This window comes from Myxococcus sp. CA033, assembly GCF_013336625.1.
In the GTDB taxonomy this organism is placed as follows: Bacteria; Myxococcota; Myxococcia; order Myxococcales; family Myxococcaceae; genus Myxococcus; species Myxococcus llanfairpwllgwyngyllgogerychwyrndrobwllllantysiliogogogochensis.
The window spans coordinates 803,064-859,202 of the sequence record NZ_JABUMU010000001.1 but is presented as its reverse complement, the minus strand read 5'-3'; the positions used below and the strand labels follow the sequence as shown (position 1 = coordinate 859,202).

At 69.7% G+C, this 56,139-nt stretch carries 48 protein-coding genes (2 of these 48 running past the window's edge); 23 read left to right on the top strand and 25 right to left on the bottom strand.

Annotated elements, in window-relative coordinates; genetic code table 11:
- The 4 genes from HUA78_RS03310 to HUA78_RS03295 all read left to right on the top strand — a co-directional run.
- Window positions 1-744: the 3' portion of a fatty acid desaturase gene (locus tag HUA78_RS03310; protein WP_174453195.1), read on the top strand. It extends 195 nt beyond the left edge of the window; 744 of the gene's 939 nt are visible here — the last part of the coding sequence; its start codon lies beyond the left edge, outside the window; its stop codon occupies window positions 742-744.
- Window positions 737-1,636, top strand: a complete 900-nt coding sequence (locus HUA78_RS03305) for a phosphatase PAP2 family protein (RefSeq protein ID WP_174475641.1) — start codon at window positions 737-739, stop codon at window positions 1,634-1,636. Before HUA78_RS03310 ends, HUA78_RS03305 begins: the two co-directional genes overlap by 8 nt.
- Before the next feature lie 153 nt (window positions 1,637-1,789).
- A complete protein-coding gene (locus HUA78_RS03300) occupies window positions 1,790-2,179 on the top strand; it encodes a hypothetical protein (RefSeq protein WP_141645481.1) in 390 nt (129 codons plus the stop codon).
- 118 nt (window positions 2,180-2,297) lie between these two features.
- A complete protein-coding gene (locus HUA78_RS03295; protein ID WP_174475640.1) occupies window positions 2,298-3,911 on the top strand; it encodes an NAD(P)/FAD-dependent oxidoreductase in 1,614 nt (537 codons plus the stop codon).
- A 67-nt stretch (window positions 3,912-3,978) separates the two neighbouring features.
- On the opposite strand, the gene HUA78_RS03290 is transcribed toward HUA78_RS03295, so the two are convergent.
- The 3 genes from HUA78_RS03290 to HUA78_RS03280 all read right to left on the bottom strand — a co-directional run bounded on the left by HUA78_RS03290 (window position 3,979) and on the right by HUA78_RS03280 (window position 7,544).
- A complete protein-coding gene (locus tag HUA78_RS03290; protein WP_174453198.1) occupies window positions 3,979-4,722 on the bottom strand; it encodes a hypothetical protein in 744 nt (247 codons plus the stop codon).
- Between the two features lie 138 nt (window positions 4,723-4,860).
- On the bottom strand, window positions 4,861-5,598 hold the full coding sequence (locus HUA78_RS03285; RefSeq protein WP_174475639.1) for a hypothetical protein: 738 nt from the start codon (window positions 5,596-5,598) through the stop codon (window positions 4,861-4,863).
- Between the two features lie 122 nt (window positions 5,599-5,720).
- A complete protein-coding gene (locus HUA78_RS03280) occupies window positions 5,721-7,544 on the bottom strand; it encodes a Hint domain-containing protein (protein WP_174475638.1) in 1,824 nt (607 codons plus the stop codon).
- A gap of 320 nt (window positions 7,545-7,864) precedes the next feature.
- Here HUA78_RS03280 and HUA78_RS03275 point away from each other — a divergent pair, with 320 nt between their 5' ends.
- Complete coding sequence (locus HUA78_RS03275; protein WP_174467435.1) at window positions 7,865-8,782, top strand: RluA family pseudouridine synthase; 918 nt, start codon at window positions 7,865-7,867, stop codon at window positions 8,780-8,782.
- Between the two features lie 55 nt (window positions 8,783-8,837).
- Here HUA78_RS03275 and HUA78_RS03270 read toward each other — a convergent pair whose 3' ends face one another.
- Window positions 8,838-9,317, bottom strand: coding sequence for a hypothetical protein (locus HUA78_RS03270; RefSeq protein WP_141645077.1), 480 nt, complete (start codon window positions 9,315-9,317; stop codon window positions 8,838-8,840).
- Between the two features lie 185 nt (window positions 9,318-9,502).
- Here HUA78_RS03270 and HUA78_RS03265 point away from each other — a divergent pair, with 185 nt between their 5' ends.
- Window positions 9,503-10,171 carry a cyclase family protein gene (locus HUA78_RS03265; protein ID WP_174475637.1) on the top strand — a complete coding sequence of 223 codons (669 nt, stop codon included), beginning with the start codon at window positions 9,503-9,505 and terminating at the stop codon, window positions 10,169-10,171.
- 19 nt (window positions 10,172-10,190) lie between these two features.
- Here HUA78_RS03265 and HUA78_RS03260 read toward each other — a convergent pair whose 3' ends face one another.
- The 6 genes from HUA78_RS03260 to HUA78_RS03235 all read right to left on the bottom strand — a co-directional run bounded on the left by HUA78_RS03260 (window position 10,191) and on the right by HUA78_RS03235 (window position 17,880).
- Window positions 10,191-12,212 carry a hypothetical protein gene (locus HUA78_RS03260; RefSeq protein ID WP_174475636.1) on the bottom strand — a complete coding sequence of 674 codons (2,022 nt, stop codon included), beginning with the start codon at window positions 12,210-12,212 and terminating at the stop codon, window positions 10,191-10,193.
- Complete coding sequence (locus tag HUA78_RS03255) at window positions 12,199-13,320, bottom strand: DUF3142 domain-containing protein (protein ID WP_174475635.1); 1,122 nt, start codon at window positions 13,318-13,320, stop codon at window positions 12,199-12,201. Before HUA78_RS03255 ends, HUA78_RS03260 begins: the two co-directional genes overlap by 14 nt.
- Before the next feature lie 174 nt (window positions 13,321-13,494).
- Entirely contained in the window at window positions 13,495-14,490 is a 996-nt protein-coding gene (locus HUA78_RS03250) for an RNA polymerase sigma factor (protein WP_371745480.1), read from the bottom strand.
- Complete coding sequence (locus HUA78_RS03245; protein ID WP_246137396.1) at window positions 14,487-15,038, bottom strand: dihydrofolate reductase family protein; 552 nt, start codon at window positions 15,036-15,038, stop codon at window positions 14,487-14,489. The genes HUA78_RS03250 and HUA78_RS03245 overlap by 4 nt, the downstream gene beginning before the upstream one ends.
- Window positions 15,039-15,162: 124 nt before the next feature.
- Complete coding sequence (locus HUA78_RS03240) at window positions 15,163-15,807, bottom strand: hypothetical protein (protein ID WP_174453204.1); 645 nt, start codon at window positions 15,805-15,807, stop codon at window positions 15,163-15,165.
- A 63-nt stretch (window positions 15,808-15,870) separates the two neighbouring features.
- Window positions 15,871-17,880 (bottom strand): YgiQ family radical SAM protein, encoded by a 2,010-nt coding sequence (locus tag HUA78_RS03235; protein WP_174453205.1) that lies wholly within the window; start codon window positions 17,878-17,880, stop codon window positions 15,871-15,873.
- A 379-nt stretch (window positions 17,881-18,259) separates the two neighbouring features.
- Between HUA78_RS03235 and HUA78_RS03230 the strand changes: the two genes are divergently transcribed.
- Window positions 18,260-18,856: a hypothetical protein gene (locus HUA78_RS03230; protein ID WP_141645071.1), complete on the top strand. Its 597-nt coding sequence runs from the start codon at window positions 18,260-18,262 to the stop codon at window positions 18,854-18,856.
- On the opposite strand, the gene HUA78_RS45880 is transcribed toward HUA78_RS03230, so the two are convergent.
- Window positions 18,843-18,983 carry a hypothetical protein gene (locus HUA78_RS45880; protein WP_217442378.1) on the bottom strand — a complete coding sequence of 47 codons (141 nt, stop codon included), beginning with the start codon at window positions 18,981-18,983 and terminating at the stop codon, window positions 18,843-18,845. The two genes, HUA78_RS03230 and HUA78_RS45880, sit on opposite strands and share 14 nt — an antisense overlap.
- Between HUA78_RS45880 and HUA78_RS03225 the strand changes: the two genes are divergently transcribed.
- Both HUA78_RS03225 and HUA78_RS03220 read left to right on the top strand, forming a co-directional pair.
- A complete protein-coding gene (locus HUA78_RS03225; RefSeq protein ID WP_371745510.1) occupies window positions 18,942-19,862 on the top strand; it encodes a type VI immunity family protein in 921 nt (306 codons plus the stop codon). The genes HUA78_RS45880 and HUA78_RS03225 overlap by 42 nt on opposite strands.
- A 426-nt stretch (window positions 19,863-20,288) precedes the next feature.
- Window positions 20,289-23,561: an AAA family ATPase gene (locus tag HUA78_RS03220; RefSeq protein WP_371745479.1), complete on the top strand. Its 3,273-nt coding sequence runs from the start codon at window positions 20,289-20,291 to the stop codon at window positions 23,559-23,561.
- 66 nt (window positions 23,562-23,627) lie between these two features.
- Here the strand turns inward: HUA78_RS03220 and HUA78_RS03215 are convergent, their stop codons facing one another.
- From HUA78_RS03215 to HUA78_RS03200, 4 genes are all read right to left on the bottom strand, one after another.
- Entirely contained in the window at window positions 23,628-24,182 is a 555-nt protein-coding gene (locus tag HUA78_RS03215; protein ID WP_174475632.1) for a hypothetical protein, read from the bottom strand.
- Between the two features lie 33 nt (window positions 24,183-24,215).
- Window positions 24,216-27,158: a CHAT domain-containing protein gene (locus HUA78_RS03210; protein WP_174475631.1), complete on the bottom strand. Its 2,943-nt coding sequence runs from the start codon at window positions 27,156-27,158 to the stop codon at window positions 24,216-24,218.
- Window positions 27,155-27,748 (bottom strand): RNA polymerase sigma factor, encoded by a 594-nt coding sequence (locus tag HUA78_RS03205; protein ID WP_371745478.1) that lies wholly within the window; start codon window positions 27,746-27,748, stop codon window positions 27,155-27,157. Before HUA78_RS03205 ends, HUA78_RS03210 begins: the two co-directional genes overlap by 4 nt.
- Before the next feature lie 108 nt (window positions 27,749-27,856).
- Window positions 27,857-29,053 (bottom strand): alanyl-tRNA editing protein, encoded by a 1,197-nt coding sequence (locus HUA78_RS03200; protein WP_174475630.1) that lies wholly within the window; start codon window positions 29,051-29,053, stop codon window positions 27,857-27,859.
- 139 nt (window positions 29,054-29,192) lie between these two features.
- Here HUA78_RS03200 and HUA78_RS03195 point away from each other — a divergent pair, with 139 nt between their 5' ends.
- Entirely contained in the window at window positions 29,193-29,846 is a 654-nt protein-coding gene (locus HUA78_RS03195) for a DsbA family protein (protein WP_174453210.1), read from the top strand.
- 28 nt (window positions 29,847-29,874) lie between these two features.
- Here HUA78_RS03195 and HUA78_RS03190 read toward each other — a convergent pair whose 3' ends face one another.
- From HUA78_RS03190 to HUA78_RS03180, 3 genes are read right to left on the bottom strand one after another with little or no spacing between them, the layout of a single operon-like run.
- Window positions 29,875-31,110: a cytochrome P450 gene (locus HUA78_RS03190; RefSeq protein WP_174475629.1), complete on the bottom strand. Its 1,236-nt coding sequence runs from the start codon at window positions 31,108-31,110 to the stop codon at window positions 29,875-29,877.
- 30 nt (window positions 31,111-31,140) lie between these two features.
- Complete coding sequence (locus HUA78_RS03185; protein WP_174475628.1) at window positions 31,141-32,499, bottom strand: sensor histidine kinase; 1,359 nt, start codon at window positions 32,497-32,499, stop codon at window positions 31,141-31,143.
- Window positions 32,496-33,188, bottom strand: coding sequence for a response regulator (locus HUA78_RS03180; RefSeq protein ID WP_141645062.1), 693 nt, complete (start codon window positions 33,186-33,188; stop codon window positions 32,496-32,498). Before HUA78_RS03180 ends, HUA78_RS03185 begins: the two co-directional genes overlap by 4 nt.
- Window positions 33,189-33,296: 108 nt before the next feature.
- On the opposite strand from HUA78_RS03180, the gene HUA78_RS03175 reads away from it, so the two are divergent.
- From HUA78_RS03175 to HUA78_RS03160, 4 genes are all read left to right on the top strand, one after another.
- Window positions 33,297-34,778 carry an ABC transporter substrate-binding protein/permease gene (locus tag HUA78_RS03175; RefSeq protein ID WP_254614261.1) on the top strand — a complete coding sequence of 494 codons (1,482 nt, stop codon included), beginning with the start codon at window positions 33,297-33,299 and terminating at the stop codon, window positions 34,776-34,778.
- On the top strand, window positions 34,775-35,596 hold the full coding sequence (locus HUA78_RS03170) for an amino acid ABC transporter ATP-binding protein (RefSeq protein WP_174453213.1): 822 nt from the start codon (window positions 34,775-34,777) through the stop codon (window positions 35,594-35,596). Before HUA78_RS03175 ends, HUA78_RS03170 begins: the two co-directional genes overlap by 4 nt.
- A 1-nt stretch (window position 35,597) precedes the next feature.
- Complete coding sequence (locus tag HUA78_RS03165; RefSeq protein WP_141645060.1) at window positions 35,598-36,353, top strand: alpha/beta fold hydrolase; 756 nt, start codon at window positions 35,598-35,600, stop codon at window positions 36,351-36,353.
- Window positions 36,354-36,438: 85 nt separating this feature from the next.
- Window positions 36,439-37,257, top strand: coding sequence for a DUF459 domain-containing protein (locus HUA78_RS03160; RefSeq protein WP_174475627.1), 819 nt, complete (start codon window positions 36,439-36,441; stop codon window positions 37,255-37,257).
- A 379-nt stretch (window positions 37,258-37,636) separates the two neighbouring features.
- Here the strand turns inward: HUA78_RS03160 and HUA78_RS03155 are convergent, their stop codons facing one another.
- From HUA78_RS03155 to HUA78_RS03140, 4 genes are all read right to left on the bottom strand, one after another.
- The gene (locus HUA78_RS03155; protein WP_174467586.1) at window positions 37,637-38,809 is read right to left on the bottom strand and encodes a tetratricopeptide repeat protein; all 1,173 of its coding nucleotides are present in this window, start codon (window positions 38,807-38,809) and stop codon (window positions 37,637-37,639) included.
- 63 nt (window positions 38,810-38,872) lie between these two features.
- On the bottom strand, window positions 38,873-39,802 hold the full coding sequence (locus HUA78_RS03150) for a Circumsporozoite protein (RefSeq protein ID WP_174453217.1): 930 nt from the start codon (window positions 39,800-39,802) through the stop codon (window positions 38,873-38,875).
- A 199-nt stretch (window positions 39,803-40,001) separates the two neighbouring features.
- Window positions 40,002-40,883, bottom strand: coding sequence for a general secretion pathway protein GspE (locus HUA78_RS03145; RefSeq protein ID WP_174453218.1), 882 nt, complete (start codon window positions 40,881-40,883; stop codon window positions 40,002-40,004).
- Between the two features lie 73 nt (window positions 40,884-40,956).
- On the bottom strand, window positions 40,957-41,325 hold the full coding sequence (locus tag HUA78_RS03140) for a Spx/MgsR family RNA polymerase-binding regulatory protein (RefSeq protein WP_174453219.1): 369 nt from the start codon (window positions 41,323-41,325) through the stop codon (window positions 40,957-40,959).
- Window positions 41,326-41,392: 67 nt separating this feature from the next.
- Here HUA78_RS03140 and HUA78_RS03135 point away from each other — a divergent pair, with 67 nt between their 5' ends.
- On the top strand, window positions 41,393-42,658 hold the full coding sequence (locus HUA78_RS03135; protein ID WP_174475626.1) for a right-handed parallel beta-helix repeat-containing protein: 1,266 nt from the start codon (window positions 41,393-41,395) through the stop codon (window positions 42,656-42,658).
- A 17-nt stretch (window positions 42,659-42,675) separates the two neighbouring features.
- On the opposite strand, the gene HUA78_RS03130 is transcribed toward HUA78_RS03135, so the two are convergent.
- A complete protein-coding gene (locus tag HUA78_RS03130) occupies window positions 42,676-43,566 on the bottom strand; it encodes a LysR family transcriptional regulator (RefSeq protein WP_246137871.1) in 891 nt (296 codons plus the stop codon).
- A 129-nt stretch (window positions 43,567-43,695) separates the two neighbouring features.
- Here HUA78_RS03130 and HUA78_RS03125 point away from each other — a divergent pair, with 129 nt between their 5' ends.
- The 5 genes from HUA78_RS03125 (at window position 43,696) to HUA78_RS03105 (ending at window position 50,485) form a co-directional block, all read left to right on the top strand.
- The gene (locus tag HUA78_RS03125) at window positions 43,696-44,451 is read left to right on the top strand and encodes an outer membrane beta-barrel protein (RefSeq protein ID WP_174453221.1); all 756 of its coding nucleotides are present in this window, start codon (window positions 43,696-43,698) and stop codon (window positions 44,449-44,451) included.
- 176 nt (window positions 44,452-44,627) lie between these two features.
- Complete coding sequence (locus tag HUA78_RS03120) at window positions 44,628-45,914, top strand: SBBP repeat-containing protein (RefSeq protein WP_174461428.1); 1,287 nt, start codon at window positions 44,628-44,630, stop codon at window positions 45,912-45,914.
- Window positions 45,915-46,381: 467 nt separating this feature from the next.
- The gene (rpiA, locus tag HUA78_RS03115) at window positions 46,382-47,095 is read left to right on the top strand and encodes a ribose-5-phosphate isomerase RpiA (protein ID WP_174453223.1); all 714 of its coding nucleotides are present in this window, start codon (window positions 46,382-46,384) and stop codon (window positions 47,093-47,095) included.
- A 334-nt stretch (window positions 47,096-47,429) separates the two neighbouring features.
- Entirely contained in the window at window positions 47,430-49,043 is a 1,614-nt protein-coding gene (locus HUA78_RS03110; RefSeq protein WP_174475625.1) for a DUF1592 domain-containing protein, read from the top strand.
- A 5-nt stretch (window positions 49,044-49,048) separates the two neighbouring features.
- A complete protein-coding gene (locus HUA78_RS03105) occupies window positions 49,049-50,485 on the top strand; it encodes a DUF1552 domain-containing protein (protein ID WP_174453225.1) in 1,437 nt (478 codons plus the stop codon).
- 96 nt (window positions 50,486-50,581) lie between these two features.
- Here the strand turns inward: HUA78_RS03105 and HUA78_RS03100 are convergent, their stop codons facing one another.
- Window positions 50,582-51,604: a metal-dependent hydrolase gene (locus tag HUA78_RS03100; RefSeq protein ID WP_174453226.1), complete on the bottom strand. Its 1,023-nt coding sequence runs from the start codon at window positions 51,602-51,604 to the stop codon at window positions 50,582-50,584.
- 111 nt (window positions 51,605-51,715) lie between these two features.
- Window positions 51,716-53,023 carry a pectin acetylesterase-family hydrolase gene (locus HUA78_RS03095; RefSeq protein ID WP_141649147.1) on the bottom strand — a complete coding sequence of 436 codons (1,308 nt, stop codon included), beginning with the start codon at window positions 53,021-53,023 and terminating at the stop codon, window positions 51,716-51,718.
- Between the two features lie 168 nt (window positions 53,024-53,191).
- On the opposite strand from HUA78_RS03095, the gene HUA78_RS03090 reads away from it, so the two are divergent.
- The 3 genes from HUA78_RS03090 to HUA78_RS03080 form a co-directional block, all read left to right on the top strand.
- On the top strand, window positions 53,192-53,869 hold the full coding sequence (locus HUA78_RS03090) for a hypothetical protein (RefSeq protein WP_174453228.1): 678 nt from the start codon (window positions 53,192-53,194) through the stop codon (window positions 53,867-53,869).
- Window positions 53,870-53,964: 95 nt separating this feature from the next.
- Window positions 53,965-54,801 carry a sensor histidine kinase KdpD gene (locus tag HUA78_RS03085; protein WP_174453229.1) on the top strand — a complete coding sequence of 279 codons (837 nt, stop codon included), beginning with the start codon at window positions 53,965-53,967 and terminating at the stop codon, window positions 54,799-54,801.
- Window positions 54,802-54,904: 103 nt separating this feature from the next.
- On the top strand, window positions 54,905-56,139 hold the 5' portion of the coding sequence (locus HUA78_RS03080) for a PAS domain-containing sensor histidine kinase (protein WP_174453230.1). The gene runs 469 nt beyond the window's last position; only the first 1,235 of its 1,704 coding nucleotides appear in the window; it begins with the start codon at window positions 54,905-54,907; its stop codon lies beyond the right edge, outside the window.

Sequence of the window (56,139 nt, the reverse complement as noted above, 5' to 3'; positions counted from 1 at the left end):
GCGGCCTCGCTTCACGGCATCAGCCTGTTCACCCATGAGGCCGTGCACGGTGGGCTCTCCACGCGGCCGTGGCTGAACAGGCTGGGCGGGATGCTGTGCGCGTGGCCCGTGCTGCAGAACCTCGCGGCCTACAAGGTGCTGCACCTGCGGCACCACCGGGACCTGGGCGGTGGGTTGGACCCCGACCACTACGCCAACTACACGGGACGACGCTGGCTGGAGCTGGCGATGCACGTGGGCCGGTTGCTGCTCGGATATCCCGCGTACATCACCATGATTCCCATCCTGGGCTGGAAGCACGGGACGGCGTCCGAGAAGCGGTGGATTGCCTTCGAGGTGGCGATGGTCGTCGCGGGGGCGGTGCTCGCGGGCGTCTTCGTGCCGTGGCCCGTGTTGCTGCATGCCTGGGTCATCCCCATGGTCATCATCAACACGCTGGTCAACATCCGGGGCATGAGTCAGCACACCTTCCTCACGCAGAGCAGTCATCCGGTGCGGGGCTCGCGGACCATCCTCTCCAATCCGGTGACGCGGTTCTTCATGTGCAATGAGAACTACCACCTGGAGCACCACCTGTACCCGCGAGTGCCCTGGTACAACCTGCCGGTGCTGCACCAGTCCCTGCGGACCGAGCTCGTCGAGCAGGGGGCGCCCTTCATCCCGTCCTATTTCTCGTTCGTCCGGGGCGTCTTCAGTGGCGCCCTGATGCGAGAGGCCCGGCGCGTCTCCTCCGCGGATGTCTGAGCGTCCCTTCCTTCACGAAGCGCTGCTGGCGACCTTCGGAGTGACGCTGTCGTGCGCGCTCCTGCTCGTGGCGGGTGCGCGGTCCGTCAGCTTCCTCCAGGTCGCTGGGGCCACGGCCCTGTTCATCCTCGCGGTGGCGGTGCTCGCGCGGCTGGACATCTGGGCGCACGTCTTCCGGGTGCGGCTGGTGCTGGCCTATGTGGCGACGTTCTTTTTCTACGCGTCGGTGAAGACCACCATTCCCGCGCTGGGGCTCGAGACCCAGGACGCGTGGCTGTTCAGCCTGGACGCGCGGGTGTTCGGAGGGAGCACTCCGTCGGTCTGGTTCCAGCGGTGGAGCGCGCCGTGGGTGCATGACGTGTTCAGCGCGAGCTATCTCGCGTTCCACGTGTACCTCCACCTCGCGATGGCCTGGGCGGTGGTGGGGCCCCGGGAGCGGGCGGAGCGCTTCTTCAGCCACGTCTTCTCGGCCTACGTGCCGGGTATCGCGGGCTACTATCTGGTGCCAGCCATCGGCCCCGTGGCGGCGTATCCCGAGTTGTTCACCGCGCCCCTCGAAGGAGGGTGGCTGACGCGGCTGAACGCGGCCGTCGTCGCGAGCGGCTCGTCCACCTACGACCTCTTCCCGAGCCTGCACGTGTACATCACCCTGGTGTTGCTGAGTCATGACGCGCGCGCGCATCCCTGGCGCTTCCGGGCGCTGGTGCCCGTGGCGGCGGCGCTCATCCTCTCCACCCTGGTGCTGCGCTACCACTACGCGGTCGACCTGCTCGCCGGTGTCGTCTGGTTCATCGCCTTCAGCGCGGTGTTTCCACGTCTCCAGACACGGTGGGCGTCCTGGCGGTGCGGGCTCCTCGCGGGCTCCGGGCCCGCGGTTCAACCCCGTCCTTGAGACGTCGCCCGCGTCTCGCTGTCACACGCTTGGCGAGGCATTGACGAATTGTCGCGCGGACGGCCGCGGACGGCCCCGCAAGTCCTCGGAATGTCGTGCGGGGCGGCTTGGAACGGCACGTGAAAGGCAAGGGGACAACAGGAGGAAGCCGCCATGGCCCGGTGCCGTCAGTCCCGTTCCCGCTCGTCTCCCGCCACCTTCACGTTCCTCGAGCGCAGCGCGCTCGGGGTGCTTCGACAGGAAGTCCTCGAGCTCATCCTCGACTTTGGACTTCGGACCCGCGCCGCGGGGGTGACACATGTCACCGTGCTGGAGCGCGACCTGCCCTTGCAACTCCAGGACTCGTCGCTGGCACGGCAGGCGCGGGGCTGGATTGTCCTGGTGAGTGATGACGAGCGCCTCATCACCTGTTACCGGCGCGGGGATGCAAGCGGTTTCATCCGCCGCAAGCCGAAGCATCGCCTTAACGGCGGACGCCCGCACCCCAACACGAGGACCCGTCGCGCACGTGACAGACACTCCACGGGCTACAGGGCCGGGTAGGGCTCACTGCTTCACAGTTGGGGTGTTCAATGACAGGCGCCCTTGTATCAAGCGCTGCGCGCCGCGACAGGCTTTGGAAGGTGAGAGGGCGCAATCCCTCTCGTTTCTGGAGTTTTGTATGCCCCGCACACCGCTCTTCGACCTGTTCCGACAAACCACCCGGAAGGCGCTCGCCGCCGAGTCACCGGAGGCGAACGCGCTCGAAGCCCGACGCGTGGCTCGAATGGACCGCCGCTCCGTGTTGAAGGGGGTGACGGCGCTGGGGATGGGAATGGCGGTGCGGGCGGCGCGGGCCGAGGAGGCGCGTCCTCCCTCCGCGCTTCGCGTGGGCATCGTCGGTGCGGGGCTCGCGGGCCTCGCGTGTGCCTATGAGCTCAGGTGCTCGGGTGTGCAGGCCACGGTGCATGAAGCCCGGGAGCGCACGGGCGGCCGGGTGTTCTCGATGGGAGGCGCGTTCGGTGGGCCGGTCATCTTCCCCGGGCAGGTGGTGGAGCGGGGCGGGGAGTTCATCGACTCCGGACACTCGACGATGCTGGGCTATGCCCGTGAGTTCCACCTGGAGCGGGAAGACCTCCTGCGGGTGACGGGGGACGTCTTCTACTTCTTTGGCGGACAGCTCTATTCCGAGGCGGATATCCTGGAGGAGTACTGCCCGCTCATCGCGGCCATCAACCAGGACTTGAGCAGGCTGTCCGAGGCGCCCACGGCGGCCGACCACACGGAGCTGGACCGGCGGTTCGACCTGCTGGACCTGGTGACCTACCTGGAGGCGCGGAACACGGGGCCCCTGGTGAAGGCCGCCATCATCGCCGCGTACGAGGCGGAGTACGGCCAGGCAGCGGATGAGCTGAGCTGTCTCAACCTGCTGTTCCTGATTCAGACCGAGCAGTGTCGACGGTTCGAGCCGTATGGCGAGAGTGATGAGCGGTATCGCCTGCTCGGCGGCAATCAGCAGATTCCACGCGAGCTGGCGGCGCGTCTGCCGGGACAGGTCCGACAGGGCGAGCGGCTGGAGTCGGTCAGGAAGACTCCGACGGGCGCGCTCGCGCTCACGCTGCGGCGCGGAAGCACGTCGTACACGGCGACGTATGACGTCGTGGTGCTCGCGGTTCCGTTCACCGTCCTGCGACGGGTGGAGCTGGCGGCGTCCCTGGGCCTGCCGGCGTGGAAGACGCGGGTCATCCGGGAGCTGGGGTACGGCACCAACGCGAAGATGATGGTGGGGTATCGCGGGCCGGTGTGGCGGGCGAGCGGGTGCAGTGGGGCGAGCTACTCGGACCTGATGAACCATCAGGCCACGTGGGAGACGAACCCGACGCGGGCGACAGCGGGCGACGCAGTGTTGACGGACTTCGCCAGTGGGCCGCGTGGGGCAGGCATGGACCCAGGCAACGTGGCGGGCGAGGCGGAGCGCTTCGTGGCGGCGATGGGCCGCGTGGTGCCGGGGACGGCGGGCGCGGTGAAGCGGGGTGTGGACCGGCGCATCGTCGCGCACCTGGAGCACTGGCCGAGCAATCCGAACGCCCTGGGAAGCTATTCGTCCTATCGGCCCGGGCAGTTCACGTCACTCGCGGGCACCGAGGGGACACCCGTGGGCAATCTCTACTTCGCGGGTGAGCACACCAGCTCGTTCTACGAGGCCCAGGGCTACATGGAGGGCGCGGCGGCGACGGGGAAGAGCACCGCCCAGGCCATCCTGGCGATGGCGAACGTGGCGGCGGCGTCCGGGTGACCCGTGGAGAAACAAGGGCGGGCCCGCCGGAGCGGACCCGCCCTCACGTACTCACGAAGGGAGCAGGTTACTGCGCGCAGTAGACGGCGCGCTCGAACTTGCCCGTCACTTCGACGATGGACGTGGCGCGAACCACGAACTCGCTGGCCCCGACGCGCGTGTCGGCATTGCACCAGTCATACGTGTAGCCCAGGCCCGTCCACGGGTACTGCGTCTTCTGCCAGAACCCATAGCTGGAGGCGAAGTTGGCGTTGATCCAGTTCTTGTGCTCGGTGGTGGCCGTGGTGGGGAACTGGAGGCCGCACGTGCCGTCGTCGATCTCCGAGTCCGGACAGGGGCGGAACATGTCTCCGGGCTTCACCCACAGCTCGACGATGTAACGCGCGTTGTCGCCTTCGGTCGCCGGGGGCAATCCCAGATACTGATTGACGCGCGGGACGAGCTTCTCCGCGGACACCGTCTTGCAGAATGTCTGGAGTTGGGGAGCGGCCGTGACCCAGACCTCGCGAGAGAGCGTGTTCGCTCCCAGGGTGTAGCCCTGGAAGGTGGTCCAGATGGCCATGCGCACGGCCGTCTTGGTCTCATTCCAGACAAGGTTCGGGTTGGACGGGCTGATGGCCCACAGCTGCGTGGAGATGTCTTCGGTCGTGGGCTCCGCCGCATGGCGGACGGCCTCCGTATAGGTCTGCGCGTCGCACGCCAGCGGTTCGGGGACAGGGTCCTTCGTGTCGTCGTCACCGCATGCGGCGAGGGACAGGAGCGCGGCGGTGGCGGCGAAGCATCGCAGGGGGCGCGAGAAAGCGCTGAACATCAGGTCAACTCCATGGGGAGGGTAGGTTCACAAGGAGTGTAGAGGAAGGAAGGCGGGGCACCAGCCAAAACGACCGCGCGAGACGCGAGCCCGCGGCGAGGTTCCGTGCATTGAAAGACAGCCATCCTCCCTTGGGGCTCAGGTACCGCCGCCACCGAACAGGCCGAGCTGCTCGACGCTGCCCATGGGGGCGACGGGGCTGTCGTCGGCGGGCAGTTCGCGGCGCACGGGTACGGTCGGGACAGGGGGCGCAAGCACGCGGGGCTCGGGCTCCCGTGGCGCGGGAGGGGGTGGGGCGGGTGTCGCGTAGACCTCGGGACGCCAGATGCCGTCGCGGGCCAGGCGCACGCGCTCACGCAGCTCCGGCAACAGCTCCGGGTCCATGGGAGCGAGGCGCTGGGCCGGGGCCGCCACGAGCGGCTCGAAGACCTGCACTTCCTCCAGCCACCACGCCACGGTGCCGCGACAGGACGCACCCGGGGGCCACCACCAGGCGTCCCGTCCAAAGGCGCGGGAGTCGTTGCCCACGGTGGACACCTCCGCGAGCCGGGCCATGGCGACATACGCGCCAGCGGGCAGCACGTCGCGGGTGGGGGATTCCAGGCCGTGTGCCCCGCGCAGCCACTCCACGGCCTCCTCGTCGTACTCACGGGTGGCGTAGAGGGCGAGCCAGCAGCCGAGCACGGCCTCGGGAGGGTGGAGCGGGTGGCGTCGCTCGGGGACACCGGGACGTGCGGGCTCCACGTCGTGGACGAAGACGCTCCACATGCCGTGGTGCGTGAGCGCCCACGTCCACGGCCGGCTCAAGGGCAGGTGGAACACTCCCATCCCCTTGCGCGTGTAGCGATAGGCGCCGGCGAGTGGGATGGAACTCATGGGGCCGCACCCTACACGACCGACCCGACATGATGCGCGGGCAGGAGGGCTCTCCGGACGGCCCGCCGCCGAGACGAAGACACCCGCCAGCCACGACGGCCAGCGGGTGCCGGTGCTTCACCTCACTTCGTGGCCGAGGCGCGACGCGGCGATTCCAGCTCGCGCTGCATGGTGTCGTCGCCCACGAGCAGCCCGTCGGCGAACATGGTCCGCTCGTTGGGGCTCAGCGACTCCAACTCCTCCGCCGTGCCCAGCTTGAGGTTGTAGACCTTGCCGTCGTACGGCACGCGCTCGGTGGCGGTGATGGTCGCCGTGCCCGTCTGCGTGCGCACGGTGTCCTTCACCTGGACCTTCTCCGCCGCGACCACCAGGCCCGAGGACAGCAGCACCGGGTGCTTCTCCGTCAGCCGCACGTCGTGGCCCTGGTCATCGCGCAGCCGGACCAGCGGCTTGGGCTCACGCCCGAAGATGAAGTCCTGCACGGTGAGCACCCGGCCGGCCGCGTTCGCACGCACCTTGTCACCCACGCGCAGCGTCTCGATGGGCGCCAGCTTCCCGTCCGCCATCGTGATTCGCGTGCCCTCCGCCAGGCAGCTGTTGAGGACGTTGAGGTTGAAGGGGTTTGCGGGCAGCGCCGTGCTCGTGAAGGTCACGATGCGCGGAATCGCCGGGCCGCCACACGTCGACAACCCGTAGAGCGTCATGGACAGCACCACCGGCTCATTCACGATGCGCTCCATGGTGCAGCCCGCGCCGCCGGACGCCGTGGTGTTCTGCGAGACGTTGACCAGCTGCTGAATCGTGCTGGTCCTCGCGCCCACCGGGAAGGCGTCCGAGAGGTCCGCCAACGTCGTACACGTGCCGCCCGACTCCGTCTTGATGAGGCGAAGCCGCGTCGTCGTCGCGCCGTTCTTCATCGCCTGGATGGTGCAGTCCGCCGTCGCCGAGGCCCCCGCGTCGAAGGTGCCCTGCAGGGGAATGTAGATGTTGGTGAAGTCGAAGGCGGAGCCCGGCTTGAAGGGGAAGTAGGCAGTGGGGTCGCCCGTCCAGGGGGCCCCCGTCTTGCGCAGCGCGAGCCCCGTGGACTGGGCCGGGAAGGGCGCCAGGGTGCCGCCAGCGTTGGCCACCATCGCGTAGTCGCAGTCCGCCCCGCCGCGAAGCTGGCAGGTGGTGAGGTTGATGTCCGGCCGAGGGCCCGGGCCCGCGAAGTGCGGATGGACCAGCGTGAAGGTCTGGGGCGTGGCCACCAGCGACGTCTCCAGGCTGGCGAACGAGACGTGCTCCTCACCCGTCTTGTCGTTGTGCGCCACCATCATCGACTCGATGATGACCTTGCGGTTGGCCTCCATCGACGGAGTCACGGACACGGTGGTGTCGTCGAACGTCCTGCCGTCGTTGTGCTCCTCGTTCGCGCTCGTCGACAGCACCGTCCGCTTCTTGCCCGCCAGGTCACTTTCATACGCGGTGACGTCCGTGAAGACGTGGGTCGAACCACCCGCGCAGGTGGCGTAGGGGCGAATCTGGAGCGTGGGCCGAGGGGCCTGGGCCTGGGCGTTGTCGGCCTGCTGGGCGCCCTTGCCTCCGGCGGTGCGCGAGTCCTCGACGTGGAGGAAGTGGTCGCAGTTCCATTCGGTGGGCTTCGGCTGCGGACCTCCGCGCACGGCCTTCGCCCGGGCGACGTCCAGCGTCTTCAGGGCGCGCGAGAAGTCCTTGGGAGGCGTCTGCTGCGCCACGAGCCCCTTGGCTCCCGCTGCACCTTGCGCCGCGACGGCCTCCTGGAGCCGGTGCTTCGCGTACTCGTAGTGGTCGTCGTTCGCCAGGTCCAGTTCGACGAAGTCCTCGTGCGGCGTGCGCTTCTCGAAGTGCGCGACGACGGCCTCACGTTGCTCTTCGACAGTCTTGGGCTTGGGTTGAGGTTTGATAACCCAGGGACACCCGGGTAGCAAAGACAGGCATGTAGCGAGAATGGCGAGACGGGTCGCACGACGACCGTGAGTAAAATTCATGACTCCCCCTCTGAGCAGGCCCTCGGTGAGCCCGGATAAGTACTGTCATACGCTCCGTGTTGAAAAGTCAACGTCTGACATATGGCATTGTGTATCGGTCAGGGACGACCCATCCCGTCGCATCGTGATGTCCGCTTCCAATGTGAAGGATTGTCTCGTCGAGCGTAGAGGGCCGGGCGCCCCGTGTTTTCAGGGGTGCTTCAGGGACAGGCTCACGCGCACATTGACTCCGTGCGCCGCATGAGGGACGGGGTGAGGCCATGGCGCTGCAGAAGGTCCCTGTCCCCCACGAGGTCGCCGGAGAGCGGCTGGATCGGTTCATCTCCAAGCACGTCCCCGGCTTCTCGCTGGAGCGTGCCCGGGCCCTCATCGAGGCGGGTGGGGTGCGCATCCGGGGCAAGAAGTGTCAGCCCACGCGGAAGCTGTGGGGTGGAGAGGAGCTCGAAATCGAGCGGCCGGAGCCGCGCGCCTCGCCGCGTTCCTCCGTGGAAGGGCCCACGCTGACGGTGCTCCACGACGACGCGGCGCTGGTCATCGTGGACAAGCCGCCGGGCCTCGTCGTGGAGCCGGAGGGGCGAGCGGCCTCCGTCATCGACCTGCTCGCCGCGCAGCGCCCTCCCTTCGACGTGGAGGGCCAGGCGCTGCCGGGCGTGGTGCACCGCCTGGACCGTGAGACGAGCGGCTGTCTGGCCTTCGCCCGCACGGACCCGGCGGCGGCGGCGCTCCTGCTCGCCTTCCAGGAGAAGCAGGTGGACAAGCGCTACTGGACGCTCGTGCTGGGCCAGCCTCCGGAGCACGGACGCCTGGAGGGGCCCTATGCGCGCAATCCCCAGGACCCGCGCCGCTTCACCACGAAGGTGCCCTCCGCGCGGCGGGCGGCGCTGTCGTTCGAGGTGCGCGAGCGGCTGGACGGAGCGGCGCTGCTGGAGGTGGACCTGGACACGGGGCGCACGCACCAGATTCGCGTGCAGCTCTCCGAGGCGGGCTTCCCGGTGCTCGGCGATACGCTCTACGGGACGGAGGCCGCGCGCGAGCATCCCGCGGCGAAGGCGCTGGGGCGTCAGGCACTCCATGCGTTCAGCCTGGAGCTGCCGAGTCTCTTGACGGGTCAGCCCGTGCGAGTCCAGGCGGAGCTGCCCGAGGACTTCCAGCGCGCGCTGGCCCTGCTGCGCCGCTGAGCGCGGGCGCGGGGCCGGACTCCACTCGAAGGCGTGGAGTCCGGCGGACGGCGAACTACTTCGGGTCCACCACGAGGACCATCCAGCGGTCCGTGGAGTGGTCGATGCGCACGTTGGCGGCACCGGCCTCCTGGAGCTGCTGCACGATGCTCTCCAGGAAGGTCAGGTGCTCCTTGGGCGCGTCCACGAAGACGTTCTTCGAGCCGGTGCCCTTGGCCTTGGGCTTCTTCGCGGGGGCGGCGCCGTTGAGCGCCTCCGGCGTCGCGGCGGCCTTGAGCTGGGCGGCGGCGTCCTCCACCACGGTCTCCGGCGCGCTCTCGACCTCGACCTCAGGCTCCTCCGCGACCGGAGTGGAAGCGACCTCCTCCTCGGCCTCCGCGCGCAGCTGGTTGAAGGTCTTCAGGTTGATGGTCGCCCCGAACTTCGTCTTGAAGGACTCCAGCGCATCCTTGCTGCTGATGTCCGGTTGCTGGCGGAAGAGGGTGAGCAGGAACGCGTGGCGCTCCTGGGTCTGCTCCTGGGAAGTCCTCGGCATAATCAAAACTCCTTCAACCCTTGGAAATGAAAGGCGGCGCAACCTAGCCGACGCTGTCCCGGGAGGAAAGGTGGTCGGGTGGACGCGGGGGCGGTGACTCTCCTGGTCCCTCGGCGGGCGAGACGGCCCGTGTGCCTGCCAGCCCTGGGCGCCAGCAGGGCGCTTCGTGTCCACCCTGGAGCCTCATGGAGACCGCTGCCGAGACGAACGTGCCCTCCCGTGAGTCCACCACATGGGTGGATATCTCCGTGCCCCTGCGGGACGGGATGGTGCACTGGCCGGACAACCCGGAGGTCCGCATCACCCGGGTGCAGGCCCTGGAGCGTGGAGACGACGCCACCGTCTCCCACCTGTCCCTGGGGGCGCACACCGGCACGCACGTCGATGCGCCCGCGCACTTCGTCCAGGGCGCGGAGGGAGTGGACGCGCTGGCCTTCGACAGCCTCCTTGGCGTGGCCCGGGTGCTGGAGATTCGAGACCCCCGCGCCATCCGCGTGGATGAGCTGAAGGCGCATGCGGTCCAGCCCGGAGAGCGCGTCCTCTTCAAGACGGCCAACTCCTCGCGGGGCTGGGCCGCGCAACGATTCCTGCCGGACTTCGTGTACCTGTCCCTGGAAGGCGCGCGCTACCTGGCGGAGCGGAGTGTTCGCACGGTGGGCATCGACTACCTCTCCATCGGCAGTCCGGAAGAGGGCGTGCCCACCCACCAGGCCCTGCTGGGCGCGGGGGTCTGCATCATCGAGGGGTTGGACCTGTCCTCGGTGAGCGCGGGCACGTACGACCTCGTCTGCCTGCCTCTGCGAATCGCGGGAGGCGACGGCGCCCCGGCGCGCGCCATCCTCCGGCGGCGCTGAGGCTCGGGCCCCACGGGCTTCAGGGGCTCGTCGCGCGGCGCTTGCGGCGCAGGTAGAAGGCGGCGCCGAGCACCGCCGGGAAGAGCAGCGCGCCGCCCAACATCATCAGTCGTTGGCGCTTGCCCAGCGCCTGTTGGGCTTGCTGGGCGCGGACCTTCTCGAAGTCCGGCTCGGGACAGGAGTGCCCGAAGGACCACCAGGGCTCGTCGATGGCGGCGCCCACTTTCAGGTACGTCTGCCACAGCCGCTGGACGCGTTCTGGCTCGCTGCTGGAGACGTAGCGCGCAGCGTGGCAGAGCATCATCGCGTACGCCTGGCTGCGCGGAGGAAGGAGCGCCGCGCCCCGCTGGGCGAGGTCCGCCGCCGTGGAGCGATAGTGGAAGCGCCACGGATACGGGGGCGCATGCGATTGCACACGCTGCTGCTCCGGCACTCCGAGGAGCGGTGTTCCGGACAGGGCCTCCCGGGACTGCTCCGCCCCGGCTGAGAGCTCTTCTTGTTCCTCGTAGGTGCCCAGGTCGTAGTTTCCATCCACCCAGCCCCAGTCCGGGGCGACCTCCGTGCCCAACATCTCCAGGCCCAGGCCGCGAGCGAGCTTCGCCGCCGTGAACAGCGCCTCCGCCTGAGTCACGGCGTCGTGGGCCTGGGTGCTCTGCTTCAGCGCGTCGGCGTACTGGCGCGCGGGCCCTTCCCACTGCGTGCCCCGGAAGTGCTCCAGCGCTTCATCGGCGCGCCCGATGCGCAGCAGGCGCCGCGCGAGCAGCAGGCGCAGCCGCTGAGACAGGTCCGCCCCTTCGCCGACGTCATCGTCGTACCAGAGCTGCCCCACCTCGGGCTTGCAGCGCTCCTCGCCGGAGGGCGGGTGGGCCGCGACGAAGCGCTGGAGTTCGTCCACGGACAGCACCCGCTCCGCCACGTAGGCCAGGTCCGGCCAGGAGCAGCTCGCCAGCATCCGCTCGGCGGCCTGGAAGAAGTCACCTCGCGCGAGCGCGAGCACCCCGCGCTCTCCCTCCACGCGGCAGAGGGGACGGCGCGGCACCATTCCCTCGCCCACCCAGTCCTCCGACGCCGGGAGCCCGCGCGCGGCCTCCGACAGATAGACCTCCGCGGACGACGGGTCTCCCCGGCGCAGCGCCAGCTTGCCCTTCACCCACGCCGCCAGCGGGGTCTGCCCGTGCTGGGCGAAACGCTCGGCCAGGTCGAACCGACCCGCGCGCCAGGCTCCCGCCGCCAACCGGTCCGCTCCCGCCAGCCCCTGCACCGACGCGAGCGCTTCCAGCACGGCGGCGAGGCCACCGCCCGATGTGTCCTCGGACCAGTACCACTCCTGGCCACGCGTCCACACGAAGGTGGTCATGAGCCGCTGCGCCAGCGGGTCCTTCAGCGCGGCGTGGAGCCGGGCCTCATCGCGGGCGAGCGCGCGTGCGACCATGAGCAGCGAGGTCACCGCGCCTCCGCTCCCATGAGCGGCCTGCTCCGCGTACAGCCGGATGGCGCCAGCATCGTCTCCCGCCCGGAGCAGGCCGCGCGCCTGCTCGCCCAGGCTGGCGACCGCGAGGCCCAGCGGGTCGTCGAAGCCCTCGCGCGCGAGCTGCCGCGTGCGCTCGAAGCCGTGCTGCGCATCCTGCTCGAAGCCCGCGCCCGCGTTGCGGCCCAGCATGAAGGCGGCGAAGGTGGAGTAGTGGCGGCGCTCCCCGGCCGGCAGCGCGAGCACGTCGTTGAAGCGGGCGCGCGCCGTCTGCGCATCTCCGCTTGTGAAGGCCCTGGCACCCGCCTCGTACAGCTCCGTCTCCCGTGCCCCGCCGCCTGTGCGTGCATCGACGGGCTCGTCTCCACCCTCCATCACCCGGAACGACTCCAGGGGCTTGGGAGCCAGTCGTGTGGCCTCGAGCGAGAAGGCGCCGTCTGGCAGCTCGCCGAGGGTGCCCGCGCGGTCCACGAGGAGTCGGTGGGGAAAGTCAGGGCCGCAGGCCTCGGCCGAGCGCACCGGCGCCAGCAGCATGAGGACGAGCAGGGAGGCCAGCAGACTACGGAGCCACAAGTGACACCTCGGTTCCCCGCACGAAGCCGATGACGCGTCGTTCGCCAGCGCGCAGGCGGGGAGGCGTGCGCGCCACGAGTGAGGTCCCTCGCGGGGCATAGCCGCCCACGCCGTCGAGGACCTCCAGGTTTCCAGAAAGGGTGAGGCGTGTGGGCGCCTCGGTGTCCACGCGGCCGGTGTTCTCGAGGACGATGTCGAGCGTGCCGCCTCCCGCGTCCACCAGCCGGGGCTCCAGTCGGGGCGTGAGCTTTTCGCCGCGCACCACCGCCGACAGCGTGCTCAGGCTCCAGGACTCCGAGTCGCCCGCGTGTCCAAGCCGGAACCAGACGATGCCCTTCACGCCCTTCACCGGGTGCTCCCGCAGGTGGGTGAGCAGGCGCGACACCTCGTGGGGCTCGGATGTCAGGAGGCGTCCGTCGCGAAGCCGTGCGCGGTAGGTGGGCAGGGCAATCCGGAAGGGATGGGGCGAGGCCTTGGCCCACGCCTCGATGAAGCCGCGGGCCTCCTCGGGGGTGAAGAGGGAAGGGGCGCGCACGGCATGCACCTGGACGACGATGTCGTCGGGGATGGACGTCAGTGGCTCCAGGGCGGGCGAGTTCGCCCAGGTGGGCAGCGCGGTGATGGAGAGCGAGAGGTCTCCGAGCCCGCTCCGCTCACGCGCGAGCCAGTCCGCGTAGGCGGGCAGGGAAGAGGTCGCGCAGTCATGGTCCACCTCCACGCCCCGGACTCGCACGCCGCGCGCCTTCCAGTCGCGGGCGAGCGTCACCACTTCCTGGAGCGACACGCCGTCGAGCGGCGCCGTCCCGTCCACGCGGAGGACGGCCACCACCTCGCGCCCCGTCTTCGCCAGGGCCGGCACGTCCACCGCCACTGTCACTGCGACCCGCGTGGCCCCGGAGCGCTCCCGCGCGAGGACTCGCAGGGCGCCCAGCTCCGAGGGCAGTTGCGTGAGCGCGTGCCCGAGCTCCGGGCTCCAGTCCCGCTGCCACACGTAGACCTCGTGTCCCAGCGGGGGCGCGGGGGCGCGGGCACAGCAGAGCAGGAGGCACAGCCCCACGCTCGCGAAGCTCGCGAGGACTCTTGGCCAGGACAGGGGTGGGGTGCTCATGCGGAAGCGCTGGAGGGCTCGCGGGGCTCGTCGAAAGGCGCGTGAGCCCACGCCTCACCATGGTGCCACAACGGCATGACGTGGGCTGCACCCCCACGTTCCGCCTGAATGCCAGGCGGGTCCGTTCACGTGCCGTGGGGGCCCTTCCCCCTCTGGACGGACCTTCCTCGGCTCCTACCGGCCATCCACCCAGTAGCGATAGCCGTTGACCCGGTAGGGCACGCCCAGCTCCATGCACAGCTCGGCGATGACATCCGGGGTGAAGAAGTAGTTGCGCACCCGGACGATGCGCTCGCCGTCCGTCTCCACGGCCATCACGGTGCGAACCAGGGGGCCCTCTTCGTGCTCGTACCAGAAGACCAGAATGGGCGAGCCGCGATACGCGCGGACTTCGCAGCGAGGGCTGGTCGACAGGTACCCTTCGAGCAGATGGGGCGGGACGCCTCCCCGCTCGTCGAAGGTGATGGGCGCGAGCGTTCCGGCGAAAGACCCGGTGTCCGGATTCTTCGGTGCGTCCTGGCCGTACTCGGTGACGACGCCGACGATTTCCACGCTGGCGCTGTCGAGCAGGAGGTCGGTCAGTCGCTCCAGGTTCCGGGCATTGAACGCCGCACAGAACGCGTCCAGCACCGCGGGCGCGGGTGCTCGAGTCATGGGCTCCTCGGGCACCGCCAACAGGCCCCGCCCCCGATGGAGCGCGGACTTCACCGCGCCCACCGTCGTCGAGAGTGCGTCCGCGATTTCCTGGAGCGAGAAGTCGAACACATCCTTGAGGACCACCGCGGCCCGCTCCTGGGGAGACAGCCGCACCAGCAAGGAGCCAGCGGCCTCGCGTGGTGCCCGAGGGTCCGGCTCCGTCGCTGAATCCACGGGCGCCTCGAAGGTGAGCTCGAGGCGCATGCGCCGCATGCGGTCCACCCAGAGGTTCGAGGCCACCCGGAAGATCCACGCGCGTGGATTTGGAAGCGCCATGAACACCGTCCCGAGCGTCACGAACGCTCTCGCGAGGGTGTCCTGAACCAGGTCCTCCGCGTCCCACGGGCTGCGTGTGAGGTGGCGGCAGTAGCGAAAGAGCTCGGGACGCATCGGCTCGAAGACGTCGAGGAACCGATGCCAGGACGACTTCACCTCGTCGCTCAGCGCGTTGATTTCGGGGGGCGACTTGCTCACGGTGTCATCGGTTCATAGCAGAGGACCACCAGGCCCTGACCGAGCTGGGTCGTTCGGACCAGCTTCAGCTTCTGTCGGGCTTCGATGTCCTTGAAGAGCGGTGTGCCTCGCCCGAGGAGCACCGGATGGATGATGAGCCGATACTCATCGACGAGTCGAAGCCGGGTGAGGGTCGAGACGAGCCCCGCGCCGGCCCACGCCACAATCGGCTTGCCGGGTTGACGCTTCAGCTCGGTGATTTCCTCGGCGATGCGCTCCTTGATGATGCGGGTGTTGTTCCATGCGGCATGCTCGAGCGTCCGCGACAGAACGACCTTCGGCAGCGCGTTCATCTTGCGGGCGAATACGAGGTCCTGGGGAGAACGGGGGTTGAGCTCCGCGTTCGGCCAGTAGGCCAGCATCTCCTCGTACGAGCGCCGTCCGTACAGCGCCAGACCGACCGAGTCGATCATCTCTTCGCAGTACTGCTCGAACTGAGGATTGCCGTCCTCGAACCAATCGAGCCGCCCGTCGGGGTCCGCGATGAACCCGTCGAGCGAGACGATCATGGAGACAAAAAGGCGACGATTGCTGGGTTCCTGGATTGTCATCCCCGTCAGACGAACCGGCGACCCAGAAGGATACTTCCCCTCGTCACAAAGGGTCGTTTCCAGCACAGTGGAGTGACGGGCTTCAGCGCGCGCGGGCGCGTGCGGGTCGTGGCGGCTGGCTGTGGTCGCAGTGCAGGAGCGACGGCGGGTCGAAGCAGGTGAACTTCTGGTCGACCAGCCTGCACACGCCCCGAGGCGTGCTGGCGCAGCGCACCTCCGTGCGGGTGGCCTTGCAATCGAAGCCGCAGGCCACGGCCTCCGACGCATTGACGCAACGGGGCCTGGGCGTCTCGGCGGCGTACTCGTGGATGACGCTCTCCGGCGGGTCCCAGCAGACGAGCTTCCCGAAGTGGGTGCTGCAGACACCGTAGGGCGTGTCGTTGCAGGCCACCTCGCCGTTGAACAGGCGGCAGTTGAAGCCGCAGGCCACCTTGCCCCGGATGGACTTGCACTCGGGGCTCACGGAAGTGAGGGGTGGGTGCTGGATGGCCACCCGTGGCGGGTCCCAACAGTAGACGCCTCCATTGGTGACCTCGCACGTCCCGTAGGGAGTCTGGGCGCAGTCGATGTCGGAGACGCTCGTCTTGCATTGAAAGCCGCACACCGTGCGCCCCTGGGAGCTGATGCATTCAGGGGTGGGCTGAGGTGGTGGAGGTGGCGGTGGCAGCTCGACGCGGGGCGTGGGCGGCGCGGAGGCCAGCAGCAGCAGGGCGAGGAAGGGGAGCATGTGGCCCCCCGACGCAACGCCGCGCGGTTTATTCAAAGCCCCGCGCAATCCCTGTCACTTTCCTCAGCGCGGTCGCGAGCCCTGGCGTCCCGGGCCCCGGGCCCCCCCGGAACGAGGCTGCGCGGCGGGGGCCTGCGTGTCGCGCGGTGCGTCGTCGGCGTCGCGTGCCTCGGTGCGCTGACGTCGAGCGGCCTCGGCGGGCGTCTCCGGAGGGACGAGCGCCTGCGGGCCTCGGCCGATGAGGTCCGAGCGGCCTGCCTGCCTCAGCGCCTCGCGCGCCAGCGGCCAGTGCTCCGGGTTCCAGTAGAGCAGGAGCGCCTTCTGCAGCCGCTTCTCGCGCAGACCCTGGGCCGTGTAGACGGGCTCCATCTTCAGCGGGTCGATGCCGGTGAAGTACATGGCGGTGGCCATGGCCATGGGGGTGGGGATGAAGTCCTGCACCTGACGCGGCCGCTTCCCGTTCTTCTTCAGCCACAGCGCCAAATCCACCATGTCTTCCAGCGTGGAGCCGGGGTGGCCGCTGATGAAGTAGGGGATGTCGTACTGCTCCTTGCCAGCCTCTTCGCTGGCGCAGGCGAACATGGCCTGGAAGCGCTCGAAGCTCTCGATGCCGGGCTTCTTCATCTTCTCCAGGACGCGCGGCGAGACGTGCTCGGGCGCGACGGAGAGCTGTCCGCCCACGTGGTGCGCCGCCAGCTCCTTCACGTACTCCGGCGAGCGCTCGGCCAGGTCGTAGCGGACGCCGCTGGCGATGAAGACATGCTTGACGCCTTCCTCCTCGCGCACGTCCTTCATCAGGCTGATGAGCGGGCCGTGGTCCGTCTGGAGGTTCTCGCACACGCCCGGATGGACACAGGACAGCTTGCGGCAGCGCTTCTCGATGTCCTCGCTCTTGCACTTGAGCTTGTACATGTTGGCGGTGGGGCCGCCGAGGTCGGTGATGGTGCCTCGGAAGTCGCCCATGCGTCGCAGCGCGCGGACCTCGCGCAGCACGCTCTCCGCCGAGCGGCTCTGGATGACACGGCCTTCGTGTTCGGTAATCGAGCAGAAGGTGCAGCCGCCGAAGCAGCCGCGCATGAGGACGATGGAGTGCTTCACCGTCTCGTACGCGGGGATGCCCTCGTTCTTGTAGAGGGGGTGGGGGACGCGGTTGAAGGGCAGGTCGTACAGCTCGTCCATCGCCACGGTCTTCTCACCGGTGGCGGGGTTGCCCACGCCGTCCTCCAGCGGGAGCGCGGGCGCGTTCATGAAGATGGCGCGGTTGCCGTGGCGCTGCGCGAGGGGGCGCGCGTTGCCCGGGTTGGTCTCCATCTGGAAGTCGCGGCTCATCACCGCGAAGGCCTGCTTGTCGGTGACGACGGACTCGTAGGGCGGCAGGACGACCGTCTTGCGGTCCGCGGCGCGTTTGGCCGGGTCGGCCTCGTGGACGCGCATCTGCTCGTCGCTGATGAGGTACGCGGTGCCGCGCACGTCGCGGATGTCCTCGATGCGCTCGCCGTTCCTCATGCGGTCGGCGACTTCCATGATGGGGCGCTCGCCCATGCCGAAGACGAGCAGGTCGGCCTTGGCGTCGAAGAGGATGGAGCGGCGGACCTTCTCGCTCCAGTAGTCGAAGTGGGCGATGCGGCGGAGGCTGGCCTCGATGCCGCCGAGGACGATGGGGACGTCGGGGTAGGCCTCGCGGCAGCGCTGGGCGTAGACGATGGTGGCGCGGTCAGGCCGGCAGTTGGTGCGGCCGCCGGGGCTGTACTGGTCCTCGGAGCGGTTCTTCTTCTGCGCCGTGAGCCGGTTGAGCATGGAGTCGAGGTTGCCGGCGGCGACCCCGAAGAACATGCGCGGAGGCCCCAGCGCCTTGAAGGGCTCGGCCGAGTGCCAGTCAGGCTGGGGGATGATGCCCACCTTGAAGCCTCGGCCCTCCAGGAAGCGGGCGATGAGCACCGGGCCGAAGGCCGGGTGGTCCACGTACGCGTCTCCCGTCACGATGATGATGTCGCACTGCTCCCAGCCACGTGCCTGCATGTCGGCACGGGTGATGGGCAGGAAGGGATGGGCGTAGCGAGTCGGAAGGGCCATAGCGGTGGGGCGGGCTGCTTCGGGGGCGTCTCTCCTAAACACCCCCTGAGCCACGAAGCAAACAGGGCGGAGCGGGGGTGTACACCCAGCAGGGCCTCGTGCCCACCTCGCCTTCCTGGCCCGTGGGTGACTGGCCGGACTGAGGGGCCCTGGAGGCAGTATCCTGTAATTCATGATTATGCCGTCAAAGCGGATGGGCTTCCTGGCGGTGGTGAGGTGGTGGGTCCTGGGGTTTCTGCTGCCGGTGTCATGTGCGACGACGGCGCCGGGTGGGTCGAGTCCGGGGACTCCCGCTCGTTACGAGCAGACCGTGGATTCAGCCACGAACGCTTGTGGGAAGAACCCCGCCTGCTACACGCAACGTGGGAGTGAGGCCATCATGCCCACGCTCCCGCGTGTGGTGGGGGTGGCTCGGGCTGTCGGTGCAGCGTTTCGAGTGCTGGAGTCCGCCGAGCTGGCGCGCGTGGAGCACCTCCTGGTCCAGTGTGCGAAGGAGGCGAATCAAGAGGTCAATGAACGCGAGTACGGGCTTGGGAAGAGGCCCGATGATGCGGAGTGCGAACGCGTGGTCGGATACGATGAAAAGGGCAATAAGGTCAGGCGCCGCATGGAGTTGGGAAGACTGAAGCACGAGGTGGCTTTTGCGTGCGTGAGGCGAGAGCTGGTGCGGCTCTTCCCCGACAACATCTCCGTGGAGCCGCGATACGGGCCCGACCCGAGGACGGGACGGTATGCCCTCACCCAGGTTTGGGCGAAGTCGCTCAAGCCAGACATCGTCGTCCACTTCTCTAAAGACCCCAACCGGGTCCAGTGCGTCTACGACTTCAAGTTTCCGTGCACGACTGCCAGCAAGAGCAATCCGCTCGACAACACCGACGTCCTGAAGCAATTGCGACAGTACGAAAAACTAGGTCGGCCTTGTTCTCCGTCGATCGTCACACCTCAACTTGGGGTCAGCCATGTCAGCCCAGAGTGAGCGCTTCCCTCGCATCCGCCGTTTCGCCAACCGTCCTGATGGCGAGCGACTGGTGGTTCGGGATGTGCTGCGCATCGTGTATTACATGCCACATGACCATCAGGAACTCGCTGCTGGTATCGAACATGCTCTCGGAGTCTATCGGCGAGCCGTGGGGGATGGCCCCGAAGGACTGACCCAGTCATGGGAGGATGGTGAAGCCATTCGCCTCAATTCCGAGGAATGGGAAATGGTTCGGGCCTCGCTACGTCCGAGCCCTACGAGGTGGTTTTTCGAAGACGTCCCCGAGACCGATCTGTTCTACCGGCAGATGTCCAAGACACAAACAGACCGCTCTGTGCTCCTGACTGGCGGAGACCAGTCTGACGACAACGGGTATCTGTTCTGGTATCAGGCGCGCCTTCCCTCTCGAGAGCCTTCCAGGACAGGCGCCAGTCTCCTGACTGCCACGCTTCCCTCCGAGTACGTCGAGGCCCATGGCCCCGGGCACGTGCGAGAACTGGCCATGGAGATGGCCTCTGGATTGCCACTCTCATCCGGCCATGCGGGGCTTGCGCTGGCTCTCCATACGGCCCGCTGGCATGCCCTTCCCCGACTGAAGGAGGAACTCGCCCGCTACCCCGGAGTGGATGTGCCCGGAGTCCTGACTCACTGGCACTTGGGCGACCGGGTCGATGGCGTCCACTGGCTGAATTTCCTGGGCCCCTCGCTGCTCGAGTCCCTGGGGGGGCAAGCGAGCTTGCGAGCCCGACTCCATTCACCAGGAACCACCGTTCAAGATGTGGGCACTTCGGGGACCGCCGTGGTGACGCTCGGTGCGTGGCCCGAAGCCGGAGACCTCTCTCGCGGAGACAACCTCCCCGCCTACCGTGAGCTGGCGCGAGTCCTGGATCCCTGGATGGAGAAGTTCCTTCCGGGGCATGCAACGGTCTGGAGGGGGTATGACTCCGAACCGGCGTACTCCGAGGAGGAAGTCCGTCGCTGGTGGCGGCGCTTCCTCGACTGACACCAGGGATGTGGGGGCGTGGGCGCGTTGACGTGGATCCATGCCTCCCCTACCTTCGCGCGCCCGTACCCGGCTCGGCCCGAGGGGCCCGGGCCCGCCGCCATGACGCACCGGACGCACAACGAAGTCTCCGAAGGGCGCCCCGCGCCGCAAGAGGGAGACTCCGTCCGAGAGCTTCACGTCGAGTACGACGACGCTCCCGTCCCGCCTCCGTCCTCGCGCTCCACTGCCTCCACGCGCACGCCCGCCCATTCTGACTCGTCCGAAGATGGACCCGCGACTCCCTCCACCGTTCCGGACCCGACGGAGGACATCCCCCGGTCACCTAATCCGCTGCTGGCTCTCTCCCGCTTGAAAGGCCGGAGCACGAAGCCCTCCGCACCCCGCGCCGAGCTCGCTGCACCCGATGAGCCGCCCGCCCGCGACATGGCCGCGCCCACCGACGTCACCACGTCCGAGCGCGAGGCCATGCAGGCCGCCGTGGCGACCGGCAAACGCCGCGAGGCGTGGCGCCCTCCCGCCTATCTCCCCGATGACCTGAGCGACGCGCTCCTCTCCGAGCGCAGCCAGTACCGCGCGAAGCTGCTGCAAGATGTCCGTCAGGTCAGCCTCCAGGGCCCGGGCGTCATCTCCCTGGTCCCCGTGCCCGCCGCGGACCCGGACTGGTCCGGTGGCTCCCTGCTCGGCTTCCTGGGCGAGGAGTGCGTCTTCGGCGGCGACGTCGTCCACCTCGACTTCGAGTCCGGCCGAGTCTTCGCCGCTCCCGAGCACGGCGACGACGTGGATCGCCGCGCCCTCTCCGCCGAGCGCTGGTGCTACCGGCCCTATGACTTCGCGGAGGCGCTTTGCACGGCCGCCTCGGCCTACGAGGAGCGACAGCCCGCGCTCACCCAGGCCCTGCGTCGCGCCAGCGGCGAAGAGCCCGCCGCGGAGGTTCGCCCCCAGCACGCGGAGTTGATGCCCGCCGACCGCCTGTGGGCCCAGCCCTGGGGCTGCATCTGGGGCCCTCCCGGTACCGGCAAGACGACGGCCATCGCGGACCTCATCGCCCGCGCCCTGCGCGCCTTCCCCGGCGAACGCATCCTCGCTGTCGCTCCCACCAACCGCGCCGCGGACGAACTGGTCCTTCGCGTCAGCGCGCTCCTGGAGCGCGAGCCCATCCCCTTGCGCCCCCTGGCGCGCAGCATCTTCCGGGGTGGCACCGGTGCCAGTGACGCGCTGGCGAAGCTACCCACCGTCACGCTCGAGGACACCAAGGGCGGCAAGCTGCGCGCGAGTATCGAGGAGCGCGAGCGCGAGCTGTACCTCCAACGTGTCCGAGGCGGCCCCGCGCACGAACTCGCCAAACTTCAGGCGGAGCTGCGCGGCCTGCGCGGGAAGATGAAGGACCCCACGCTCAAGGAAGCGGAGAAGGGCGACTGCCCACTCATGGTCCTCACCGTGCACCGCGCCCTGCGACTGGTGTCGGAGCTGGAAGGCAAGAGCACCTTCGCGCGACTCGTGGTCGACGAGGCCGGCATGGTGACTCGCGCCGCCACCGCGCTGATGGCGCCGCTGGCCGAGCGCGTGACGCTCGCCGGAGACCCCAAGCAGATTGGCCCCGTGTCTCGTGCCGCCGAGGGCGCCGGACGCGGCACCCAGAAGTGGCTGCGCGCCAGCGGCCTGTCCCACCTGGAGGACGCGGTGAAGGACGCCGCGCGGGCGGACGTCCTCCTGCTGCGCACCCAGCACCGCATGCACCCGGACATCGCCCGCGTCGTGAGCCACTTCTGCTACGGCGGCGCGCTGGAGGACGGTGACATCGTCAAGGCCCGCGCGCAGAAGGCCCCGCCCGTGCCCGCGTTCGCAGCTACGCGCGCCGGCTGGGTGGTGCTCGACGGCCTCAGCCGAGATCCGAAGCGCCTCACCCACGGCCGGGGCGAGACAGGCTCCGGCTACCAGCGAGAGCTGTCCGCCGAGCTGGCCGTGTCGCTTGCCCGTGAGGCCGTGCGCGCGGGCCTCAGCGTCCTGTGTGTCACGCCCTATCGCGCCCAGGCCGCGCTCCTGCGCAGACTGGGCACGTCCGCCGGGTTTCGCGGTGACGCCTTCAGCGCGTCCACCATCCACCGCCAACAGGGCACCCAGTACGACGTCGTGCTGGTGGACACCGTGGCCGGAGGCCGTCCCTTTCCTCCGCACACGCTGGTGCCCATGCTCAACGTGGCCGCCAGCCGCGCGCGCGACTACCTGCTGGTGCTCGCCTCTCGCGACGAGGCCCGGGGCGCCACCATCCCCCAGCGCTTCCTGTCGCTGCTGCCGCGCCTGAAGGTCCACCCCGGCACGCCGCTTCGCCTGGAGCCGCTGCCCATGCCGCAGCAGCCCCAGCAACCTCCACCCCCACCTCCACCCAGCGCACCGGCCACCCTGGGCGGTGAAATCGAGGGCTCTCGCCCCACGCGGCCCCTCTTCACTCAAGAGCAGGTGTCCCTCTTCGAGCGGCGCTTCGACGACGGCCACCACCTGGTGCGAGGCGTGGCCGGCAGCGGCAAGACGTTTGTCCTGGCCCACTGGGTGGCGCGCTATCTGTTGGAGCACGAGGACACGCGGGTGCTCGTGTCCTTCTTCAACCGCGCGCTCGCGCCGCTGGTGGACAAGCTGCTGATGGAGGCGATCATCCAGCGCGCCGGCCGGGTGCGCGCGCGCGAGCTGCGAGCCCGGGTGATGGTGAAGCACGTGGGGGCGCTGCGCCGCGTGGAGCCCGCGTCCTTCGACGGCGTCTTCGTGGACGAGGCGCAGGACATGGATGCTCGCGCGCTGGCCATGCTCCACGCGCTGGTGCTCCCGCACACGCTGGCGGACGGACGAGAGGTGCGCTGTCTCCAGTTGTTCATGGATGACTCGCAGAACGTCTACGGACAGGTGCCCATCGACTCCCTCAAGGAGCAGCTCCCGGAGGGGCTGTCGTTCCGGGGCCGCACCCGCGTCCTCAAGGAGACCTTCCGCGCCACCCGCGACATCCTCGACGTCGCCTTCAACGTGGTGCTGGACCCGCTGCGCCAGCACGCCACCAGCGACCCTGGCATGCGCGAGTACATGAAGGCGGGAGAGCTGGCCCGCGAGGGGCTCCTGTGGCTGCCCGAGGAGACGCTGGAGGGCCTGTACCGCGTGCAGTCCACCGAGCGCGGCGGCGTGCTGCCCCAGGTGCGCGGCTTCGCCTCCGGCGCCAGCGAGGCCCGTCAGGTGGCGAAGGAAGTGGCCCGCCTCATTCGCGACGAGGGGGTCCATCCCGGTGACATCCTCGTCGTCGCGCCCGTCATGCCGTCCCAGTACACGGAGGCGCTCAACCGCGCGGGAGTACCCGCGCATGCCTACGGCGGCAAGGGTGGCCGCGACGTGACGGACTTCCGGGTGAGTGGCGTGGACCACGTGCGCGCCACCACCGTGTTCTCCTGCAAGGGCCACGAGTGCCCCATCGTCTTCTTCGCGGGCCTGGACGCGCTGGACGCCGTGGAGAACTGGATGGCTGGCGCCCGGGAGCGCAACGCCCGGGAGAACGAACGCATCCGCCGCGCCATGTTCTACGTGGGCGCCACTCGCGCGATGAAGCGCCAGTACCTCACCGGTGTCCGGGGCGCGCGCTTCCTGCGAGTGGCCACGTCCTACGTGGAGACGCTCGCAGGGCTGTCGCCCACCGTGGACGCGGGCGGCAAGCGCCCCTGAAACGACGAAGGCCCCGGCGCCGCTTCCTCGCGGTGCCGGAGCCTCCGGGTGCCGTGGTGCTCGGGACTACCGCTGGGCGGGCCCGTCGACGCGCGGGACTGCCGTCACGGTAGGAATGCCGACATGCCGGGTGGACCAGAAGGCCAGGCCCGCCAGTCGCAGCACCTTCGCCTTGAGGCTCTGGTGGCCGGTGGGGTCGCCGCCGCCGCCCGACACGCCACCCGGGTCACCGTCGGTCAGGTCCGCCAGGTTCAGACAGCCCTCCTTCTCGTCCTTGGGCTTGCAGTCGGTGAGCACCTCGACGGTGCCGACATTCTTCGGCGCGGGGGGAGGGGCCTGCTGCATCGACGACGTGGGGGCGCCTTCCTCGGACGCGGGCGCATCCAGTGCGCTTCGGGACGAGGCGGGCACGTGGTTCGTCTGGCTGACGATTTCGTTGCGGCTCACGTCGACGGTGAAGAGGGTGGCGCGGTCGGGATTCGTCCTGTCCCGCAGGATGACGCGGACGAGCGCCCCTTCGGGCGCGCTGCGCTGAATCTGCTGGGTCGAAGGAACCGTTTCGACGTGGCGGCACGCCGCGACGCTCAGCAGCAGGGGGACCAACAGGAGGCTTTTCTTCATGATGACTTGGAGCTCGGGGTCGAAAGGAGACGACTATTCGAAGAGGAGCACCTGGCGGACCCAGGCACTCCCCCGACTGCGAAGCCAGTCCTGGCGCGCATCACGCAGGACGAGGGCTGCGGGGATTCCCGCGCGAATGCGCTCCAGCACCGGCTCGAAGAAGGCGGACGCCTCGGTGTCGGGAATCTCCTGGGTGGCGGCGAGCACCGCTCGCGCGCCGGCCTCCACGAACGCCACGGGCAAACCAAACGTTTCGTGGAAGTAGGTCGTGCTGTGCGCGGCATGGCAGGCCGCGAGCAGCACCACGGGCCGCCCCAGGAGCCGCTGCCCCTGGACGTCGGCGGCCGTCAGCGCATAGCGCCCGCCCTGCTCCTCGGGAGAGAGCACGAGCAGGGAGCCGTCGGCGACATGCGGGTCGACGACGCCGTGGGCGTGAATCTGCACCTCGGTGGCCTCGTGCATCGCCCGGAGCACCTGGGTCGGCGTGGCCGAGGCCCCCTTCAGGGTCGACAGCGAGCTGTCTTCCGCATCCGGAGGACTCCAGGCGCGCAGCGATGGCAGGCGCAGCTCCGCGGGCGCATTCACGTCGGCCACGACGAGCCGGCGCTGGGCATGTGGCGAGGACGCCGGGGGCGGCGGGGCCACGCGGTACGTCCAGGCGAGGTCCGGCGGCAGCAACCCGGGCTTGCCCAGGACGGGCGGGCGCGCCAGCACGTCCACGCTGGGACAGTCCCGCAGCGCGTCCACGAGCTTCGCGGGCACCAGGCCCTCGACGCCTTCCAGGCGCTGGCGGCGGTCCGCGTCGTAGTGACCGAGGAGCCGTCCGGATGCATCCCGGGCCACCAGGGCCGTGCGCTCGTCATCCACCGTGACACCCAGCGCGCAGCGCTCGGGCAGCGCGAGCGAGCGCTCCTCGGCGAAGAGGGCGAGCGCCTTCTCCAGCTCTCCGTGGTGGGCCGCGTCCAGGATGAGCGACGTGTAGCTGTAGACCCGCGCCTTGCGCGCGGTCACATCCGAGGCGAGCAGTGGCGCCGCCTCGGTGATGGCCTGACGCAGCAGGGCCTGTCCCCGGCCCCGGTCCTGCTCGACGAAGAAGCGCCCTTCGATGTGGCGCAGCATGGGGCGATCCCCCGCTGCCTCCAGCGATGCGGCGGGCGTCGAGCGAATCGCCGCCAGTCCGCGCGTGAGGAGGTCCGCGTCCATGTCGCGTCGGGCGTGGGTATGCGCCAGGTCCGCGATGACGAAGGCCCGCGTCAGGGACGGGGGGCGGCCGCACTTCGCCGCGCGGTCCAACTGCTCCCGGGCGCCCGCGAAGTCGAAGGTGCGGTAGTACGCGAGCGCGAGGTTCGCGTAGGGCAGCTCATGGTCCTCGCACCGCTCCGGCGTGCGCAGGATGGCTTCCTCCATGTACGCGCGGGCCAACGACAGGTCCCCATGGAAGATGGCCACCTGTCCCAGCTCCTGGATGAGCCGGAACTCCTTGGACCACTCCCGGCCACCGCGCGCGCGTGCGAGCGCCGCGAGTCCGTGCGTCCGCGCCTCCACGGGGCGGTGGAGCTGCCGCTCCACCAGGGACAGATTCCGCAGGAGCTCCAGGCAGCGATAGCTGAAGCGTTGCTCGGAGTCGCAGGTGCGCAGGGCCACGGTCAATCGCGTCAGGGCCCGCGGCGCTTGTCCTCGCTGGAGGTCCGCCTTCGCCTGACGCTCCTCGGCCAGCAGGGCGAACCAGGGGTCCTTCGTGGCCAGCGCGAGCGCGCGGTACTCCTCCTCGTGCTGACGCGGGTCCGACACGAAGAGCAATGCGCCCAGCAGGATGTCGTCCTGTCGCGCCTCGCGCAGCTTCGCAATCAGCGTGTCCCTCGACGCCGGCGCCAGTTCGCCTCGAGTGAGGCGGACGTATTCCTTCGCCAGGGGCGCGCGCGCCTCGAAGTCCACCCGCGCGGCGCGGCGCAGGGCGTCCTCCAGATGCGTGCCGCCGTCGACGCGGTCCAACTGGACGGCGAGTGGACGCAGGGACTCCACGCGCTCGGCAAGGGTGGCGGTGCGCAGGGCATCGTAGAAGCACAGGCGGGACAGGCCCGGGTAGCGCTCCACTTCCGCCGAGGAGAGCACGCCACCTCCGAGCACCATGTCATCGCAGCGCTGCTTCGCGCCCTTCCAGCCCTTGCGCTGTTCTTCCTCCTGACGCCGCAGCTCCGTGGCGCGTTGCGCGGCCTCCTCGCTCCAGCCCGGCTCTTTCAGCGCCGCCACCCGGTCGAAGGCCTCCGCGGCTTGCAGCGACAGGCCCAGGGCCTTGAGCGCCAGTCCCCGGTTCCACAGGGCCTGCGCATGTTCGGGCCGCTGCTTCAGCGCGCGGTCCGCCAGCGCCAGGGCTTCCTCGGGGGCGCCTCGCTGAAGCGCCAGCGCGGCGCGGTCCGAGTCCAGGTCCGGCGATGCGTCCAGCTTGTCCAGGAAGGCGCCGGCCTGGGCCGGGTCTCCGCGCAGCAGGTACGCGGAGGCGATGCCTCGCTCGTCTCCGGCCTCCTCCAGCTTCGCCAGCTCCCGCAGCGACAGCGCGCGGGGCTTGTCGCCGCCACTGCGCATCACCTCGTAGGGGCGGTGCCGGTCCGCGCCCGGATGGGTCAACCGGGCCTCCAACGTGCGCCCGGGCGTTTGCCCCAGCCACAGCTCGGAAGAGTCCGTCGACGAAGCCGGCCGCGTCACGAGCACCCACGCCGCCAGGCCCGCGGCCAGCGCCAGCGGCACCACCATCATCCAGGTCCTTCGCCGCTTCAGCAGGGACGGGGGACGCACGAAGGCGAGCGTGTCACCGGAGGCGTGCAGTGCGTCGTCCGCGATGAGCTCCAGGGCGAGCAGCTCCTTCATCCGCGCCTCACACGCGTGGCAGCGGGTCAGGTGGTGGCGGAAGTTCTCCGCGTCCACCGGCGCCAGCTCGCCGTCGATGAAGGTCTCCAGTGTGTCGCACAGCTCATTCATGGTCTGGCCCTGCCCTCACTCGAGGCGGCGCCGGGGGCCAGCAGCCCTCGCAGAGCCTGCCGCGCCTCGCTGAGCCACCGCCCCACTGTTCCTTCGGGCGCATCCAACTGCCGCGCGATGGCCCGATATCGAAGTCCGGCCACGTGCAGCCGGTACGCCTCCCTCAATTGCGGTGGCCGGAGCTGCTCGATGGCGCGCTGGAAGTCATCCCGAGTGACCTGCTCCCATTGCTCCAGCGGCACCGGCTCCCCGGTCACCTCCTGGTCCTGCACCACGCGCAACGACGGTGCCCCCAACACCTCCGTGCGTCTGCGCCGGCAGTGGTCCAGGAAGCGGTTGCTCAGCGTGGTGCTCAGCCACACGCTCACCGCGCCCGGGTTCTCCGCCACCAACCGGTCGAAGTTCCGGTAGGCGCGCTCGAGTGTTTCCTGCACCAGGTCCTCCGGGTCGATTCCACCCCCGGAGCACAGTCGTCGCGCAAGACGCAGCAGTCCCGGCCGTCGCGAGCGTGCAAAAGCATCGAACTGGCGGTGCTGCCCGTCGTCCATCGTGGCGCGAACCCCTACACCCATCTTCTCATGTCGTTCCACCGGTGGAGCGCCCCCTCCGCTCGTTTGAACGTGGCGGGGAAAATCCCTTCGGTCGGGAACTCGTGACGCGGCGCGTTGCGGGTGGGTGCGGGTATGCCCCCCCCTGGGTCAACCTCGCAGGGAGGTGACGATTGCGGGCCAGTCCGTCCCGGGAGGGAGGCGGCCTTCGGCGTGTTCGGGACGTCCGCCGCCCCGTCCCCCTGCGGCCTCGGCGGCCCGTTTCAGGAAGGCGCCGCAGCCGAAGGAGGAGGTGGCCCCCCGGGAGATGAGCACGCAGAGGCCGTCGGGCGCGCGGCCCGCGAGGAACACCACCGCGTCGGGTCGGGAGGTGAGGCGGGTGGCCACGGCGCGCAGCTGCTCGGGGCCGGCGCCGTCCAGCACGGCGACGACGTGTTTGTCGGCGGAGGCGTCCAACCGGGCGGCGAGCTCCACGGCGGTGTGCTCGGCCAGGCGCGCGCGGGCGGCGCCCAGGGCCTCGCGGGCCTCGGTCAGCTCCCGGCGCAGCTTCTCCACCACGGTGGGCACTTCCGAGGGGCCGCAGGTGAAGGCCCGCCCCATGGCGCGCAGCGTGCCCGCCTCGTCCCACAGCTCGCGCCGCGCGCGGGGGCCCGCGGAGAAGAGGACGCGGCCCTTGCCCTTGTATCGCTCCACGCCCAGCACCCGCACCATGCCCACCTGTCCGGTGCGAGTGCAGTGGGTGCCTCCGCAGGGGGACACGTCGAAGTCGCCCACCTGGATGACGCGGATGTTGTCCGTCACCTTGGGGGCGCGGCGCAGGGGCAGCGCGGCGAGCTCCTCGGGCGTGGGGAAGAAGGCTCGGATGGGGAGGTCGGCGTCGATGATGGCGTTGACGTGCGCCTCGGCCTCGGCGACACGCTGCTCGTCCAGGGTGTCCTGGTCCGTGTCGATGGTGCACGTGGCGCCCAGTCGCGAGGACACGGTGGCCGCGCCCGCGATATCCAGCAGCGCGCGCGACAGCATGTGCTGGCCGGTGTGCAGCGACATGTGCGCGCGCCGGCGCTCGGCCTCCACCACGCCCGCCAGCTCCATGCCGGGTGCGGGCAGCGGGCTTGTCCCCGAGACGTCCAGCAGGTGATGCACCGTGCCGTCGTCATCCACCTGCACGTCGCGCACGGCCAGACCTCCGAGCACGCCGTGGTCGGCCATCTGTCCACCCGCCTCCGGATAGAAGGCCGTGCGGTCCAGCACCACGGAGGTCGCGCCATTCCACGTGCCGTGGGCGACGACGCGCGCGGTGAAGTGGTGGAGGAACGGGTCGTCGAAATAGAGGCGCTCGGTGGACATGGTGCGCGGGAAATAACACGCCGCTGAAACTCGCGCGGCGCTGCTGTCACTCTGGTTCGCGAGGGCGACGAGCCCCGCGACGCCCGGTCCCCGAGCAGGAGGCCCGGCGTCCCCATCCACACCCAAGCGAGGTCCTCCCATGAAGTCCCGGGTCTCCGCCATCATGGCGGCCGCCGTCCTGTTGTCTTCGTTCACTCCCGCCTTCGCCCACGAGCCTTCCCCGTCGTGTGACGGCAAGTGCCCCAAGTCGAAGCCGGGCTCTGTCGACAACACCCTCATCGCCGCCACGCCGCGCGCGGACGCTCCGTCGCTGGGGCCGAGGAGCGCGTCGGTGACGGTGGAGGTGTGGTCCGACTTCGAGTGCCCCTTCTGTGCGCGGGGCGCGTCCGTCATCGCGGGCCTGCGCGAGCGGTACGGCGACAAGATTCGCATCGTCTTCCGGCACATGCCCCTGCCGACCCATGCGGACGCGAAGGTGGCGGCCGCCGCGTCCATGGCGGCGCACGAGCAGGGGAAGTTCTGGGAGATGCACGACGTGCTCTTCGAGAACCAGCGCTCGTTGGACCGGGCCTCGCTGGAGAAGTACGCGAAGGCGCTGGGGCTGGACCTGGAGCGCTTCCGCAAGGCGCTCGACACGAAGGCGTGGAACAACTACGTGGAGGCGGACTTCGTGGAGGCGCAGCGCCGGGGCATCGCCGGCACGCCCACCTTCTTCATCAACGGCACCGGGGTGATGGGCGCCCAGCCGCTGGACGTCTTCGCCGGCCACATCGACGCCGCGTTGAAGCGCTGAGTCTGGCGCGTCACTTCGCGCCGCGTCGTCAGGCTGGGTCCCACTCGACGCGCAATTGTCGGGGGCCCCGGTGCAGGAAGTTGGGCACGTAGGTGATGGCGTTGCCCGGTGCCAGTCGCAGGCCGGGCAACCGCTTCAGCAATTGCTCCATGGCCACGCGCACCTCCATGCGGGCCAGGGGCGCGCCGATGCAGTAGTGGATGCCCAGGCCGAAGCCCAGGTGCTTGCCCAGGTCCGAGCGCAAGGGGTCGCCCCGCTCGGGCGCGTGGAACGCGGCGCCGTCGCGGTTGGCGGAGGCGTAGAGGACGAGCACTCGCGCGCCCTGGGGCACCTCCACGTCGCCCACCTTCACCGCGCGCCGCGTGGTGCGCATCATTGCTTGCACAGGGGCGTCCAGCCGCAGCGTCTCTTCAATCGCGCGGGGGATGCGGGAGGGTTCCTCACTCAGCTCGCGCAGCCGCTCCGGCTCCTTCAGCACCCACGCGAGCAGGTTGCCCAGCAGGTTCGCCGTCGTCTCGTGGCCGGCGAAGTGCAACATGGCCAGCAGGCTGATGAGCTCCACGTCGCTCAGGGGCGGGGTGTCCTCGTGGCGAGCCTCGATGAGCGCGCTGATGAGGTCGTCCCTCGGTGCGAGCCGCCGCTCGGCGATGTGGCCCTCCAGGTACTTCTGGATGGAGACGAGCCCGCGCGCGCACTCCACCTGACGGGCCACGGGCGCGTTGCCCGCGGACAGGAGCGACAGGTCCTCCGTCCACCGCTTCAGCCGCTCCAAATCCGAATCCGGCAGGCCGAGGATGGCGCCGATGACGCGCGCGGGGAGCGGATAGCCGAGCTTCTCCACCAGGTCCGCGCGGCCGTCGCGAGCAAAGCCATCCAGGAGCTCCGTGGCGATGGCGCGAATCCGGGGCTCCATCGCGCTCAGGCGATGCGGGGCCAGGGCCTTGGTGACGATGACGCGCATGCGCGTGTGGTTGGGTGGGTCGTCGTCCACCAGCGCCGGAACCTGGGGATAGCCCTCCGCGAGCGCGGCGAGCACCTCGGGCGCGGGCGGCACGGGGTTCTTGAAGGCATTGGCGGAGAGGAAGTCCTCCGGGTTGAGCACCACCGCCTTCACGTCCTCATGCCGGGAGACCACCCACAGGTGCATCTCCTCGCTGAAGTGGACGGGCGCCTCCTGGCGCAGCCGGGCGTAGAGCGGGTACGGGTCCTCCACGTGGTGGGGCTCGAAGCGGCTGACGAACGTGGGCGGCGAGGACGGGGACATGCGGCGGACTCGATTCTCCGGCGGGGCGCTTCAGGCCGCGTCCGGACGGGGCTTCGTCGAGGGGGGCGTCAGGGGCCCATCGGAGAGGTCGGGCAGACGCAGACCCAGAGGAGGAACTCGAGGCAGGCGGACGGTGAAGCAGGTGCCATTCCGGGGAGCGCTCTCCACGTGGATGCGGCCCTGGTGCGAGGTGATGATGCCGTGCACCACGGCGAGCCCCATGCCCGTGCCCTCGCCCGCGGGCTTGGTGGTGAAGAAGGGCTGGAAGAGCCTGGCCTGCACCTCGGGCGTCATGCCGATGCCCGAGTCGCGCACGCACAGCACCGCCTCGTCCGCCTCCATGCGCGTGGACAGTTGGATGCGGCCACCGTCGGGCATGGCCTGCGCCGCGTTCATGAGCAGGTTCACCACCACCTGTGCGAGCTGTCCGGGACGCCCCAGCAAGCGCGGCAGGTCCGCCAGCGTCACCTCCACCTCGCAGCGCGACTGCACCTGGGTGCGCGTGATGCGCAGCGCGACGGCGATCTCCTCGTTGAGGTCGTACTCCTCCAGCGCCCCCGGGTCCCCGCGCGCGAAGCGCCGCAGGTCCGAGACGATGGCGACGACGCGGCGGATGCCGTCCGCGGTGGCGGGCAGCACGTCGTCCACGTACTCCCGCAGCTCCGGGGGCAGTGGCTGCAGGGCGCGCAGGTCCATGATCAGCGCGTTCACGTTGCTCTTCACGTAGCTCATGGGGTTGTTGATTTCGTGCGCCACGCCCGCCGCCAGCATGCCCAGGCTGGACAGCCGCTCCTGCTCGCGCGCGCGGCGGTGGGCCACCTCCAACTGCGCGTGCGCCTGGGCCAGCTTCTCGTGCTGGTGCGCCAGTCCCCGCAGGGCATGGTGCGTGAGGAAGACCCGGCCCTCGGAGATGAGGTACGTGAGCACGGACAGCAGCACGAAGCAGGCGGGGAGCAGCGGCGGGCACCCGTCCCAGAGCGCAGCTCCCGCCACCAGCACCAGCAGCAACCCCAGCCGGAGTCGCGCGCCCGAGTCCGCGAAGTAGTCCACCCACAGCGCGTTGAGGGGCAGGTACAGCCACACGGGCAGGGCCCAGTCGCTCGCCATGCCGTAGAAGACAGTGGCCAACATGTTCATCGTGAAGCGCCCGGCCTCCACGACGCGGGTGTGGCGCGAGAAGAAGTTGCGTGCGAGGACCTGGTTGGCCGTCGTCACCGCCGCGAAGCCCGCCGTCACCATGAGGATGGTGCCCCACTGTCCCCAGAGGCTGGAGACGAGCAGGCCATGGATGAGGAGGCACGCCAGGAGGGTGAACCGCTTGAGCCGGCTGTTCACCCAGTCCGCGTCGACTTCGTTGTCGATGGGCTCCGCGGACGGAGACGGGGTCATGCCTCTCCGAGCCCCCGTCGGACGACGGGCGTCGGCTCCGCCCGCATCGGCAGCTCCAGCCGCAGGCGCTGGGGACCGCCCACCTCCGCGACGAAGGACAGCCGTCCTCCGAAGCGCTCCAGCAGGCCCCCGACGACCTTCAGGCTGTCATCCGCCAGCAGGCCCGCGAAGCGCTCGATGATGGACACGGCCTGCTCCGCCGGGAACGAAGGGTCCGCCACCTGCACCTTCAGCACGAGCGCCGCGTCCGTCGGGCTCACCTCGGCGCTGACCCCCTGGTGCGCTGAGCGGAACGGAGCGTAGAGCTGGGCGAGCGTCTCGCGATGGCGCAGAAGGCCTGACAGGTACGTCACCAGCTCCGCGTCGTCCCAGGGCTTGCTGATGAACCGACAGATTTCGCCTTCGTTCACCGAGGCCACCACCGACTTGAAGTCGGCGTAGCCCGAGATGATGAGCCGCAGCGCGAGCGGATGGCTGCGCTTGATTCGTTGCAGCAGCTCGCTGCCCGTCATCCCCGGCATCCGGAAGTCCGTCAGGACGATGTCCGGACTGAAGCCCTTGAGCCGCTCCAGGGCCTCCTCTCCGTTGAACGCGAGCTGGACGTCGAAACCCTCGCGCCGCAGCAGCCGCCTCAAGGCGTGTGCCACCTGCGGCTCGTCGTCCACCACCAGCACCTTGTATGCTTCCATGACGCCTTGCTCCTCTGGCGCGGCACTCTAGTACGGGGTCCCGGAGAAAGTGTCAGGACCTGAATACTGGGTCACACCTGCACCTGCTACAGAGTGGGAGTCCCCGGAATGAATGTGAGTGCAGTGCGGCGCGGTGCCGGTGCCTTGTTCGTGCTCTCGGTGCTGATGACGTCCTGCGTCCAGAGGCAGGAGGTGGGACTGGAGCGGGTGCGACGGGCAGGCGAGCTGCGGTGGGGCGCGGACGCGCAGGGTGGGGAGCCGTACGCGATGGAGGACCCGGAGGTGCCCGGGCGCATGCGTGGCTTCGAGGTGGAGCTGGCGGACGCGCTCGCGAGGGAGCTGGGCGTGCGCGCCCGCTTCATCCAGAACGACTGGTCCAGCCTGATTCCCTCACTGGAGCGCGGCTCGTTCGACGTGGCGCTGAACGGGATTGAAATCACGCCCGCGCGCAGTGGACGCATCCTCTTTACGCGTCCGTACTTCATCTTCCAGTTGCGACTGCTGGCCCGGCGCGATGACGACACCGTCACGGGCCTTGCGTCCCTGCGAGGTCGGCGGGTGGGGACGTTGGCCAACTCCCAGGCGTGGGATCTGCTCCAGCGCGAAGGCATCCAGGCGGTGCCGTACGAAGGCGTGGAGGAGCCGTACATCGACCTGGAGCAGGGGCGGGTGGACGCGGTGCTGATGGATGACCTCATCGCCCAGCGCTACGGACAGCCCCGGGCGGGGCTGCGCGTGGTGGGAGACGTGGGCGAGGGCTACTACGCCATCGCCGTGCGGCCGGGGGATGAGGACCTGCGCGCGGCGCTGGACGTGGCGTTGGGGCACATCTCCCGCTCGGGAGAGCTCCGGCGAATCTTCGCGCGGTGGAACATCGACAGCGCGGCGCAGCAGCGGATGGTGGAGTGGTCGGATGCGCAGACGCGCGAGGTGCTCGCGCAGACGCAGGCGCCCAGGCTGGGCTGGGCGCAGTGGGTGATGTTCCTCCAGGCTTCGCTGGTGACGCTGGTGGTCTCCGTGGGGGCGATGGCGCTCGCGGTGCCGCTGGGCATGGGGCTGGCGCTGGCGCGGCTGTATGGCCCGCGCTGGCTGGGGCGGCTGGCGTCGCTGTACGTGGAGCTGTTTCGCGGCACGCCGGTGTTGTTGCAACTCTATGTCCTCTACTACGGCCTCGCGGGCGTGTTGCGACTGGATGCGCTCAGCGCCGCGGTGCTGGGGCTGGGGCTGAACTACGCGGCCTACGAGGCGGAGGTGTACCGGGCGGGGGTGCTGGCGGTGCCTCGCGGGCAGTTGGAGGCGGCGCTCGCGCTGGGCATGTCCACGCCGCTGGCGCTGCGCCGGGTCATCTTCCCCCAGGCGTTCCGCGTCGCGCTGCCGAGCGCCACCAACGACTTCATCGCGCTGCTCAAGGACAGCTCCCTGGTGTCCGTCATCTCCGTTGTCGAGCTCACCAAGCGGATGACGATTACCGCGGTGGATGTTCGCAGCTGGTTGTTGCCCGGTGCGCTGTGCGCGGCGCTCTACCTGGCGATGAGCTACCCTCTGTCGCTCCTGGCGAGGCGGTTGGAAGCGAGGTTGGAACGCGGATGATTGAAGTGAAGGACCTGTGCAAGCGCTATGACGGGCGCACGGTACTGGACGGAATCAGCGCCTGCTTCGCCCCCGGTGAGGTGGTGGCGTTGGTGGGCCCCTCGGGCAGCGGCAAGAGCACGCTCTTGCGGTGCCTGAATGGACTCGAGCCGTTCGACGCGGGCTCCATCCGGGTGGGTGACGACGTGTTGACGCCTGGAGCGCAACGTGCGCGGGGCGCCCAGGTGTCCAACATCCGGCGCCGCGTGGGCTTCGTCTTCCAGCAGTGGCACCTGTTCGCGCACCGCACCGCGCTGGGCAACGTCATCGAGGCCCCCCGGTACGTGAGGGGCCTGGACGCGAAGGCGGCCACCGAGCTGGGGCGCGCGCTGCTGGAGAAGGTGGGCCTGTCGCACCGAGAGGGGGCCTATCCGTCGGAGCTGTCCGGTGGCGAGCAGCAGCGGGTGGCCATCGCCCGGGCACTGGCGATGGAGCCGGAGGCCTTGTTGCTGGACGAGCCCACCAGCGCGTTGGACCCCGAGCGGGTGGGCGAACTGGTGGAGCTGCTGTCACGACTCCGCGAGGACGGACTCACCCTGGTGGCGGTGACACACGAGATGCGCTTCGCCCGGGAGCTGGCCTCTCGGATGCTGGTGCTGCATGGCGGGCGCATCCTGGAGGAAGGTCCTCCGGCGCAGGTGTTGGAGCGGCCCCGACATGAGCGCACCCGGGCCTTCCTCGGCCTGGAGCGTACCGTGCGTCAGGAGCCGGCCGTGGAGCCCGAGCCGGGCAGAACCGGCGCCGCCGCCGTGTTCCCCGCGGCGACGGCGAGGGAGTGACATGCGCGCGGAGGTACAGCTCACGGAGGTAGGGCGGGGCGAGGGGCCGAGGGTGCTCCTGCTGCCTGGATTGGGAGCCCGTGGCTCGGGCTTCCGTGCGCTCGCCGGAGTGTTGTCCTCGGTTGCCCGTCCCGTGCTCGTCGAGTACCCGGAGGGTGAGCATGCGGCCCTGGGCGCGGGAGCCCTGGCGCGGCAGGTCCTGCGGGCCGCGGGGCCGATGGACGCGGTGGTGGCCAGCTCGTTCGGAGGCATGGTGGCCGCGCACCTCGCGGCGGCCGGCGTGGTGCGGGGCGTGGCGTTCCTGGGGTCTTTCACGCGCACGGCGCACCTCGGCCCTCGCGGCCTGCTCATCGGGATGATGGGGCCCATCGCCCTGTGGGGTCGGCCCGGTGTGGTCGCCGCGGGGCTGGCGGCGTGGCGGCCCGTCCCCTTCGCCCGAGTCCCGGAGGTGGTGCCCACCACCGCGCTGGAGCGCCGCAGCACGTGGCATCGCGCGCTCGCCATTCACGGCGAAGCGCCTCCTCCCGAGCTGCGGCGGCTGGACGTCTCCTGTGTCTGCATCCAGGGCGACCGGGACATGCTGGTGCCGCCCTCCACGCTGACGAAGCTGGGGGAGTCGCTGCCTCCCGGGACGCCCCGGCACCTGCTGCGCGGGGCGGGACACGTGCCGTACTTCACCCACCCGGAGGCGTGCGCGGAGCTGCTCGGGCCGTGGCTGGCCGGACTGTCGTTCGCGCGGAGTGTGTCGGCGGCCTGACGCGGGGAGGGGCTCCTGTCCAGGGGTGGACGGAGTGAAAGGGGGATGTACGGGACGGCGGCCTGCCGCTACCGTGCGTCCCCGAATGCAGAACCGTTTCACGCGTGGTTTCGTCGTCTTCGTCGTCTTCTCCGCCGGGTTCGCGTGGGCCGCTCCATCCGCACAGGATGCCGGCTCCGTGTCCGACGACGTGCGCGCGGCCCCCGTGTTGCCGTCGGCTCCCGACGCGGCGGCTCCGGTGCCTCCCGTCGCCGAGCGGCCGCGCTCCGTGCTGCTGTTGGGCGACAGCCTCATCGCCACCGGCTTCGGGGACTACCTGCTGGCCAGGCTGGAGGCGCATCCGGAGATTCGCGCGTCGCGCCGCGCCCGGTCGTCCACGGGGCTGGCGCGTCCGGACTTCTTCGACTGGATGGAGGTGGGCGAGGAGGAAGTGAAGCGCCACCAGCCCGACGTGGTGGTGGTCATCCTTGGGGGCAATGATGGGCAGTCGCTGCTGGAGCGCAGCGGTGGCAAGCCGGTCCACTGGGGCAAGCCCGGGTGGGAGGACGCGTACCGTCGGCGCATCGACTCGTTCGCGAGCGTCATCGCCGCGCCGGGGCGGAAGATTGTCTGGCTGGAGCTGCCCGCGACGGGGCTGAAGCGCTTCGAGCAGAAGCTGAGCCTCATCCGGGGACTCCAGCGCGAGGTCATCAGCTCCCGCCCGGATGCGCGCTACGTCGACACGCGCGGGTACTTCACCGATGCGCACGGCAAGGCGCTGCTCCAGGCGCGCGTCGAGGGCTTCCGCAAGCCGATGAAGCTGCGCATGAGCGACGGCGTGCACTTCACCATCGCGGGCGGACGGTACTTCGCCAGCAAGGTGTACCCCGAGGTGCTCGGCGCGCTGGGGCTGCTTCGGGGCTAGCTGGCGACGCGCTAACACCCGCCTGTTGCCGCTCCCGTGAGGACCGAGCGCGGTGCCGCGCTGGTCCACCTTCCTGCAAGGGCGTTGCGGCGTTGCTGCGCACCCGCGAAGACCGAGCCCTACGCGGGTTCACCTTCCTGAAAGGACGTTGTGGCGTTGTCGCACACCCCGCGAGGACCGAGCGCTGCGCGACCACTGTGACGCCCGCGCGCGGCAACACCGCTGCGTTGCTGCGCACCCGCGAGGACCGAGCGCTGCGGGTCCACCTCCCCGCAAGGGTGTTGCCGCGACGACCGAGCGCGGTGCTGCGCCGGTCCACCCCTCGCGGAGGTGCGAGCCGAGGGGCCGCGAATACTCGCGGCGCCCAGGGCGTGCTGCTTCAGTGCGGCGCGAGCGCGGTGACGAGCCGATCCGCCTGCTCGCGGATGTTCTTGTCCTCGCTGGCCTGGGCGCGCCGGGCGTGGGTGACCGCCGTCGCCGCGTCGCTGTCCGCCAGCGCGAGCGCAAGGTTGAGGTTCAGGCCCGGGTCGTCCGGGTTCGCCTTCAGCGCCTCGGAGAGCACCTTCCGGGCGGCGTTGGCGCCTCCGGGCTTGGACAGGTGCAGCACGGAGAGGTCGTTGGCCGCGCCCACGTCGCCAGGAGCGAACGTCAGCGTCTCCTCCAGCAGCTTCTTCGCCTCCGCGTCATCGCCCAGCCTGCGCCGGACCTTGGCGAGCGCCACGCGCACCTGGGCATTGCCCGGGGCCTTCTCCAGCGCCTCGCGCAGGATGCGGTCGGCATCCTCGTTCTTGCCCGCCACGAAGGCGGACAGGCCATGCAGGTAGATGGCGTCCGCGCTCTCCGGCAGCTTCAGCCGCAGCTCGATGGCCGCGCGCATCGCCGCGTCGGGCGCCCCCGCGAAGAGGCACAGCGACGCGAACTCGCGGAACAGCGACGGCTCCGTGGGCTTGCGCAGGATGGCCTGCCGCAGCGTCACCAGCGCCGGACCAATCTGGCCCTGGAGCACCTGGACACGCGAGGCCAGCAGGAAGGGGAGGTGCTCGGTGCGAGTCGCCTCGGCCGCCTCCTGGTACGCCTTGAGCGCCGCGTCCAGGTTGCCCGTCCCCTGGTGCGCCTTGCCCAGGTACGTGAGCGTCTGGGCATTGCCCGGCTGCATCGCCAGCGCATGCTCCAGCGGGCTGACGGCCTGCGCGTACTTCTGGTGCGCGAGCAGCCCCCGGCCGTGGTTGAGCACCTCGAAGAATCCCGCCGTGGGCTGCGCGGCGAGGGCCGCGAGCAGCTCCAGCGCGCTCGCATCCCCCTTCTCGGCGTTCATTCGCGCCAGGTGGCTCAGCGCTTCGGGATGCGTGGGGTGGAGTGAGACCAGTTGGTCCAGGAGGCCGCGCGCCGCGTCCTCGTCGTGCTGCGCGAGGCGCAGACGCGCGAGGCCGAGCAGCGCGCTCGCGTCCTGGGGGTCCTGGTCGAGTGCGAGCTGGAACTCACGGGCCGCCTCTTTGAGGAGGCCCTGCTTCATCAGTCGCGCCGCGGAGGTAGCCAGCTTGGAGACGGCCATGGGTTCGCCAACTCTAGCCCAGCCCCGGGGGGCCAGGCATCGCCGGAATGCTCCGGATTCACATTACAGGCCGAGGAAGTCGCCAACGCCCTCGATGATGTCCTTGCCCTTGTTCACCGCGCCGGAGAAGACGTCGCCGGCCGCGTCGACCACCGCGCCACCCGCGTTGATGGCACCCTCGGCCACGTTCTCCAGGACCTCGCCACCCGCGGCGGCCGCCGTCTCACCCACGGCCTTCAGCACGTTGCCCGCGTTGACCGAGCCCTCGATGTCCACACCCAGGCCCAGGCCCGCGGTGGCCTCGACGCCCACGTCGAACTCCAGGTTGCCGTTGTTCAGCCCGACGTTGGCGTGCGCGTCGCCGCTGACACCCGCGCTGGCGCTGGCGGTGATGCTGCCGGAGGCCAGGGTGTCGCCCTCGTGCTTCAGCTCGATGGAGCCGGTGAGGCTCGCCTGGGCACCCGCGAAGCCCGACGCGGAGGCGTTGATGGACAGGTTGCCGTCCGTGCCCACGTGCAGGTCCAGGTTGATGTGGCCCTCGGCGCCAATCTTGCCCATGGCCTCCAGGTCCAGCTCCACCGAGTACTTCTCACCGGCGATCTCGAAGTCCACCGTCTTGGAGGCCCCGGCGCCCGCTTCCACCAGCGTGGCGTCGATGTCCACCGCGAGATTCACATCGATGCCGGACAGGCCCACGTCCGCGTCCACCTTGGCATCCGCCGTAAAGGTCGGCCCCTGCGCGTACGCGCGGGTGTCGATGCCACCAGGACCCTTGCCGGTCACCTCGGTCCGCGCGCCACCCGCCTCGAAGCTGGACTGGCCGCTGACCACGTTGCCGCGCGGCTGCTCCACGTTGCCCTGCGTCTGCGTGTCCACGCGCGAGTTGCGCTGCTGGGTGCCGTTCCGGGGCGCCTGCTCCTCGCGCACGGGCGGGGGCGGCTCACGACGCGGAGGGGGCGGAGGCGGGCGGTAGGCAATGCGCGGGGGGGACATGAAGGGCTCCGTCTGGATTTCCGCGACGCCCGAAGTGGCGCCATGTGCCTTCATTCTCTGAAACCCCGACTACGAGTTTCCTCGCATCCTTCATTTTTTGAGAATCCGTCCAAGGCTCCGCCCGGACGTGGAGTCGACTCGCACGGGAGGTGAATTCACTGCCGGGCCTGGGGCGCGGAATACCCACGCCTGTTTCTCTTCAATGAGAGTGGTGGGAGGAGCCCGGCTCGCCGCCGGACAGGGGCGAGGGGCCACCGGGGCGCAGCCGCCGCACGGCGCGCAGCAGGAGCTGCTCGTCGCGGGGGTTGGCGAGGAAGCCGCGGGCGCCGAGCTTGCGGGCCCGCTCGAAGCCCTCGTCGTCGGAGCTGCCGTGGACGATGAGGGCGCCTTCGATGTGGACCTCACCGGCCAGCAGTCCCTCCATGGCCTGGATGGGCGCGAGCACCACGTCGCCGGGGCCGGTATGCAGGACGTCCAGGGGCGTGGCGACGCGGGCCTGGTGTCCGTGGCGCGCCAACTGCCGGGAGATGAGGACGGCGGTGACGGGGGGCCAGCCATAGAGCAACAGAGGGCCCCCGGGGGCAGGCGCGGGGGTGGCGGCGGGCTCCGCGGGCCCCTCGATGCCGTACAGCTCCGACAGGGCGCGGGTGATGGCTGTGTCGGAGGCCACGTGTGCCTCGACGCGCGGCTTGCCGGTGATGGCGCGCACGGCGTCGACAGCTTCCAACGAGACGGGCGCGGGCAGGGCGATGTGGAGGACCTCGCGCTCGCCCTGCTCCAGCGGCACCAGCTCCACGCGCAGGGGCACGGCGCGGTGCTGCCGCGCGATGCGAGCGGGGAGGAGGTCCGCCATGCCGCGCTCGGGAGGCGTCAGGTCCAGGTCCACGGCCTCCACGCCGAGCTGGGCGGCGAGGCCGCGCAGCACATCCGCTTCCGAGCACACGCCCTCACGCACCAGGGCGCGTCCCAGGGGGACATGCGTCTCATGGTGGTGGACCAGTCCAACCCGGAGCTGGGCGCGGTTGAGCACTCCCATCTCCAGGAGGATTTCCCCGAGCGGACGCCTGGCACTGGATTCCATACACAGCAATCTTCACGCGGCAGCGCGCTTCGCGAGGCTCGAGCGCGGGTGCGCTTGCCCGCCCGCCCGGCCTTCAGCCTCGCGAGGGGAACACGCGCGCCCAGCTCTCCGGCTGGAAGCCCACGAGGACGGCGGTGGGCGTGACGAGCACGGGCCGCTTGACGAGCTTCCCGTCGGCGGCGAGCCACGTATGCAGCTCCGCGTCACTCGCCGCGTCGACCTTGGCCTTGCCGAGCGCGCGGTAGCTCAGCCCGCTGGTATTGAGCCACTTCCGGACGGACACACCGCTACGGGGTATCCACTGCGCCAGCTCCGCGACAGTGGGCGGACTGTCGACGATGGGACGCACGCGGTGGGACACGCCCTGGGCTTCCAGCCACTTCAGCGCCTTCTTGCAGGTGGAACAGCCCGAGTAGGAGAGGACGAGGACCTCGTTCGACATGGCGCGCGCTTCTAGCAGCCCGGGCGCGGTTTGCGAGCGGCCATGACGCCGTGCTAGCGCGCCGGGTATGGACACGTCCGCCTCCGAGTGTACGAAGCGCTTCCTCATGATGGTGCTGACCCTGGGGGTGCTCGCCACCGCCTGCTCGTCGACGCCGGAGAAGCCCGGAGTCGTCCCCGAGCCGGATGGCGGCACGTCGGGAGGAGGGGACGGAGGGCCCATCATCGAGGTGCCCGAGGACGGTGGGACGATTGTCACCGGCACCTTGTCCGGGACGCTGACGGAGGCGGGCTCTCCGTATCGCGTGCTCGGCGACGCGCAGGGTGTCGTCACCATCCCCAAGGGGCAGGTCCTCACGGTGCAGCCCGGCGTCATCCTCGACTTCAAGGGGCGCCCCGAGGTGACGGAGGCCGACGTGGAGGCGGGCGCGGCCGACAGCGTGATGAACCACCATGACGGGCGCGTGGAGGTGCGCGTGTACGGCGGCATCCAGGTGCGTGGCACGGCGGACAAGCCCGTGCTGCTCACCTCCACCAACCGCTACGGCTGGTGGGGGATGAACTTCTTCGGTGAGAACTCCGTGGGTGACGGAGACCCCGTCTTCGAGCACATGGTCTTCGAGAAGGTCCGCAAGAATGACTACAACGGCAACCGCGACAAGACGCGCGGCGCGCTGTGGGCCTACTACCCGGGGCCGGTGACGATTCGGCACTCGGTGTTCCGCGACAACATGGCGTCGGCCAAGTGTGGCGCGCTGGACTTGATGTTCACCGTGGGCTCGCGCGTGGAGGACACGCTGTTCGAGGGCAACCGCACGTCGGACATCGACCGCTTCGCGCAAGCAGGCACGTCGTCCATGGCGGGCGGCGGGGCGATGTGCGTGACGCACGGGCGCGACTCCGTGGTGCGAGGCAACACCTTCCGCGACAACGGCCTGGAGGCGTTCCGGGGCGCTGTCACGAGCTCGCTCGAGCCGCGCCCCATCCTCGCGTGGCCCAACTCCCAGAACACCTATGACCTGGGCGGAGGCGGCGTGCTGCACTACTTCCAGCCGAACAATGACCTGGTCGAGGACAACCTCTTCGAAGGCAACTTCGTGACGCAGGGCCCGGCCGCGGCCATCTACCTGGAGGACATGGGCACGCGCGCCCTCACGCTGCGCGGCAATCGCTTCCTGGAGAACCGCTCGGGCGCGGGCGGCGTGGTGGTGTGCAACCGGGGCAGCGGCGCGGTGGAGCTGGTGGTGGCCGCCGACAACGTCTTCACCGGCAATACCGCCAACGGGCGTCCGGCGCCGAACGTGTCGGGGGACTGCACCACGGCGGCGCAATAGCAGCGAGTCCCCTCACGTCACTGGGGAGGCTCCGTCCCGGTGAGTGTCTTCACCACGCGGCGGGCGGCGCGGCCCAGCCTCACGCCCGCGCGGTGGTGGAGCTTGGGCAGGAAGGCGTGGGTGGAGCCGCTCGAGGGCTTCAGGAGCTTGAGCTCGCCCCGGCGCAGCTCGCGCGAGGCCAGATGCTCGGGCAGCCACCCGTAGCCCAGGCCTTCCAGAATCGCCGCCTTCTTTGCCGCGAAGTCGTTGAGGTGCACCGTGGAGCGCATCTCCAGGGAGACGGTGCTGAGCTGGAGCCGGGGGTCGGAGCCGCGCACGGTGAGCAGCAGGTGCTCCGACAGCTCCTCTTCCTGGAGCGTCCCGCGCCTGCGCCGTGCCAGCGGATGGGAGCGGTGGGCCACCAGCAGCGCCTTCAGCTCCGGCAGCGCGTAGCTGCGCAGGCCTGGTAGCGAGGGCGGAAGCACGGACACCATGAGGTCCGCCTCGTCCCTCACGAAGGCCGCTTCCACTCCGGCCAGGAACTCCGACGACACATGGAAGCGCGTGCCGGCGCCCTCGGCTCGCAGCGCCTTCACCACGCGCAACAGGGGCTCGGCCGGGAAGACGCCGTCGAAGACGATGCGCAGCGTGGGCTCCCAGCCCGCGCGAATCTCCGCGCACGTCGCCTCCAGCTCCCGCTCCGCCGCGAGCAGCTTGCGACAGTGCTCCAGCACGCGCTCTCCCGCGGGCGTCAGCCGCGTCCGATAGCCGCGCCTGTCGAGCAGCTCCAGCTCCGTCTGTCCCTCCAGCGTGCGCAGGGTGTAGAGCACCGCCGTGTGCCCCTTTCCCAGCGCCTGCGCCGCGGCGGCGAACGTGCCGTGTCGGGCGAGGGCGTCCAGCGCACGGGCCTGCTCCAAGGTGACGTTCATCGCCCGCATTGTGCACGCCCCTGACAGTCAGCGCTGACCCACCGTCACAACTGCAACTGTGACGCAGTGCGGCTTACTTGTGTGATGGGTGCTGTTCTAGAGTCAACGCTCCACTCGACGGAGGGGTTTATGACGGGAAGGCTGAGTTGGGCCCTGGCAGCGGCGGTCGCATTGGGTTCCGCGGGCGCGAGCGCTCAGGAAGTCGCGACGTACAGCGCGCCGACGGGACTGGAAGTCACGGTCGGCCTCGGGTTTCAGGCGGGAGCGGGTTACGTCTACAAGAACGGTGCACGGTTGGACCGCACCGTGGGTGATGTGAAGTTGAGCGACGCCGCGAACGGCGCAGTGCCCTTCCTGGTGGAGGTGGGCTACCGCGTGACGCCGAACTGGTTCGTCGGCGCGTACGGCAGCTACTCGTACATCCTCACCAAGGAGAATCCGTACTCCTGCTTCGAGGGTTGGGAGTGCGCGGCCTCGCAGCTGCGCTTCGGTCCTCAGGTGCAGTATCACTTCTCGCCCACGGCCTCGTTCGACCCCTTCGTCGGCGTTGGCTTCGGCATGGTGCTCCTGAACAACGAGAACTCCGGCCCCACGCAGGTTCAGGTGGGACCTGGGGCGCCCGTCACGGCGAACCTGAAGCTGAAGAGCCAGACGCGTGGTCCCGAGTTCGTGAACGTCACCGTCGGCGGCAAGTGGCGCCTGGGGCACTCGCTGTCCTTCGGCCCCTACCTCACCGGCACCTACGCGCGTTACACGACGCGCTCGGGTGACACCACGCTGGCGCTGCCCGCGCCGCTGCCCACCACGACGACGCCGCTGGGCCCCGCCGAGGACGGTCCGTACGGTCTCATCATGCTGGGCATCCGAGGCAGCTGGAACATCTGAACCGTTGAGCTGTTGAACCGGGGGTCTGCTTCGGGCTGACCCCTGGTGTGACGCGGAGTGCCCAACGCTCCGCGTCGCCCCTTCCGCGAGGAAGAGGGCGGTCCTTCCGAGATGATTCAGGCCCGGCAGACGCGTCAGAGTACGGGCGGAGTCGTTCATCTCGATAGGAGTCGCCCATGATTCGGAAGTGGTGGAGTGGCGCGTGTGGTGTCGCGAGCGCGGTGGCCATCCTGGGAGCACTGCCCGCGAGTGCCCAAGCCCTGACGCCGCCTGACTGGCAACGACAGCTGGGAAGTACCGCGGACGAGCTGGCGCTGGCCGTCACCTCCGTGGGCGACGCCGTCTACATGGCGGGCCACACCGGCGGACAGCTCGGCTCCGAGGTGTCGTCGGGCGGTCAGGACCTCTTCGTTTCGAAGCACGGCGTGGACGGCACGCTTCGCTGGGTGCGGCAGCTGGGCACGGCGATGAATGACCGGGCGATTTCGGTGACGGCGGACCTGGCGGGCAACGTCTACGTCGCGGGCTACACGTGGGGCAGCTTCCTTCCGTACGTCAACGCGGGTGGCACGGACTTCTTCGTGCTGAAGCTCGACGCGAAGGGCGCGCTGGAGTGGGTGCAGCAGTTCGGCACGGAGACGGACGACTTCGCCACCGGCATCGCCGTCACGCGCCGCGCGGGACAGGACGGCCTCTTCGTCGCGGGCTATTCGCTGGGGCGCATCGACGGGACTCCCACGCCGGGCAACTACGACGTGGTGGTGGCCAAGTTCGACACGGGTGGCAACCCGTACTGGATGCGGCAGTTTGGCTCGGCGCGGAGCGACATTGCCCTGGGCGTGGCGGTGAGCCCGCGCGAGGACATCTACGTCGCGGGTTACACGCTGGGCAGCCTCGACGGTGTCACGGCGACGGGAAACACGGTGGACCTGTTCCTGGCGAAGTATGACGTGCTCGGGAAGGCGCAGTGGGTACGTCAGCTGGGCTCGGCGAGTGACGAGTACGGCACGGGGGTCGCCGTGGATGAAGACGGCGCGGCCTATGTGTCTGGCTACACCTTCGGTGCGCTCGACGGGAACGTCCGAGTGGGCACGTACGACGCGGTGCTGGTGAAGTATGACGAGGCGGGCACGCGGCAGTGGACGCGGCAGCCTGGTACGACGACCACGGACTATGGGCAAGGCGTCGCGGTGGGTGTGGATGGCACCGTGCACCTGGTGGGGCACACGTCGGGCGCGCTGGATGGCAACGTGTCACTGGGTGGCAGTGACGTGTTCCTGTCCACGTACGACAAAGCGGGCAACCCTCTTGGCACGCGTCAGGTGGGCTCCAGCACGTCGGACCGCGGGCAGGCCGTGGCCGTCGGCGACGACGGGGCCGCGTACGCGGTGGGCTACACCTGGGGCGCTCTGCCCGGGAGCGCCAGGGCGGGTGGCTACGACGCCATCCTCTTTCGCTTCTGAGTAAGGCCGAGCTGGCGCACTCTCGCCGGGGCGGGCGTCGCGACGCAGGTTCGCGGCACCTGCTTGCTTCGATGCGGAGGACCTTCGAGACGTCATGGTGAGCGGGTGTCGCGACGCAGGTTCGCGGCACCTGCGTGCTTCGATGCGGAAGACCTTCGAGCTCTCATGATGGGCGGGTGTCGCGAAGCAGGTGCGCGGCACCTGCTTGCTTCGATGCGGAGGACCTTCGAGACGTCATGGTGAGCGGGTGTCGCGACGCAGGTTCGCGGCGCCCGTTCGCTTCGCGGGAATGCGCTTTCACTCAGTCACTCGGGGCGAGGCGCGGGCACCGGCACCGGCGGGTGTCGAGGCGGTGGCCTTTCGAGCGCTCGCTGGGGACGGATGTCGGGCGGCAGGCGTCGACCCCCGCTCACGCCGAGGCGATGTACCTTTCAATCACGCGGAAGGGCGGACGAAGGAGCGGGGTGATGGAGTTCGATTCAAGCGCGCGGACGGGACGCTACAAACGGGCTGCCGCCGAGGCGGCGGTGGACCGGTTCTTCCTACCGGGGATGCGCGTGGGCCTGGGCACCGGGAGCACCGCGGCCTTCGCGGTGCGACGGCTGGCGACGCTGCGCGGACAGGGACACCTGCTCGATGTTCTCGGCGTCCCCACGTCACGCGCCACGCAGGCGCTGGCGTTGGAACTGGGAATCCCCCTCACCACGCTGGAGGAGCACCCCGAGTTGGACGTCACCATCGACGGCGCCGACGAGGTGGCGCCAGACCTGTCCGTCATCAAGGGGGGAGGCGGCGCGCTGCTGCGCGAGAAGATCGTCGCCCAGGCCAGTCGCCGCGTCGTCATCGTCGCGGACGTGGCGAAGCTGTCACCGAAGCTCGGCACCCACTGGCCCGTGCCGGTGGAAGTGCTGTCGTTCGGTTGGCGCTCGCAGCTGCGCTTCCTCGAGTCCCTTGGCGCTCGCGTGACACCGCGCAAGGGCGCCAACGATGCGCCTTTCGTCACGGACCAGGGCAACCTCGTCCTCGACTGCGCCTTCGGTCCCCTCGATGCACCTTCGACACTGGCCGAACGTCTGGGCGCGCGTGCGGGAATCGTCGGCCATGGCCTGTTCCTCGGCATCGCCACGGACCTGATGGTGGCGGGCCCCGGGGGCGTCGAACACCGCGTGCGCCCCACCTGAGTCGGCCCCTGGCATGCGGGGCCCGTGCGAGGGTGCCCATCCGCCCGCATGACGTGCTGGCGGTCGTGTGTCGCGTGGGTGGGCGAGTGTCGCGTGGGTCACGAGCGCTCCACCATTGGGGGCTCTCGCACGTGGGTCGCGCGACGTGGACGTAGGCGACTGTCGGGCGCGTTCGGCGGTGATTCTCGCGGACTTGGAAGAGCGTGGAGCGCGGCCCTCACATGGTGCGTCAAAAAGTGCGAAGGCCACGACAGCGCGCGCGGTTACACTCGGCTGCGTTCCAGCGCTTCAGAGGGGGTTTCCGGGGGCTGCTGGCTCAGAGGGTGCCTTTCGTATGCGAATCATCCGTTACTGCCTCCCCGCGGCACTGCTGTTGGTGACCGCCTCCTGCTCAGGCGACACATCTGGCGGAGACCCTCCCGAGGTGTCGGAGGCGTCCCCCGCGCGAGTGCGTCGCATCACCCGCGCCGAATACGACAACAGCGTCTACGGCATCGTGAAGAACCCCACGCTGGTGCCCATGGCGCAGCTCTTCGCGCCCGAGGACGCCATCCTCGGCTACACCACGCATGATCGCCTCCAGGTGACGCCGCTGCTCGCGGACCAGCTGGACTTCGCGGCGGAGCGGAACTGGGGTCCTGTCGCGGCCAACAACCTGGCCAGCGAGTACGCCTGCGCCGAGGGACAGAACGAAGAGGACTGCGCACGCTCCTTCATCCGCGCGCTGGGCGCTCGCGCCTTCCGTCGGCCGGTGACGGCCGAGGACGAGAAGGACCTGCTCGAGTTGTGGAAGGCGGTGCGCAAGGACACGGACCCGAAGAAGGCGGCCGAGTACGTCATCCAGGCGGTGCTCACGTCGGCGTCGTTCCTCTACCGCACGGAGCTGGGCGAGCCCGGTGGACCGGCGAACAGGGTGGTGTGGCTGACGCAGCAGGAGATCGCCACGGCGCTGGCGTTCGCCGTGACGGGTGCGCCTCCTGACGCGGAGCTGACCACCGCCGCCAGCTCGGGGAAGCTCAAGACGGCCGATGCGCGCGAGGCCCAGGCACGTCGCCTGCTGCAGACGGAAGCGTCCAAGAGGTACCTCCAGCGCTTCGTCATGGAGTGGCTCGGGCTGACCGGCCTGGAGAGCGTCAACAAGAACAACCAGGTGTTCCCGGACTTCAGCCAGATCTTCAAGCTCTCCGCGAGCGCGGAGACGACGACCTTCATCGACCACGTCCTCACCAACGAGGGTGGCTCCGTGAAGGAGCTGCTGGGCGCGAACTACACCTTCGCGAACGGCCTGATGTCGCTGTTCTACGGCACGTCGCAGACGTCAGATGGACGCATCGGCCGGGTTCCTCTGCCGGAAAACCGGGTGGGCATCCTCACGCATGCGAGCGTGCTGACGACGTACGCGCTGTTCGATTCCAGCTCGCCCATCCGTCGCGGCAAGTTCGTCCTCACGCGCCTTCTGTGCCGTGAAATTCCGCCGCCCCCGCCGTCCGTCATCATCATCCCGCCCGCCGTCAATCCGGACAGCACCACCCGCGCCCGCTTCGCCGCCCATACCGACAACCCCACCTGCGCGGGCTGCCATCGCCAGCTGGACCCCATCGGCTTCGGCATGGAGGACTACGACGGTCTGGGCAAGTACCGCACGACGGAGAACGGCCTGGACGTCGATGCCAGCGGCTCCGTCGAGCACGCCAACGGCAAGTTCACCTTCACGGGCGGCGCCGAACTCGCGCGCTGGCTCGCCAGCAGCGAGGACGTGGCCGACTGCGTGCCGCTGCAGCTCTTCCGCTACGTCATGGGGCGGGATGAGGACACCGTCGATGGGCCGATGCTCACCGACATGCGCTCGCGCTTCCGCGCGGACCCGAAGCTGAAGCTGGGCGATGCCCTCGTCGGCCTCGTCCGCTCACCGTATTTCGTCCACCGGCGCACCACTTCCCCCGAGTAGCCACCATGCTCCGCGAACTCTCACGACGCTCCCTGATCAAGACCCTGGCGGGCTCGGCGGCGGCGCTGCCCCTGGCCAACCTGCTCGGCACCACGGACGCGTATGCCCAGGGCACCACGCCCCCCATGCGCTTCATCGCCATCTTCACCTCCCACGGGTGCCTGCCGGAGTACTGGAGTCCGAAGGGCGGCGAGCTGGACTTCAACCTCGACTTCCCCAACTCCATGCTGGCTCCACTCCAGCGCCACCGCTCCAAGCTGCTGGTGCTGGATGGCCTGGACTACCAGGTGCTCTACGAGCACGGCCTGACGGGCCACGAGGGCGGTCCCGTCACGTTCCTCACCGGCAGCAAGGTCAACACCGCCAGCGGTGACGACCTTCCGGAGAACGCCTCGTTGGACCAGGTCCTCGCGGCGCAGATTGGCGGCGCCACGCGGTTCCGCTCCCTCCAGCTCAACGCGTGGGAGCAGTTCGGCGGCCAGCACGTCTACAACAGCATCAGCTTCACGCCGAACGGCGGCCGCGTGCCCTTCGAGAGAGACCCCGCGGGCGTCTACCAGCGCCTGTTCGGCGCCGCGCCGTCGCCGACCTCGGACCCGGGGGAGAACGCGCGCACGCTCGCGCGTCGCAAGAGCCTGCTGGACTACCTGGTCAAGGACGCCACCCGGCTGCGCAACCGGCTGGCGGGCGCGGAGCGGCAGAAGCTGGAGACGCATCTGGAGTCGCTGCGCGACATCGAGCGCCGGCTGGGCTCGCTGAGCACGGCGCCCGCGCCCTCGCAGGAGCCCGTGCCGGCGGAGGCCGCGTGCAGTGGTGGTGCGGCGCCTCCGGCGTTCGACCTGGGGCAGCTCGGCAACCTGGAGAACATGCCGACGCTGACCAAGCTCCACATGGACCTCATCGTCCGGGCCTTCGCGTGTGACTTGACGCGCGTGGTGACGATGACGATTCCGGGCCCGTCGATGCCGTGGCTCGGCATCCACGAGGACACGCACAACGACCTGGCGCACCGCCTGGACGTGACGGACGAGCCCTTGCGCTCGCAGATTCGCGGGAAGATGGTGCAGGTGCAGCGCTGGTACGCCGAGCAGGTGGCGTACCTCATGGACGGCCTGGCCTCCGTGCAGGAGGGCAGCGGCACCGCGCTGGACAACACCCTCATCCTCTGGGGCAACGAGCTGGGGGATGCGTCCGGCCACATGAACGTGCGCGTGCCCACGGTGCTCGCGGGCGGCGCGGCCGGGAAGTTCCGCATGGGCCGCTTCCTGCGGCTGCGTCCGGAGGGCTCCGACCCGCTGAGCGGCTGGAGTGGCCCAGGCACGCCGATGCCGGATGCGGTGGCCCACAACAAGCTGCTGGTGTCCATCGCCCAGGCCTTCGGGGTGAACGTGAACACCTTCGGCCATCCGGACTTCAAGGGCCCCCTGTCGGGCCTCACCTGAGTCCGGTGCCTCGCGGCGGGGCCGGACGTCCCGCCGCGAGCCTCCCTTCGGGCCTGGAAGACGGGCTCGAAGGGCAGGCGTATCTCCGCCGTCGCGTCAGGGGGACCGGGACTTCGGTGCCGTGTCCCCTCCGCGCCACCGGCGCAGCAGCTCGGAGGCGCTGCCGCCTCGCTCCAGCCGGGCCTCCGTCACCGTCCCCGCCGCATCCACCCGCACCACGAAGGTGAGCGTGGGCTCGCCGTGCAGGTGGTAGCGCAGGTCGGCGACGCGCACCTCTCGCCCCGACTCCACCTGCGTCACCGTCACCACGGGGAAGCGCGCCCACGCCAGGGCCTCGCGCACGGTGGGCACCTCGCGCAAATCTCCGGGCAGCACGTCCAAGGGAGCCGTCACCCTGCGGGCCTCTCGGGGCTCGCCCAGGAGCGTCACGTCTCCGGCGGCCAGGACGTCGCCAGGAAGGCGCGCCACGTACCGCCACGTGCTGAAGGAGAAGGGCGCCGGGAAGACGCGCACGGACTCGGCCCCGGGATGGGCGCCGTCCACCCGCCGCGTCAGCACGCTCCAGGACACAACGCGTGCTCCCACGTAGGCCATGGAGCAGGCGAGCCCCAGGAGCAGCGCGCGCCGCCACACCGCGCGCCGTCGCCACGCCACCACCGCCCCCGCCACCAACGGCAGCGTCACCCACGGGTCCACCACCACCGTCCAGTCCAGGCTCAGCCGCGCATCCGAGAAGGGCAGCAGCACCCGCGTGCCCCAGCCTGTCCACAGGTCCGGCAGCAGGTGCGCGAAGAGCACGGAGATGAGGCTGGTGAGGAACACCGGGGGCAGCCGGGTGTCGCGGCGGAACACCGCCCAGGCGACGAGCGTGGCGGCCAGGGCGACGACGGGCGCGAAGAAGAGCGAGTGGGACAGGCCCCGGTGCGCATGCAGCGCCACCGTCACCGCGTCGCCCCTCGCCAGCAGGGTGTCCAGGTCCGGCAGCTCGGCGGCCAGCACGCTCGCCAGCAACACCGCGCGGTCCGTGGATGAAGAGCGCTCCGGAGAGTCGGGGCGTACGTCGGGCCGGCGCAGCGCGCCGACAGCCAGTCCCAGGAGTCCGTGCGTGAGGTTGTCCATGGCGCCCGTGGCTCTAGCGCCTTCCTCCCACGGGGGCCAGCGGCGGGACGCAAGACAACGCCTTGCGCCCCGTCGCCAGTCAGACGACTGCTTCAGCCAGTGGGCCTACGACTACCCGCCCAGCGCGCCATTGATGAGCGGCGCGACAATGCCCATGCCCGGGTCCTCGGCGTTGTAGCCGTTGGCGGGCTCGTAGATGCGCACGCGCTGGTTGTTGTTCACGAAGCGCGTGAGGAACGTGTCCATGCCCACGAACTCGCTGCGGCACGTCCACGACTGCCACGGCGCTTCAATGTACTCGTACCACTTCTTCTTCTCCATCCGCTGGCAGGCGTGCGCGCCGATGAAGGTGATGATGGTGCTGCAGTGGCTGGAGTTGATGGCGCGCTCGTGCGGGATGAAGTAGCTGAAGTTGTTGTACTTGTTCAGCTCCGTCACCAGCGCGGCCTCGTCCGTCTTCCAGTAGGCGTGCACGGACTCCTTGTCGTTCGGCGTGTGGAAGCGCTCATAGGAGAAGCGCGAGTAGTTGTAGTCACGCGTGTAGCCCGTGTACGCGAGCTGGTCGTTCGGGAACTCCGTGGCCACCATGCGGTTGATGGTGCCGAAGTCGCTCTGGCTGAACGACGCGGGCAGCAGGCCGAACACGGAGTTCAGGTTCCACGACTCACGAATCTTGTCGTGCAGGGCGCGCGACTTGAAGTTGGCGTTGGGCGCCAGGAAGATGGGGCCGGAGTCGTTGAGCAGGTAGCCCTGCGCCGGGTTGATGATGCGACGCGCGAAGTAGTAGCCCGCCGACGTCGCCGTGCCGCCCGCGCTGTAGCCCGTCATCAGGAACTTCTGCACGTTGGGGAACTGCGTCTTCGCGTAGTTCGCCACCGCCAGCGTGTTGGTGTAGCCGCTGTGGTGCCAGGTGAGCGGCGGGTTGGCGCCCGTCTGGTCCACGTACGTCTTCACGTTGTTGCCGATGTGCACGTCGCCGGTGCAGTACGGCACGTAGACGATGTTCCAGCCGTTCGTCACCAGGTTCGTCTTGCTGCGCAGCGGCAGGCCCGGGTCGGCGCCGTTGACGAGCGGCGAGACGTACTTCGCGGTGAACTGGGTGATGTAGTCGTCGGCGATGCCGTTGGGGTTCGCCGCGCCCAGGAGGCCCGCACGGCCGCTACAGGTGTCGTAGTCCCAGCACGCGCCGCCACCTTCGAGCAGCATCAGCAGGTTGGGCGAGTTCGTCTTGTGGATGAAGAACTTGAACTGGGAGCCATTGCCACACTTCGTCCCAGGCAGCTCCACCTTCTGCCAGTTGTAGTTGTTGCCGCCATCCACCAGCACGCTGACGATGGATGAGACGATGACTTCCGAGCGGGCGGCGCTGGGGACCATCAGCGCAGCGACAGCGAGGCACGCCACGAGTACGCGCTTCATGCAGGCTCCTCCGGGTTTGGGGGGAAACCGGCTCTATAGCCCACGTTGACCCGAGAGTCAGTCCTGAATGTGTTGTTTCATGTTTCGAGCATCACGGTGGATTGTGATGCATTGCGGCATGACAAGGGTTGGTTGCCATGTGCGCGAGGCACGCGGTATTCGGACGTCATGTCCGATAATGCTGGGTCGAAGCGTCTGGGCTGGCTGGCGGGGCTCGGGGGCGTGGCGCTGGTGGCCGCGCTCGTGTTCGCCCTGAGCGGAGAGGCGCCGCCCCCGGTGCCCGAGCCAGAGACGGCCACCGCGCCAACCCCGCCCCCCGCCGCGCCCTCGCGGCCCGCCCCGCCCACCCCTCCGCAAGGAATGACAAGCAGCGTCATTCCGGAGACGCTCCGGGCGCCGGAGCCCGAGCCTGAAGGGGACGGCGAGCCCCAGGCCTATCCATTGGATTTGGAGGCGCTGCGCGCGAAGCTGCCGGACAACCTGTACTGGGAGCTGGGCGCGCCGACGAAGGACCCGGAGCTCTTGCGCAAGCGCGAGGAGGAGACGCGCAAGTGGAATGAAGTCTTTGGCCGGGTGCAGTCGGGTGACGCCACCGAGTCTGAGATTCACCAGTACTACGACCGACGACGCAAGGTGTCAGAGGACATGTTGCGGTTCGCGACCACGGTGCTGGAGGAGCAGGGCGACAAGCTGCCCGAGCGTGACAAGGGTTTGTACGAGCTGAGCATCAACATGCACCGCACGCGGCTGTCGGAGTACCCCCGACAGGAAGAGGAGTCGCTCGCGCACCGCCGCTCGCAGGAGCAGCGCCGCGAGCAGTGGCGTCAGGGACAGCCGCAGCCCTGAGCGCGCCCGCTCGTGTCGGATAGTGAAAGCTTGCGGGGGCGCACGGCCGGACGCCGGATTGGAGCGCCCCGCATGCTCCGCTAGAGACGCGGGGCATGGTGGTGGAGACGCGTCGGACGGGTTTGCCCGGAGAGGGCGAACGCGAGGAGGGCTCTTCCGAGGAGGAGTCGCGCCAGCCCACGGGGGAGCTCGAGCAGCGGGTGCTGGAGCGGACGGCCGCCCTGGAGGCGGCGCTGCGGGTGCGCGACGAGTTCCTGTCCGTGGCCTCCCACGAATTGCGCACGCCCCTGACGTCGCTGCGGCTCTACGTGGATGGGCTGGTGCGCTCCGCGCAGCTCGGCGCGCTCGGGCCTGAGGATGTGCCTCGGCGTCTGGCGCGGGTCCAGGACCAGTGCGGGCGGCTCGACAGGCTCATCGCCACGCTCCTGGACGTGTCGCTGTTGTCCACGCAGCGGCCCGTGCTGGATTTGGAGGAGGTGGACCTGGGGCAGTTGGTGCGCCACACCGTGGAGCGGATGGAGGAGGACGTGCGGCGGGCCGGCTGTGATTTGTGCCTGCGCGCCCCGCCCGGCATCGTCGGCGCGTGGGACCGCACGCGCGTCGAGCAGGTCTTCACCAACCTGCTCACCAATGCCTTGCGGCACGCCGCGGGGACGGCCATCGAGGTGGCGCTGCGCGCGGAGCCACACTTCGTGCTCCTCTGGGTGAGGGATGAGGGGCCGGGCATCTCCCCGGAGGACCAGGCGCGGCTGTTCCAGCGCTTCTCGCGTCTGGACCCGACGCGGCCGGGCTTCGGGCTGGGGCTGTGGATTTCCCGCCAGCTCGTGGAGCTCCATGGGGGCAGCCTGTCCGTGGAGAGCGCCCCAGGTCAGGGCGCCCGCTTCACCGTGAGACTGCCGCTGCCGGCACCCTTGCCGCCGCCGGGCCCTTGAGGGCCTGTCTGGCCCCAGGGCGCCGAGTGTTGTCTGACGAGCAGAGGTGTGGGAGGTAGCGGTGGGCTGACACGAGGGAAGTGCTAAGCGGGAGCTGGGGGCCTTGACCCGCATCCGCACCGAGCGCGTGGACCATCACTTGACCGGACAAGGGTTTGCCAACGCCGCCGCGTCCCCCGTGGACGTGGAGGGACTCGACACCGTTCTGTGGGACCAGTTCCCGGAGAGTGTCGCCGTCTGCGCGCCGGACGGTTCGTGCCTCTACGCGAACCCGTCGATGGAGCGTGCCTTCGGAGGCCCCCGGGCGGAGCTGCTCGGCCGCTCGTTGTGGGAGCTGTATCCGCAGGTCGTGCGAGAGCAGCTCCAGGCGCGGTTCCAGCGCGTGGCGGCGGCGGGCGAGCCGGAAGCCTTCGAGTGGCACTTCGCGTCCGAGGACCGCTGGTTCGTGTTGCGCCTGTTCCGGGGCCATGGCCGCGTCTACGTCTTCTCGCGAGAGAACACGGCGGAGAAGAAGCAGGAGGCCATCCTCCGGGGCCTCTACGACGAGACGCGGCGCGCGCAGCGGCATGCGGCCTTCCTGGCGCAGGCCAGCGAGGTGATGACCTCGTCCCTGGAGCACGACGAAATCCTCCAGCGGCTCACCTCGCTCGCCGTGCCTCCCCTGGCGGATGGGTGCAGCGTGGACGTCCCCCTGCCCGACGGGAGCGTGCGGCGGGTCGCCATGGCGCACGTGCGGCCGGAGCTGGTGGCGCGCACGCGTGCGTACCATGAGCGCTACCCCATCCGGATGGATGATGCCCACGGGGTGGGCAAGGTGCTGCGCACGGGGGCCACGGAGTTCGTGGCGGAGCTGCGGCCGGAAGCGCTCGCGCAGGGCATCGCCGACGAGGCCCGGCGCCGCGCGACGCAGGAGCTGGGCCTGACGGCGTACATCATCGTGCCCTTGATGAGTCGGGGGCAGGTGCTCGGGGCGCTCTCGCTCGTCAACACCGAGGGCGGCCGGCGCTACACGCAGGCGGACGTGCGGCTCGCGGAGGACCTGGCGCGGCGCGCGGCCACGTCGCTGGACAACGGGCGGCTCTACACGGAGGCGCAGGAGGCGGTGCGCGCCCGGGACTCCTTCCTCTCCGTCGCCTCGCATGAGCTGAACACGCCGCTCACCTCGCTGACCCTCAACGTCCAGGCGCTGCGCCGCCAGCTGGAATCTCCCAGGGCGAGCCCCGGGGACGTGGCGTCCGAGTCCGTCTCCAACAAGGTGATGGCCGTGCAACGGCAGCTCTCCCGACTGTCCAGTCTGGTGCGCGAGCTCCTGGACGTGTCGCGCATCACCGCGGGCAA

Coding starts and splice junctions, on each gene's coding strand:
- HUA78_RS03305 (WP_174475641.1), top strand. CDS start 737: ATGTCTGAGCGTCCCTTCCTTCACGAAGCGCTGCTGGCGACCTTCGGA.
- HUA78_RS03300 (WP_141645481.1), top strand. CDS start 1,790: ATGGCCCGGTGCCGTCAGTCCCGTTCCCGCTCGTCTCCCGCCACCTTC.
- HUA78_RS03295 (WP_174475640.1), top strand. CDS start 2,298: ATGCCCCGCACACCGCTCTTCGACCTGTTCCGACAAACCACCCGGAAG.
- HUA78_RS03290 (WP_174453198.1), bottom strand. CDS start 4,722: ATGTTCAGCGCTTTCTCGCGCCCCCTGCGATGCTTCGCCGCCACCGCC.
- HUA78_RS03285 (WP_174475639.1), bottom strand. CDS start 5,598: ATGAGTTCCATCCCACTCGCCGGCGCCTATCGCTACACGCGCAAGGGG.
- HUA78_RS03275 (WP_174467435.1), top strand. CDS start 7,865: ATGGCGCTGCAGAAGGTCCCTGTCCCCCACGAGGTCGCCGGAGAGCGG.
- HUA78_RS03270 (WP_141645077.1), bottom strand. CDS start 9,317: ATGCCGAGGACTTCCCAGGAGCAGACCCAGGAGCGCCACGCGTTCCTG.
- HUA78_RS03265 (WP_174475637.1), top strand. CDS start 9,503: ATGGAGACCGCTGCCGAGACGAACGTGCCCTCCCGTGAGTCCACCACA.
- HUA78_RS03255 (WP_174475635.1), bottom strand. CDS start 13,320: ATGAGCACCCCACCCCTGTCCTGGCCAAGAGTCCTCGCGAGCTTCGCG.
- HUA78_RS03245 (WP_246137396.1), bottom strand. CDS start 15,038: ATGATCGTCTCGCTCGACGGGTTCATCGCGGACCCCGACGGGCGGCTC.
- HUA78_RS03240 (WP_174453204.1), bottom strand. CDS start 15,807: ATGCTCCCCTTCCTCGCCCTGCTGCTGCTGGCCTCCGCGCCGCCCACG.
- HUA78_RS03235 (WP_174453205.1), bottom strand. CDS start 17,880: ATGGCCCTTCCGACTCGCTACGCCCATCCCTTCCTGCCCATCACCCGT.
- HUA78_RS03230 (WP_141645071.1), top strand. CDS start 18,260: ATGCCCACGCTCCCGCGTGTGGTGGGGGTGGCTCGGGCTGTCGGTGCA.
- HUA78_RS03225 (WP_371745510.1), top strand. CDS start 18,942: ATGCCACATGACCATCAGGAACTCGCTGCTGGTATCGAACATGCTCTC.
- HUA78_RS45880 (WP_217442378.1), bottom strand. CDS start 18,983: ATGTTCGATACCAGCAGCGAGTTCCTGATGGTCATGTGGCATGTAATA.
- HUA78_RS03220 (WP_371745479.1), top strand. CDS start 20,289: ATGGCCGCGCCCACCGACGTCACCACGTCCGAGCGCGAGGCCATGCAG.
- HUA78_RS03215 (WP_174475632.1), bottom strand. CDS start 24,182: ATGAAGAAAAGCCTCCTGTTGGTCCCCCTGCTGCTGAGCGTCGCGGCG.
- HUA78_RS03210 (WP_174475631.1), bottom strand. CDS start 27,158: ATGAATGAGCTGTGCGACACACTGGAGACCTTCATCGACGGCGAGCTG.
- HUA78_RS03200 (WP_174475630.1), bottom strand. CDS start 29,053: ATGTCCACCGAGCGCCTCTATTTCGACGACCCGTTCCTCCACCACTTC.
- HUA78_RS03195 (WP_174453210.1), top strand. CDS start 29,193: ATGAAGTCCCGGGTCTCCGCCATCATGGCGGCCGCCGTCCTGTTGTCT.
- HUA78_RS03190 (WP_174475629.1), bottom strand. CDS start 31,110: ATGTCCCCGTCCTCGCCGCCCACGTTCGTCAGCCGCTTCGAGCCCCAC.
- HUA78_RS03185 (WP_174475628.1), bottom strand. CDS start 32,499: ATGACCCCGTCTCCGTCCGCGGAGCCCATCGACAACGAAGTCGACGCG.
- HUA78_RS03180 (WP_141645062.1), bottom strand. CDS start 33,188: ATGGAAGCATACAAGGTGCTGGTGGTGGACGACGAGCCGCAGGTGGCA.
- HUA78_RS03175 (WP_254614261.1), top strand. CDS start 33,297: ATGAATGTGAGTGCAGTGCGGCGCGGTGCCGGTGCCTTGTTCGTGCTC.
- HUA78_RS03170 (WP_174453213.1), top strand. CDS start 34,775: ATGATTGAAGTGAAGGACCTGTGCAAGCGCTATGACGGGCGCACGGTA.
- HUA78_RS03165 (WP_141645060.1), top strand. CDS start 35,598: ATGCGCGCGGAGGTACAGCTCACGGAGGTAGGGCGGGGCGAGGGGCCG.
- HUA78_RS03160 (WP_174475627.1), top strand. CDS start 36,439: ATGCAGAACCGTTTCACGCGTGGTTTCGTCGTCTTCGTCGTCTTCTCC.
- HUA78_RS03155 (WP_174467586.1), bottom strand. CDS start 38,809: ATGGCCGTCTCCAAGCTGGCTACCTCCGCGGCGCGACTGATGAAGCAG.
- HUA78_RS03150 (WP_174453217.1), bottom strand. CDS start 39,802: ATGTCCCCCCCGCGCATTGCCTACCGCCCGCCTCCGCCCCCTCCGCGT.
- HUA78_RS03145 (WP_174453218.1), bottom strand. CDS start 40,883: ATGGAATCCAGTGCCAGGCGTCCGCTCGGGGAAATCCTCCTGGAGATG.
- HUA78_RS03140 (WP_174453219.1), bottom strand. CDS start 41,325: ATGTCGAACGAGGTCCTCGTCCTCTCCTACTCGGGCTGTTCCACCTGC.
- HUA78_RS03135 (WP_174475626.1), top strand. CDS start 41,393: ATGGACACGTCCGCCTCCGAGTGTACGAAGCGCTTCCTCATGATGGTG.
- HUA78_RS03130 (WP_246137871.1), bottom strand. CDS start 43,566: ATGAACGTCACCTTGGAGCAGGCCCGTGCGCTGGACGCCCTCGCCCGA.
- HUA78_RS03125 (WP_174453221.1), top strand. CDS start 43,696: ATGACGGGAAGGCTGAGTTGGGCCCTGGCAGCGGCGGTCGCATTGGGT.
- HUA78_RS03120 (WP_174461428.1), top strand. CDS start 44,628: ATGATTCGGAAGTGGTGGAGTGGCGCGTGTGGTGTCGCGAGCGCGGTG.
- rpiA (WP_174453223.1), top strand. CDS start 46,382: ATGGAGTTCGATTCAAGCGCGCGGACGGGACGCTACAAACGGGCTGCC.
- HUA78_RS03110 (WP_174475625.1), top strand. CDS start 47,430: ATGCGAATCATCCGTTACTGCCTCCCCGCGGCACTGCTGTTGGTGACC.
- HUA78_RS03105 (WP_174453225.1), top strand. CDS start 49,049: ATGCTCCGCGAACTCTCACGACGCTCCCTGATCAAGACCCTGGCGGGC.
- HUA78_RS03100 (WP_174453226.1), bottom strand. CDS start 51,604: ATGGACAACCTCACGCACGGACTCCTGGGACTGGCTGTCGGCGCGCTG.
- HUA78_RS03095 (WP_141649147.1), bottom strand. CDS start 53,023: ATGAAGCGCGTACTCGTGGCGTGCCTCGCTGTCGCTGCGCTGATGGTC.
- HUA78_RS03090 (WP_174453228.1), top strand. CDS start 53,192: ATGTCCGATAATGCTGGGTCGAAGCGTCTGGGCTGGCTGGCGGGGCTC.
- HUA78_RS03085 (WP_174453229.1), top strand. CDS start 53,965: ATGGTGGTGGAGACGCGTCGGACGGGTTTGCCCGGAGAGGGCGAACGC.